We start from the raw sequence: 56,700 nt of genomic DNA on the forward strand, positions 1-56,700 counted from the left end.
TCGCGCCCGACAGCGGCAGTCGCAGCGGGATCCGCGCCGCCTTCGCGAAGAACCAGCCGGCCGGTACGAGCAGCTGATGGATCAGGCGCGTGCGGCGCACGAGGTCGAGCAGCCACGATTGCGGCGCATCGCCCGACGCGGTGTTCTCCATCCGGAACTTGTCGGCCCACGCGATGAGCGGGCGGAACAGGAACTGGTCATAGGCGAGGATCACGACCGTCATCGTGAGGATCACCCAGCCGATCGCGCCGAAGTTCTTGTCCGAGATCGCCTGCGCGAGATACGCGCCGATGCCCGGCAGCGTGATGGTCTGGTTGCCGACGGTGATCGCCTCCGACGCGACGACGAAGAACCAGCCGCCCGACATCGACATCATCATGTTCCAGATCAGGCCCGGCATCGAGAACGGCACCTCGAGCTTCCAGAAGCGCTGCCACGACGTCAGGTGGAAGCTGCGCGCCACTTCGTCCAGGTCGCGCGGCACCGTGCGCAGCGACTGGTAGAAGCTGAACGTCATGTTCCACGCCTGGCTCGTGAAGATCGCGAAGATCGCCGCCAGCTCGGCGCCGAGCACGCGGCTCGGGAACAGCGCGAGGAAGAACGTGACGGTGAACGAGATGAAGCCGAGCACCGGCACCGACTGCAGGATGTCGAGGATCGGGATCAGCACCATGCCCGCGCGGCGGCTCTTGGCCGCGAGCGTGCCGTAGACGAGCGTGAACGCGAGCGACGCGACCATCGCGGCGAGCATCCGCAGCGTGGTGCGCAACGCGTATTCGGGCAGGTTCGACGGATCGAGCGAGATCTTCTGCGTCTGCAGGGTGCCGATCGGCGCCATCGTCTCGTGAAAGCCGACGACCGCCATCGCGATCAGGCAGATGATCAGCGGAAATGCGATGAAGTCCCACCGGTTCGGCAGCACACGCCACGCGGATGCGTTGGCGGTCCGGTTCGGATTGAAGAATCCGACGTCCATCAGGCGCTCTCCCCGGTAAGGCCGAACGAAGCCGGCAGTCGATGTTGATTCATGGCAAAGCGCACGGGCGCGGTAATTCGATTGACTGGCGATCTCGCGCAGGCGCGAGGCGCCGTGCGTGCATGCGCCGTCGCGGCCCGGTCGAGCCGGCCCGCGACGGCACGACACTACACCAACCTGTATTTCAGGTACAACCGTCCGGGAACGGCGCAGGCAGCGCACGGATCGTGCCCGGCGCGCGGTGGATGGCGGGGAACGGCCCGGCCGCAGTCCTACGGCCGGCATGCAGGCCCGAATTATGCCGTGATCCGGCCCGGCCGGGAACCCGCCAGCCGCACGCGGGCGCAAACCGTGTCGGGCATCAGCAGCCGGATCCGGCGAAGCAGGTATGATCGGGGCTAGCCCCCAGGGTCTGTTTCGGCCGTCTCGTGGCAACGCACGCGCGTTCCCCATGTAAACCGGCCCCGGGGATCGACCGACGAGCGGGAGGAAGGGAATGGCAGGAAACTTGGTGATCGTCTGCCGCGATCAGGATGCCGACGCGTTCTATGAACTCATGCAGGAGTACGGGTCGTTCCAGACGCGGCTGTCGTCGACGGCATGGTACCTGAACATGAACGTCGTGCCGGAATCGCTGCAGGAGGAAATCCTGGAGCGCCTCGGCCGGTATACGACCGTCTACATCTTCGAGGCCACCACGGTGACCTACAACACGATCGACAGCAACGCGGCCGAGACGCTCGGCACGCTGTTCGGCGAATGATGCCGGGCGGCGCCTGCCCGGCCGGGCAGGCGCCGCAACCGCTTACGCGGCCTGTGCGTGGGGTTCGTCCTTCGGCACGACCTCGAACGGGAACGTCATCGAGACACGCAGCCCGCCTTCGGGGCGGTTGCCGATGTCGCACGCGCCGCCCAGCCTGAGCACCAGCCGCTCGACGATCGCGAGCCCGAGCCCGCTGTGGCCGTTCCCGCCGCGCGCGGGGTCGAGCCGCACGAACGGCCGCGTGGCGGCCGCGAGGTCACGCGGCGCGATCCCGCCGCCGCTGTCGCTGACCGACAGCACGTAGCCGGCCGGCGTGCGCGCCGTCTCGACGAGCACGGGCGGTGCGCCGTACGCATGCGCGTTGTCCAGCAGGTTCGACAGGATCCGGTCGAGTGTCGCCGTCGGCAGCCGGAAGCCCGGATCGGCCTCCAGCCGCGTCTGGACCGTCGGCGCGTTCGGCGCGACGGCGCGATAGCTGCGTGCGATCCGCTCGCAGGCCTGATCGACCGGCACCGGTTCGCTGCGATCGGCCCCGCCGTGCGCAAACACCAGAAACTGATCGACGATGTGCGACATCGAGTCGACATCGCGCACGACCCCGTCGCGCAACCGTGCGTCGTCCATCATTTCCGCCCGCAGGCGCATCCGCGCGAGCGGCGTGCGCAGGTCGTGCGCGACGCCCGCCAGCATCACCGCGCGATCGCTCTCGGCCTGCGACACCTGCTCCACCATCTGGTTGAAGCCGTGCGTGAGCTGGCGCAGCTCGCGCGGGCCGCGCTCGCGCAGCGGCGGCACCGGCTGCCCGCGGCCGAAACGCGCGACCGCGCGCGCGAGCGAGCGCAGCGGCTGCTGCAACTGCCAGGCCGCGAACAGCGCGGCGATCACGCCGGCCGAGAAGATCGTGCCGAGCCACAGCAGCATCCGGTCGAGCGAGCGCGGCGGCCGCAGCGGCTGGACGGGCACGACGATCCAGTTGCGGTCGGCCGGCTCCTTCACCCACAGCACCGGCGGATGGCCGGGCACGCCGATCTGGACCTGCGTGCCGGGCGGCATGCGGTCGCTCACGTCGTCGCGGAACCGCTTGAGCGGCGGCGGCAATCCCGAATCGCCGCCCTTCGGCACGTCGGCACTGTCCGGCGACACGAGCCGCACGCGCGACGGCAGCGGCTGGTCCGGCGTGCGCGCGACGTGCTGGCGCACCGCGTCGACGAGGAAGGTGGCCTCTTCGACGGCATACCGTGTCTGCATCTGGTTGCGCTCGAGCCGCATCGCGAAAAACCACGCGAAGTGCGACAGGAGCAGGACACCGACGACGAGCAGCGCCAGCCGCCCGAACAGTGAATCAATGGGTTTGCGCATGAGCCTCGCCGTCGGGCACGAACACGTAGCCGCGCCCGCGCACCGTCTGGATGAAGCGCGGCGTCGACGGATCCGTTTCGAGGATGCGGCGCAGGCGCCACACCTGGACGTCGATGCCGCGGTCGGTACCGTCGTACTCGGGCCCGTGCAGCAGCTCGAGCAGCCGCTCGCGCGTGAGCGTGCGCAGCGCATGGTTCACGAAGATCTTCAGCAGCGCGAATTCGCTGCTCGACAGCGTGGCCGGCTTGCCGTCGACCGACAGCGTGCGCGCCTGGAAGTCCAGCAGGAAGCGGCCGAACGCGAACGGCTCGCGCTGTTCGGGCGCCGCCGCCGACGGCGTCGCGCGGCGGCGGCGCAGCACGGCCTGCACGCGCGCGAGCAGCTCGCGCGGATTGAACGGCTTGCCGAGGTAGTCGTCCGCGCCGAGCTCGAGCCCGACGATGCGGTCGACGTCGTCCGCGCGGGCGGTCAGCATGATCACGGGGATGTCGTCGCCGGCCGCGCGCAGCTGGCGCAGCGCGGTCAGGCCGTCCACGCCCGGCATCATCAGGTCCAGCACGATCAGGTCGGGCCGCTCGCGCTCGAGGCGCTTCTCGAGCGTCGCCGCGTCGTGCAGCACGGACACTTCCATCCCCTGGCGCACGAGATAGTCGCGCAGCAGGTCTCGGAGTTCTTGGTCGTCGTCGACGATGAGGATCTGGGTAGTCATGGCTCGAAGTTTACCGCGCGAGGGCGGAGTCGAAGAACGAAACAAAGGGACGAAAGGGTTACTGCGGGTTACCGCGCAAGGGAACTGTAATGCACGGTAACCGGGCCGCCGCCCCACGTAACACCCGCCGCGACCTGCATCGCTAACCTGCGTCTTACCGGATGCGGTACTCGGCTTTCCCGGCACCGCATCGCCGGACCCTTTGGATACAAGGAGTTTCTGAAATGTATAAGAAGACTTCCCGCGTGGCCATCGCGGCCGCCACCGTGCTCGCTCTCGCATTCGGCACCGCGCAGGCCGCGCAGCCCAACGACATGCCGCCGCCGGGCGGCCCCGGCATGCACCAGATGCACGGCGGGCACGAAGGCGGCCCGTTCGGCGCGATCATGAAACTGCACGACCAGCTGAAGCTCAACGCGTCGCAGGAACAGCAATGGCAGGCGGCCGTGAACACGATGAAGCAGAACCGCGACACGATGCGCAAGAGCCACGAGCAGATGCGCGAACAGTTCAAGGCGCAGCAGAACCAGCCGATCCTCGACCTGAGCGCGATGCACTCGGCACGCCAGCAGGCCGAGCAGCAGAACGCGCAACTGCGCGAGCAGACGTCCGCCGCGTGGCTCACGTTCTACAACGGGCTGAACGACCAGCAGAAGACGATGGTCAGCACGGCGCTCAAGCAGCAGTTCGCGAAGATGGAGCAGCGCCACGAGAAGATGAAGGAGCGCTGGGAGCAGCACCGCGCGGCCGCCAAGGGCGCGTCGGCGCCGGCGCAGTAAGCCGGCGGGTCGCTTCCCGGAGCGGCACCGGAGGGGACGCGGGCATCGGCCCGCGTCCCCTTTTTCGTTTCAGGCGACGTCGAACAGCAGCACTTCGGCCGTCCGGCCGCGCGCGAACGCCACCGCCTGCACGCCGCCGATCCGCGCGCCGTCGCCGGCGGCCAGTGCGCGACCGTTGACCTCGACGTCGCCGCGCACCACGTGCACGTAGGTGCTGCGCCCGGCGCGCACGTCGAACGTCGCCACCTCGTCGCCGTCGATCAGCCCCGCGAAGATGCGGGCGTCCGCGCGCATCGTCAGCGCGCCGTCGCCGCCGTCCGGCGCCGCGACGAGCCGCAGCCGGCCGCGTTTCTCGTCGTCGGCGAAATGCCGTTCCTCGTAACCGGGGCGCCCGCCCCGCTCGGCCGGCTGCAGCCAGATCTGCAGCAGATGCAGCGGCCGGTCGCACGACGCGTTGGTTTCGCTGTGCACGAGCCCCGTGCCGGCGCTCATCCGCTGAACGCCGCCTGACCGGACGATCGCGCCGCAGCCGAGGCTGTCGCGGTGGGCGAGCGTGCCGTCCAGCACGTAGGTCACGATCTCCACGTCGCGGCGCGGCTGCATCCCGAAACCGCGCGTCGGCGCGATCAGGTCCTCGCTCAGCACCTGTAGCGCGCCGACCGGCGGATGCGCATGCGCGGCACGGCCGGCGGAAGAAAAGCTGTGACTCGATTCGAGCCAGCCTTGGCGCGTGTGGCAGCGTTCTTCGGCGCGGCGGATCTGGAACATGGCGCGGACACTCCGGGGGCAGATTCTTTGTTCGGGTTTACCTCCACTGTAGGGGGACACCGAACGCGGCACAATCCGCCGCCGGCGCACCGCATCGTTGCACCTGCGTCGCCAATTGCCGGAATACCCGTTGCGAATACCACGATTGCCGCAACAGCCGAATCGAAGAATCGATCGATCGCGCCGGATTGCGGTTTTCCGGGTATCGCGTTCGGGTAAAATACCGCCCTTTTGGCGCTCGCCTTGCCGGCGGCCGCCATCGCCAGAGCGCCGTTCCGCGATTTTTGGCCGTCTAGAATACGCCGCGGCGCCCGGTCCGACCGGCCGCGAGCGCCCCCGAAAAGCAACAGAAGGATGGAAATGAAGAAGGCCGCCCTGTGCGCCGCCCTCGCCCTCGTGGCGGGCAGCGCCTTCGCGAAGGAGTGGAAGACCGTTCGGATCGGCGTCGATGCCAGCTACCCGCCGTTCGAGTCGACCGCGCCGAGCGGTGAGATCGTCGGTTTCGACGTCGATCTCACCAAGGAAATCTGCAAGCGGATCAACGTGAAATGCGTGTGGGTGGCGCAGGATCTCGACGGGATCATCCCGGCGCTGAAGGCGAAGAAGTACGACGTCATCGTGTCGTCGCTGACCGTCACGGACAAGCGCCGCGAACAGATCGACTTCTCCGACAAGGTGTACGACGCGCCGGCGCGGATGATCGCGAAGACCGGCTCGCCGCTGCTGCCGACGGTCGCGTCGCTGAAGGGCAAGCGCGTCGGCGTCGAGCAGGGCTCGACGCAGGAGACCTACGCGAAGGCGTACTGGGAACCGCAGGGCGTGACGATCATTCCTTACCAGAACCAGGATCAGGTCTATGCCGACCTCGGCTCGGGCCGCCTCGACGCGACGCTGCAGGACGAGCTGCAGGCCGACTACGGCTTCCTGCGCACGCCGCGCGGCAAGGGCTTCGCGTTCGCCGGGCCGGAAGTGAAGGATCCGAAGACGATCGGCGACGGCACCGCGATCGGCCTGCGCAAGGACGATACGGACCTGAAGCTCAAGATCAACAAGGCACTGGCCGACATGCACAAGGACGGCACGTACGACCGGCTGTCGCACAAGTACTTCTCGTTCAGCGTCTATTCGGCTCCGGCCCGCTGAGCGCCGACAAGAAGAAGCAACGGATGCGGGGGCGGCCCCGTGTCCGCGCAGTACAGGCAGTCAACCACGCGCCGCCCGCCCCCTTGCCCACCGCTCGCGCGACGGGCTCGCCCGGCACCGTTGCCGGGGCGGACGGTCATGATACGCACGGGGCGTTCCGCGCAGCTTGGCGGGCGCGTCTTTCGCGGCGCACTGCGTGCGCCGTCAAGGACCACATATGTTTCTACAAGGTTACGGCCCGCTGATCCTCGCTGGCACCTGGCAAACCGTCAAACTGGCGGTGCTTTCGCTTGCGCTGTCGTTCCTGCTGGGGCTGCTCGGCGCCGGCGCGAAGCTGTCGCGCAACCGCTTCACGAACGGCGTCGGCACCGTCTACACGACGCTGATCCGCGGCGTACCCGACCTCGTGCTGATGCTGCTGCTGTTCTACAGCCTGCAGATCTGGCTGAACATGGCGACCGACGCGCTCGGCTGGGACCAGATCGACATCGACCCGTTCCTCGCCGGCGTGCTCGTGCTCGGCTTCATCTACGGCGCGTACTTCACCGAGACGTTCCGCGGCGCGTTCCTGTCGGTCCCGCGCGGCCAGCTCGAGGCCGGCAGCGCCTACGGGATGACGAACTGGCAGGTGTTCACGCGGATCATGTTCCCGCAGATGATGCGCTTCGCGCTGCCGGGCATCGGCAACAACTGGCAGGTGCTCGTGAAGTCGACCGCGCTGGTGTCGATCATCGGCCTGGCCGACGTCGTGAAGGCCTCGCAGGACGCCGGCAAGGGCACGCTGCGGTTCTTCTTCTTCACGCTGATCGCCGGTGCGGTCTACCTCGCCATCACGACGATCTCGAACTTCGTGCTGATGTGGCTCGAAAAGCGCTACTCGACCGGTGTCCGCAAGGCTGACCTATGATCGAACTCATCCAAGAATACTGGCGCAACTATCTCTACACCGACGGCTATCGCATCACCGGTGTCGCGATCACGCTGTGGCTGCTCGTCGTGTCGATCGGCCTCGGCTTCTGCCTGTCGATACCGCTCGCCGTGGCGCGCGTGTCGAAGAAGAAGTGGCTGTCGAGCGCCGTGTGGCTGTACACGTACGTGTTCCGCGGCACGCCGCTCTACGTGCAGCTGCTGCTCTGCTACACGGGCCTCTACAGCCTGCAGGCCGTGCGCGGCACGCCGATGCTCGACGCGTTCTTCCGCGACGGGATGCACTGCACGCTGCTCGCGTTCACGCTGAACACCTGCGCGTACACCACCGAGATTTTCGCCGGCGCCATCAAGGCGACGTCGTACGGCGAGATCGAAGCGGCGCGCGCGTACGGGATGTCCACGTTCACGATGTATCGCCGCGTGATCCTGCCGTCGGCGCTGCGCCGCGCGCTGCCGCTGTACAGCAACGAAGTGATCCTGATGCTGCATGCGACCACCGTCGCGTTCACGGCGACCGTGCCGGACATCCTGAAGATCGCGCGCGACGTCAACTCGGCGACCTACATGTCGTTCCATGCGTTCGGCATCGCCGCCCTGCTCTACCTCGTGATCTCGTTCACGCTCGTGTGGCTGTTCCGCCAGGCCGAGCGTCGCTGGCTCGCGTATCTGCGCCCGCAAGGCAAGTAAGTTTTCGCAGGACTATTGATGAATTCCCAGACTCAGAAGCTTTTCGTCGACGATCTGCACAAGCGGTACGGCGACAACGAGGTACTCAAGGGCGTGTCGCTGAAGGCGAACTCGGGCGACGTGATCAGCGTGATCGGCTCGTCCGGTTCCGGCAAGAGCACGATGCTGCGCTGTATCAACTTCCTCGAGCAGCCGAATGCAGGCCGCATCGTCGTCGACGGCGAGGAAGTACGCACGACGCCCGACAAGACGGGCGCCCTGCGCGCCGCCGATTCGAAGCAGCTGCAGCGCGTGCGCACCAAGCTGTCGATGGTGTTCCAGCACTTCAACCTCTGGTCGCACATGAACGTGCTCGAGAACGTGATGGAAGCGCCCGTAAACGTGCTCGGCATCCCGAAGAAGGAAGCCGAGGCGCGCGCGCGCGAATATCTCGAGAAGGTCGGGCTCGCGCCGCGCGTCGAGAAGCAGTATCCGTCGCATCTGTCCGGCGGTCAGCAGCAGCGCGTCGCGATCGCGCGCGCGCTCGCGATGCATCCGGACGTGATGCTGTTCGACGAGCCGACGTCGGCGCTCGACCCCGAACTGGTGGGCGAAGTGCTGAAGGTGATGCAGAAGCTGGCCGAGGAAGGCCGCACGATGATCGTCGTCACGCACGAGATGGGCTTTGCGCGCAACGTGTCGAACCACGTGATGTTCCTGCATCAGGGCCGCGTCGAGGAAGAAGGCGTGCCGTCCGAGGTGTTTGCGAATCCGAAGAGCGAACGCCTGCGCGGGTTCCTGTCGAGCAGCCTCAAGTAACACGCACGAAACACACGAACGCACGACGTTCGAACGGGCGCCCCGCGGCGCCCGTTTTGCGTTTACGCGGCGCTCACCGGCGCGCTGTCGGCGAACGCGCGCAGTTCGTCGCCCGCCAGCCGGTAACGCACCCATTCGCTCTGCGGCGCCGCGCCGACGCTCTCGTAGAAGCGGATCGCCGGCTCGTTCCAGTCGAGCACGCTCCATTCGAAACGCCCGCAGCCGGATTCGACCGCGATCCGCGCAAGCGCCTTCAGCAGCCGCAGCCCGGCACCCGCGCCGCGAAAGCGCGGCGACACGTACAGATCCTCGAGATACAGCCCCTGCCGCGCAAGCCACGTCGAATACGAGAAGAAATACACGGCGAAGCCGGCCGGCTCGCCATCGACCTCGCACATCAGCGCGCGCGCCGGCGAGCCTTCGCCGAACAGGCTGCGCTCGAGCGACGCAGGCGTGGCGATCACTTCGTGCTCCGCCTTCTCGTAGACGGCCAGCTCGGTAATGAAACGCAGGATCAGCGGTACGTCGGCGACGGTCGCGGAACGGATATCGATTTGCACGGGTTGAGCCCTCCTCCGGCCCGGATGTGAAACGGAAGGCGGCAACGCGCAACCGCGCTGGCGCCGATCAAACCATCATGCTACGTTCATGCCACAACTGCAGGAAGTGCAGTTTCTTCATCCAGACATGAACATGATGCATCCCGATCTGCGCCGCCTCGACCTGAACCTGCTGCTCGTGTTCGACGCGCTGTACCGCCACCGCTCGGTCGCGGCGGCCGCGCACGAGCTCGCATTGAGCCCGTCCGCGTTGAGCCATGCGCTCGCGCGGCTGCGCGACGCGATCGGCGATGCGCTGTTCGTGCGCCTCGGCAACGAGATGCAGCCGACCGTACGCGCCGACGACATCGCCACATGGGCCGGCGATGCGCTCGACGCAATGTCGAAGGGGCTCGCCCGCGCGGGCCGCTTCGATCCCGCACAAAGCGACCGCACGTTCGTGTTCGCCGCGACCGACTACACGGCGTTCGCGGTGCTGCCGGCGTTCCTCGCGCGGATCCAGCATGTCGCACCGCACTTGCGGATCCGCGTCGTGCATTCCGACCGGAAGATATCCGTCGACGCGCTCGCGGCCGGCCGCATCGACTTCGCGCTCGGCTATCACGAGGAATCGGCGGCCGATGCGTCGGGCATCGAGGATTTCGACTGGTTCTCCGACGACTACGTCGTGATCGCGAGCGCCTCGCACCCGTCGATCCGCCGGCGGCTGACGCTCGATCAGTACCTGGCCGCCCGTCACGTGGTCGTCACGCCGTGGAACGAATCGCGCGGCGTCGTCGACTACGTGCTCGACCGGCTCGGCCTCGCGCGGCACGTGGCCGTGCAGTTGCCGACCGTGCTGGCCGCGCCGTTCGTGATCGCGGAATCCGAACTGCTGATGACCGTGCCGAACCGCGCGGCGCAGGCGCTGCAGCACGCGGCGCCGATCCGCATCTTCGCTGCGCCATTCGAAATCCCGCGCTACACGGTGAAGGTCTACTCGCACGCGAAGCATGCGCGCACCGATGCGCATCGCTGGATTCGCGCGCAGCTGCACGACGCACGGCCGGGCCCCGGCTGAACGCAGCGCATCGGGGCCGCGCGCCTTGTGCAACGGGCGTTTCAGGCACTGCCGGCGGTGGCCGAAACCGCCCGATTCATTACGAAATACTTACCCATTTCGCGACTTTCGCGCCTACGCCCGCACTTCCGCAACGTCAATAGTGGCAATCCTTGACCCATGTTCGCGGAATTCGTGTCTCCCTTGCCAGACAAGGGTTTTCCGTTAATTGCTAACCCTCGGTGCACCTGTTGCGCACCGTGTTGCATGGCAATTTGGCGACAGCGGTTAGTCAAACAACGATTTCCATCGCCACAAAATTGTATTTTTGCTAAATTAGTAACCAAAGTAGCAAAACGAAGTTCGTGAAATGTAGTTTAGCTTCACGACACTACAAGGAGACCCCGCAGGCCGACCCGGCTGCGCGGGACTGCTCAACGGTTTTTCCGTCCGCTTGCCCGCGTGCTGCGCTTACCGGCCCTGCGCGAGGTCTCCCTGGTTATCCCGCTTTTGCCCGGCGCTTGTCGCTCCGGGCATCTCGTGCAGTTCTGGGTTGACTTTTTGACAGGGTATGGAGGAGACGATGAAGAAAGCTTTGGTCGCGGCCGCGCTGATGGCTGCTGGGGTGGTGACGGCGCACGCGCAGAGCAGCGTCACGCTGTATGGCCGCCTGGATGCAGGCATCGAGTACATGAACGGCCTGCAAAACGGCCACCAAGTGCGCGCGGAAAGCGGCGACTGGGGCACGAGCCTGTGGGGCTTGAAGGGTAGCGAAGACATCGGTGGCGGCAACAAGGTCCTGTTCCACCTCGAAGGCGCGTTCAACACGATGACCGGCGGCTTCAGCGGCTCGATCTGGGATCGTTATGCGACGGTCGGTATCTCGAACGACCGCTACGGTACGCTGCTGTTGGGTCGCGAGCTCGCGATCGCCAACGGCGTGTGGGACTTCGATCCGTTCGGCCAGTCGGCCTGGTCGACCGCATCGCTCGTGCGCGGCCGCAACTGGAACAAGACCAGCAACAACGTGTCGTACCAGTCGCCGCAGTTCTACGGCCTCGACTTCTACGGCCAGTTCTCGTTCTCGAACTCGACCAGCTTCAACGGCAACACGACGGCCGGCCAACCGGGCCGTGCAGCCGGCGCACAGGTCACCTACACGAACTCGCTGTTCCAGTTGCGCGGCATCTACGACGAAACGCGCGACAGCAACGGCCGCTTCTCGGACGTGTTCAACTACTCGCGTGAATACTTCGCGGGCGTGAACGTGTTCCTCGGCCAGTTCAAGGTTCAGGCGGCTTACCAGGCATCGCGCGCGGACGGCAGCGGCGGCCCGGCAGTGAACGCAGGCGTGACGGGCACCCAGCAGGTCTGGGGCGGCGTGACGTGGCAGGCCACGCCGGCAGCGGCGCTGATCGCAGCCGTGTATCACGTGAACGCGAACCACGGCGGCGGCAACGCGAACATCTACACGGTCGGCGGCTCGTACAACATCTCGAAGCGCACGCTGTTCGACCTGCAGGTCGCGACGGTGCGCAACAGCAAGAACGCCAACTTCGGCCTGAACGCGAACGGCGCCGGTACGGCCGTGTCGACGGGCAACCCGAATCCGGGCGGCAGCCAGACCGGCGTCTACGCCGGCATCCAGCACCTGTTCTGATCAGGCGCCGTCAAAGAACGATTCGACAACACTTTCCACGCTGCTGCGAGAGGCGCGTATCGGTGCGGTACCCAACCGGGTATCGCACCGTTTTTTATTGGCGGGCCGACTTTGCGCGGCCCATCGACGAAGTCGGCGCTCAGACGGCCGCTTCGTTCTCTTCGCCGGTGCGGATGCGGATCACGCGCTCGACGTCCGACACGAAGATCTTGCCGTCGCCGATCTTGCCGGTGCGTGCCGCGCCGATCACCGCGTCGATCACCTGGTCGACCTGCGCTTCCGCGACGACCACCTCGATCTTCATCTTCGGCAGAAAGTCGACGACGTATTCGGCACCGCGATACAACTCGGTATGGCCCTTCTGGCGGCCGAAGCCCTTCACTTCCGTCACGGTCAGGCCCGTGAGACCCACTTCGGCGAGCGCTTCGCGGACTTCGTCCAGCTTGAACGGCTTGATGATGGCGGTGATGCGTTTCATGGTGGTTGTCCCCCAATGCTCGTTTGGATGAAAAATCGCGATCCCGATTGTAAGCCTGCGAGCCGCATCCGGCCCAGCACGGCTCAATCGAGACGTTCGGTAAACCGCGACGTGACCGGGTAGCGCCAGTCGCGCCCGAATGCGCGATGCGTGACGCGGATCCCGATCGGCGCCTGGCGGCGCTTGTATTCGTTGATCTTGATGAGCCGCGTCACGCGTTCGACGTCGGCCTGCGCATAGCCGGCCGCGACGATCTCGGCGAGCGGCCGGTCTTCTTCCATGTACATCCGCATGATCGCGTCGAGCACGTCGTACGGCGGCAGGCTGTCCTGGTCGGTCTGGTTCTCGCGCAGCTCGGCCGACGGCGCGCGCGTCAGGATCCGCTCGGGGATCACGTCGCGCAGCGGGTAGTCGGCGGTTTCGTTGCGATAGCGGCAGAGCCGGTACACGAGCGTCTTCGCGATGTCCTTGATCACCGCGAAACCGCCGGCCATGTCGCCGTACAACGTGCAGTAGCCGACCGCCATCTCGCTCTTGTTGCCGGTCGTCAGCACGATCGAGCCGAACTTGTTCGACAGCGCCATCAGCAGCGTGCCGCGGATGCGCGCCTGGATGTTCTCCTCCGTCGCGTCTTCCGCGCGGCCCGCGAACTCGCCGGCAAGCGCCGCACGAAATGCGTCGAACATCGGCGCGATCGCGATCTCGTCGTAGCGCACGCCGACGCGCCGCGCCATCTCCGCCGCGTCGGTGGTCGAAATGTCGGCCGTGAAGCGCGACGGCATCATCACCGCGCGCACGCGCTCGGGCCCGAGCGCGTCGCACGCGACCGCCAGCACCAGCGCCGAATCGACGCCGCCCGACAACCCGATCAGCGCGCCGGGGAAACCGTTCTTGCCGATGTAGTCGCGCACGCCGGTCACGAGCGCACGGTACACCTGCGCATCCGTCGACAGCTCGGGGGCGATCGCGCCGGGCAGCGGCCGCGCGCCGTCGAATTCGACGATCGCATGGCCTTCGTCGAACTGCGGCATCTTCGCGACGAGCGCGCCCTGCGCGTCGAGCACGAACGAGCCGCCGTCGAACACGAGCTCGTCCTGGCCGCCGACGAGGTTCACGTACACCATCGGCAGCCCGGTCTCGCGAATCCGCGCGCGCAGGATGTCGACGCGCACCGCCCCCTTGTTCATGTGGTACGGCGAGCCGTTCGGGATCAGCAGCACCTGCGCGCCGGCCGCCTTCGCGATCTGCGCGGCCGACGCATGCCACGCGTCCTCGCAGATGATCACGCCGTATTTCACGCCGTTCAGCTCGAACACCAGCGGCTCGGCGTCCGTCGCGAAGTAGCGCTTCTCGTCGAACACCTCGGCGTTCGGCAGATCCTGCTTGCGGTAGGTGCCGACGATCTCGCCGCCGACGATCAGCGACACGGCATTGAAGGTATCGGCAGGCGGCACGCCGCGCTCGATCGGGCGGTTTGCATTACCATCGACGGCTGGCGCGCGCGCATCGTCGCCCGCACCGCGCAACGGATGGCCGACCAGCACCGCGAGCCCGTCGAATGCCTTCAGCGCATCGGCCAAGGCGTCGAGCGCGGCGGCCGCCGCCGCGTAGAACGCGGGCCGCAGCAGCAGGTCTTCCGGCGGATAGCCGGACAGCGCGAGTTCGGGCGCGACCATCAGCTGCGCACCATCGTTGTGCGCGGCGCGCGCGGCCGCGACGATCCGCGCGACGTTGCCGGCGAAATCGCCGACGGTGACGTTGATCTGGGCGAGAGCGAGTCGGGTCTTCATGGCGGGATCGGCGCAACCCGGCGGCGCGCCCTGAACGGCTGACGAAATCGACCCGGGCGCGGCCGCAGCGGCACGCATCCGGCAACATCCAACGGTACGGATTCACGCTTGAAACACGAACGCATCGATTATCGCACGGGCATCCTGTCGTCCCCCGCCGAGGTGCCGGCCGACGAATGGAACGCGCTGCTCGCGCGCGACGCGCAGCCGACGCCGTTCCTGCGCCACGAATTCCTCGACGCGCTGCACGTCGCGCGCTGCGCGGTCGACGACACCGGCTGGTCGCCGCATTTCGTCACGCTGACCGACGAGCGCACCGGCCGCCTCGCGGCTGCCGCACCCGTCTACGCGAAACAGCATTCGTACGGCGAATACGTGTTCGACTGGGCGTGGGCCGACGCCTACCAGCGCAACAACCTGCCCTACTACCCGAAGCTGCTGTGCGCGGTGCCGTTCACGCCCGTACAGGGCACGCGCCTGCTCGCGGCCGACGACGACGCGCGCCGCCGGCTCGCGGCCACGCTGCTCGCATTCGCCGAGCAGAGCGACGTGTCGTCGCTGCACGTGCTGTTCCCGACCGGCGACGAAGCACGGTTGCTCGAATCGATGGGAATGATGCTGCGCGAAGGCGTGCAGTTCCACTGGCTCAACGACGGCTACCGCCACTTCGACGATTTCCTCGGCACGCTCGAGCAGAAGAAGCGCAAGAACATTCGCGCGGAGCGGCGCAAGGTGCAGGACGCAGGTGTGACATTCCGGCGGCTGACCGGCGATCAGATCACCGACACCGACTGGCGCTTCTTCTCGCGCTGCTACCGGCAGACCTACCGCGAGCACTTCTCGAGCCCGTACCTGAACCTCGATTTCTTCCGCACGATCGGCGCGACGATGCCGGAGAACCTGCTGCTCGTGATCGCGGAAGCCGACGGCCAGCCGATCGCGAGCGCGCTCGCCGTGTACCGTCGCGGCGAGCACGGCGGCGGCACGCTGTACGGCCGCTACTGGGGGGCGATCGAGCACGTGCCCTGCCTGCATTTCGAAACGGCCTACTACCAGTTGCTCGAGTTCTGCATCGAGGCCGGGCTCGATACGTTCGAAGGCGGCGCGCAGGGCGAACACAAGCTCGCACGCGGCTTCCTGCCGACCGTCACGCACTCCGCGCACTGGCTCGCCCACCCGGCGTTTTCCGATGCGGTCGCGCGCTTTCTCGAACGCGAGACCGAGCATATCCACGCGTACGTCGACGAACTGCGCGAACACGATCCGTTCCGGCGCGGCGCCGAGTAGCGTCAGCCAGCACACCGGCATGCGGCAAGGCCACGACGGGCCTCGCCACATGCCGCACGGCTGCGTCCGGTTCAGTGCGCGGCGAGCGTCACCGTATGCGACAGCGCCTGCGGATCGCGCGACGACGCGGCCGCCGACAGCACGGCGCTGCCCGCGCCGATCCGCCATGCGTGCGCATTCGCATCCAGACCGCGAAGTGCTGCGCCGGCACCGCGACGCTGACCGTGCGGGCCTCGCCCGGCTGCAGCGCGACCCTGGCCCAGCCGACGAGCCGCTTCGGCGACGGGCACGGCGACCGGTGGCGTTGACGCGCGCTTTTTCTGAGACACTGGCGGCTTCGCATCCCGCCGCCCTGCCATGTCCTGGTTTCTGTATCTGATCGAATGCGCCGACGACAGCGTCTACACGGGCATCACGACCGACGTTGCCGCACGCTTCGACGAACACGCGTCCGGCAAGGGCGCGCGCTACACGCGCTCGCGCAAGCCGCGCGCGGTGCTCGCGTCGTTTCCGCTGCCCGACCGGTCGAGCGCGTCGCGTGCGGAATACTGGGTGAAGCGGCTCACGCCCGTGCAAAAGCGGGAACTGGCGGCCGGTTTGCGGACGCTCGAATCGGTGTTGCCCGTCGTGGTGCCGCTCGATGAAAGCGAAGACCCGGCCGGGTTGAAGGCCGGTACGCGCAGGCGCAAGAAGGTGCAGACGGAAACCGCCGACGACACGCCGCAGGCGGTTGCAACGGCTCCGGTTGCCGGGAAAAACGTGAAGACCGGGAAAGTAGCCAAGTCCGCGAAGCCGGCGAAAGGCAAGCAAGCCTCGAAGACTACGAAGGCCGTGCCGGACACGAAGCGTGAGAAAACCGGCGGCGATGCAGTCGTAAAAAAAACTGCGTCGCGTAGATCGCCAGTAAAGAAGACCAGGACGTCCGAATCCGCGTCATCGAAAATGCAGGCGCCGGCCGCCGCCGGCAAACCCGTCGCGAACGCACGGGAAGATGCCGCTCCGGCACCGGCTCGTCGTCGTGCGTCGGCCACGAAAGCCGTGAAAGAGAACGCACCCTCCGTTGCCCCGCGCCGCGCAAAACGCACGAAGGGTGCACTGGCCGCCCCGTCCCCGCCGCCTTCCACACCCGCACGCAAGAAACCCGCGCGCACAAAACAAAACCGCGCGGCCTCCTGAGGAGACACGCGCGGTTTGCGCTCCGTACGAACCGGCCGTCGGCCGGTACGCCGCTTACTTCTTGTAGTTCGCGGCGCCGTCGGTGATTTCCTTGTGCGCGGCTTCGATGCCGGCCCAGCCTTCGACCTTCACCCACTTGCCCTTCTCGAGCGCCTTGTATTGCTCGAAGAAGTGCTTGATCTGGTCCTTCAGGTACTCGGGCACGTCGTCGATCGACTTCAGGTTCGCCGTCATCGGGCAGACCTTGTCGTGCGGCACGGCAACCAGCTTCGCGTCGACGCCCGACTCGTCGGTCATCTGCAGCATGCCGAGCACGCGCGAGCGCACGATCGAGCCGGCCAGCAGCGGGAACGGCGTGATCACCAGCACGTCGACCGGATCGCCGTCGCCCGACAGCGTCTGCGGGATGTAGCCGTAGTTCACCGGATAGCGCATGCCCGTGCCGATGAAGCGGTCGACGACGAGAAGGCCCAGTTCCTTGTCCGCCTCGTACTTCACCGGATCGCTTTGCGCGGGAATCTCGATGATCACGTTGAAATCTTGCGGCAGGTCCTTGCCGGCCGGAACATGATTGAAGCTCATGAGCACTCTCTGTAGGTCGATGGGAATTCGGGACAGGGCGCCGCGGCCGATGCACCGCCGCGGGCGTCCCCCAAGGGAATGCGCCATTATAGCCAATCGACCGGTGGCGTCCGGATGACGATCGGCGCGATAATCGTTCCGGATGGTCGGTCGTCGAACCACCGGCCGCGTTGCATCGAATCGGCGTCGGCGCTGAAGCGCCCACCCTGGTACACGGGAGCAGGCATGGAAGAGGCGAAGCACTTCATCGCGGGCGAATGGACGTTGCCCGCGCAACTGGAAACCATCGCAGTCGTCGATCCTTCCGACGGCCAGCCGTTCGCGACGATCGCGCGCGGCACCGCGCCCGACATCGAGCGCGCGGTCGCCGCGGCCCGCGACGCCTTCGCGGGCCCATGGGGCGCCGCGAGTGCCGCCGAACGCGGCCGTGTGCTGATGCGGCTGTCGGCGCGCGTGGCCGATTCGATCGAGGAACTCGCCGCGATCGAGGCGCGCGACACCGGCAAGCCGCTGAAGCAGGCGCGCGCCGACGCGGCCGCGCTCGCGCGCTACTTCGAGTTCTACGCGGGCGCCGCCGACAAGCTGCACGGCGAAACCCTCCCCTACCAGGCCGGCTACACGGTGCTGACGGTGCGCGAGCCGCACGGCGTCACGGGCCACATCGTGCCGTGGAACTATCCGATGCAGATCTTCGGGCGCAGCGTCGGCGCGGCGCTCGCGGCCGGCAACGCCTGCGTCGTCAAGCCGGCCGAGGATGCATGCCTGTCCGTGCTGCGCGTCGCCGAGCTCGCCGCCGAGGTCGGGTTGCCGGCCGGCGCGCTCAACATCGTCACCGGCTACGGCCATGAAGCCGGCGCCGCGCTCGCGCGCCATCCGGGCATCGACCACATCTCGTTTACGGGCTCGCCGGCCACCGGCAAGCTGGTCACGCAGATGGCGGCGGAAAACCACGTGCCCGTCACGCTCGAACTCGGCGGCAAGTCGCCGCAGATCGTGTTCGCCGATGCCGATCTCGACGCGGCGCTGCCCGTGCTCGTATCGGCGATCGTGCAGAACGGCGGGCAGACCTGCTCGGCCGGCAGCCGCGTGCTGATCGAGCGCGCGGTGTACGAGCCGCTCGTCGAGCGCCTCGCCACCGCGTTCAACGGGCTGCGTGTCGGCCCGAGCCGCGCCGATCTCGACTGCGGCCCGCTGATCAACGCGAAGCAGCAGCAGCGCGTATGGGATTTCCTGTCCGACGCGCAGCACGACGGCATTCCGATGGCCGCGCACGGGCAGGTCGTCGCCGACGCGCCCGAAAGCGGCTTCTACCAGGCGCCCGCGCTGTTGCGCGACGTACCGCCGTCGCACCGCCTCGCGCAGGAAGAAGTGTTCGGCCCCGTGCTCGCCGCGATGCGTTTCGTCGACGAAGACGAAGCCGTCGCGCTCGCGAACGGCACGCCGTACGGCCTCGTCGCGGGCATCTGGACGCGTGACGGTGCGCGCCAGATGCGGCTCGCACGGCGCCTGCGTGCGGGCCAGGTGTTCATCAACAACTACGGCGCGGGCGGCGGCGTCGAGCTGCCGTTCGGCGGCGTCGGCCACTCGGGCCACGGCCGCGAGAAAGGCTTCGAGGCGCTGTACGGCTTCACCACGCTGAAGACGATCGCGATCCGGCACGGCTGAACCCGCGGCGCGCGACATGCGGCCGGCAGCGCCCGGCCGCCGATCGCTACACGGCGACTCTCATCACCAGCACAGGAGACACACCATGCGGTTGAGCGGCAAGACGGCCATCGTCACGGGCGGCGGCTCGGGTTTCGGCGAAGGCATCGCGAAGACGTATGCGCGCGAAGGCGCGAACGTCGTCGTCAACGACCTGAACGGCGCGGCGGCCGAGCGTGTCGCGAGCGAGATCGCGCTCGCGGGCGGCAAGGCGATCGCCGTGGCCGGCGACGTGTCGAAGCAGGAAGACTGGCAAGCGCTGCTGCAGGCCGCGCTCGACGATTTCCACTCGGTGCAGATCGTCGTGAACAACGCGGGCACCACGCACCGCAACAAGCCCGTGCTCGACGTCACGGAAGCCGAGTTCGACCGCGTGTACGCGGTCAACATGAAAAGCCTGTTCTGGTGCGTGCAGACCTTCGTGCCGTACTTCCGCGAGCAGGGCGGCGGCGTGTTCGTGAACGTCGCGTCGACGGCCGGCGTGCGGCCGCGCCCGGGCCTCGTCTGGTACAACAGCACGAAGGGCGCGATGATCACCGCGAGCAAGTCGCTCGCGGCCGAGCTCGGCGCCGATCGCATCCGCGTGAACTGCATCAACCCCGTGCTCGGCGAGACGGCGCTGATGACCGAGTTCATGGGCTGCGAGGACACGCCCGAGAATCGCCGCCGCTTCCTCGCGACGATCCCGCTCGGCCGCTTCTCGACGCCGCAGGACATCGCGAACGCGGCGCTTTACCTCGCCTCCGACGAAGCCGAATTCATCACCGGCGTCTGCCTCGAAGTCGACGGCGGGCGCTGCATCTAGCCGCACCGGGCAGCACGATCGCCACGCATTGCATCGCACGAATCCGGAATCGGCGCCGCGGCGCCTGTTCCGGCCAACTATAAGGACAGCGGTGCATGGGATCCAGGTAACCGCTGAAGCGCTCACTCAGATCGACAGGAGACAACATGGCAACATCGACGCAGTCGCTGCCGGGCTCGTCCGGCGCATTCGAGGAAGCAACCTATCGCAAGGTGTCGTGGCGGCTCGTGCCGCTCCTGCTGCTGTGCTACGTGGTCGCGTATCTCGACCGCGTGAACGTCGGGTTCGCGAAGCTGCAGATGGCGAGCGACCTGAACCTGAGCGATACCGTGTACGGGCTTGGCGCCGGGATCTTCTTCTTCGGCTATTTCCTGTTCGAAGTGCCGAGCAACATCATCCTGCACAAGGTCGGCGCGCGCGTGTGGATCGCACGCATCATGGCGACCTGGGGCGTGATCTCGATCCTGACGATGTTCGTCACGACGCCCGCGATGTTCTACGTGATGCGCTTCCTGCTCGGCGTCGCCGAAGCGGGCTTCTTCCCCGGCGTGATCCTCTACCTCACCTACTGGTATCCCGCGCACCGGCGCGGCCGGATGACGACGTTCTTCATGACGGCAGTCGCGCTGTCCGGCGTGATCGGCGGCCCGATCTCGGGCTTCATCCTGAAGGCGTTCGACGGCGTGAGCGGCTGGCACGGCTGGCAATGGCTGTTCCTGCTCGAAGGCATCCCGTCGGTGCTGGTCGGCGTCGTCGTGTTCCTCAAGCTCGACGACCGGATCGCGAAGGCGAACTGGCTGACCGACGAGGAAAAGGCGCTGCTCGCGCGCAACGTCGACGCGGAAGAAGCGACGAAGCAAGACCTGCCGCTCGGCGCCGTGCTGGCCAGCCCGCGCGTGTTGCTCATGGCGCTCATCTACTTCTCGTTCGTGATGGGGCTCTACGGCGTCGGCTTCTGGCTGCCGACCATCATCAAGGCGACGGGCGTCACCGACACGGTCGCGATCGGCCTGCTGTCGGCGATTCCGTATGCCGCCGCGGTGGTCGCGATGATCCTGATCGCGCGCAGCGCGGACAAGCGCCGCGAACGCCGCTGGCACGTCGCGATTCCGGCCGCGATCGGTGCAATCGGACTCGTGCTGTCGGTGATCTGGGCGCACCAGACCTCGCTCGCGATGCTCGGCCTCACGCTCGCGACGATCGGCATCCTGACGACACTGCCGCTGTTCTGGAGCCTGCCGACCGCGTTCCTCGGCGGCACGGCGGCCGCGGCCGGCATCGCGATGATCAACTCGATCGGCAACCTGGCCGGCTTCCTGAGCCCGTACCTGATGGGCTGGCTCAAGCAGGCGACGGGCGCCAACGATGCGGGCATGTACATGCTTGCCGCGTTCCTCGTGCTCGGCGGGCTGCTCGCGCTGTCCGTGCCGAAGCAGCTGGTCGACAAGTGATGCGCGGCGCGTAACTGCACGCAGGGCACGCGAAGCACGCCGGCCGATCGATTGCCGGCCCCCGACAACGCCCCGGCAGCCGGAATCCCCCGGTTGCCGGGGCGTCTTCGATTCCGGGCAGGCGCTATCCGGATCAGCCGAGCCAAGTCAGCCGGATGATGGCGCCCTATTCACCAACTTATTCCCTTATGCCCCCTTTTATATGGAACAATAAAGAGTATTAAGGAAATCATTTGCCGACCATGTTCCACACCGTCGAAGACACTGCCGCCCGCCTTCGCGTCCATCCGAAGACCATCCTGCGGTTCATTCGCGACGGCAAGCTGCGCGCGACGCGGGTCGGCCGCGCGTACCGCATCCTCGCTGCCGACCTTGCCGCGTTCGCGCCAACGGAGCCGGCCGCGCCCATGCCGCGCGCGGTGCGCGTCACCAGCATCGTCGACATTCCGGACGCGTCCCAGTCGCTGCACCAGTACCTGTCGCGCTCGCTGCATGCGATGGCGTCGGGCCGCACGTCGTACGTCGATCCCGTGCGGATCGACGTGACGTTCGATCCCGCCGCGAGCGTGGTCAAGATCATCGTCGCCGCGACACCGGCCGACACGGCTGCGCTGATGTCGTCGCTCGAGAGGTTGCTGCAGCAAAGCGGGACATGAGCGCGATCTTCCGGTCGCCCCGCCACGCGCGCGCGATTCGTGCCGCTTACGCGGCCGCACTGTCGCACTGGCCGGCCGGGCATCGGCGCGTCACGGTGCAAACACGGCTCGGCGCGACGCACGTGATCGACTGCGGCCCCGAACACGCGCCGCCGCTCGTGCTGATCCACGGCGCGCAGACGACGGCGGCAAGCTGGCAGCATTACGCGGCCGTCTGGTCGACGCACTTCCGGCTCTACGCGATCGACGTGATCGGCGAAGCGGGACCGAGCGCGCCGTCGCGCCCTCCACTCGCGAGCGACGCGTACGCGCAGTGGCTCGACGACGTGCTCGACGGCCTGCAGGTATCGCGCGCCGCGTTCGCCGGCATCTCGCTCGGCGCGCGAACGGCACTCGACTTCGCGTTGCGCCGGCCGGCGCGCGTCACGCGGCTCGCGCTGCTCTGCCCGTCCGGCATCGGCCGGCAGAAGCCGTTTCTGTGGTGGGCGCTGCCGTTGTTGCTGCTCGGCGATGTCGGGCGCGCGTGCGTGCGGCGGCGCGTGCTCGGTCGTCTGCCGCCCGCATCGACGCCGGCCGAACGCGACACGCTCGCATTGATGCACGCCGTCGACCGCGGGTTTCGCCCGCGCATCGAACCGATCCCGGTATTCGACGACGATACGCTCCGCACATTGTCGATGCCCGTGCTGGCGGTCGTCGGCGGACGCGACGTGATGCTCGATTCACGCGACACCCGTGATCGTCTGACGCGTCTCGTGCCGCACGCGCAAGTCCGGTTTCTTCCCGGGCAGCCGCACTTCATCCGCGGGCAGCGCGACACCGTGCTCGCATTTCTGACATCGACGGAACCCGACACCATGTCCCACCGAATCGTTCAGGCAGCCGGCAGCCGTGTGCTGGTCCGCGCCCCTTCCTCCGCCCTCGTGCAGCGGGAAAGCGATGCGCTCGATCTCGTCGCGCTCGCGCACGAGCACGAAGCCGACTGGATCGCGATCCCCGCCGACGCGCTGCACGACGACTTCTACCGGCTCGACAGCGGGCTGGCCGGCGCCGTGCTGCAGAAGCTCGTCAATTACGGCGTCCGGCTCGGCGTGGTCGGCGACATCGACCGCTGGCTCGCGCGCAGCGAAGCGCTGCGCGCGCTCGTTCGCGAATCCAACCGCGGCCAATCGGTGTGGTTCGTCGCGAGCGAGGACGACCTGCTGCGCAGGCTCGGCGCGTAACGCATTCGGGCTGGCCGGCGACGGACGAAAAAAAGCCCCGAAGGCCGCTTGGCGTTCGGGGCTTTTTACGCCGTGCAGTGCAGCGCCGCGTCAGACCACGGTGATCGCGAGCGCGCTTTCGCGATAGTGCTTTGCCGCCTTGTCGGTTTCGCCGAGATGCTCGAACAGGCGGGCGAGCGCGCGATGCGCCCGCACCTTCAGCGCCTCGTTGTCGGCCAGCTTCAGCGCCGATTCGAGGAACGACTGCGCCTTGCCCCACAGCTGCTGCTGCTGGCAGAGGCGGCCGAGCGCGAACAAGAGGTCGGCGTCTTCCGGATGATCCTTCTTCCACCCTTCCGCCTTCTGGATCAGCGGCAGCGCATCGGCGCCGGCCGTATCCGGGTAACGGCGCAGCAGGCGGGCATCCCAGTTGTGCGCGAGCGCGTCCTCGACGATGCGGCGCGCTTCGTTGCGGCGCTCGAGCGGTACGAGCAGGTCGGCCGCGAGATCGGCCAGACGCGGCGACTGGCGCTCGACCGGCGACAGCGACTGCCACACTTCGAGCAGCGCGTCCGGGTCGTGCCGGCGTTCGCGCAGCAGGTTTTCCGCCGCCTGCTGGCGCAGCCGCACGGCCGCGGCCGGATGCAGCGCCTCGCGCTTCTCGAGCGCCTTCGCGAGCTTCAACACCTCGGCCCAGTTCTTCAGTTGCTGCTGCGCGCGCAGCGCAACCTGCTGCGCGTGAATGCGCTTGCCGCCGGCCTGCATGTCGGCCAGCGCGGCGAGCGCGCCGTCGGCATCGCGCGCATCCGCGCGCATGTCGGCAGCCGCGAGCAGCCGGGCGTCCTGCCATTCGGGCGCGTCCACCTTCGACAGCCAGTCGTCGCGGCGCGTGTACTCGTGCATCCGGTGCGCGGCCGTGGCCGCGACGAGACTCGCGGCGCCCAGGTTCGCATCGACCGTCAGCGCTTCACGCGCGGCCTTCTCCGCGCGCGAGAAGCGGCCCGCGTACAGGTTCGAAATTGCGTCGCGCAGCGACGCCTGTGCCTTCTCGTTGCGCGAGCGTGCCCGATATGCGGCGACCCGCTGCGGCATGCGCCAGATGTTGCGCACGATGCGCAGCAGCGCGTACACGACGATGAACAGCACGACGATGGCGATCACGAACAGGTTCAGCGACACGTCGATCCGGTACGGCGGATAGACGAGCAGCACCTGCCCCGCGTCGAAACGGCCGACGGTGGCGAGCGCCGCGGCGATCGCGAACAGGACCGCGAGCCAGACGATTCCTCGAAGCGTCATCGTTACCCCCGGCTCTTGAACTGCTGAACGGCGTTCAGGCTCGTATTCAGGTTCGGCACCGCGACCGTCAGCGATGCGCCGTCGACCTGCTTGAGCAGATCCTCGACGGTCTGCGTGTCCTTCGATGCCTGATCGAAATACTTCCCGAGCGACGCCTGCGCGGCGTGCAGGTCGGCCTTCATCGCGCTGTCGTTGCGCGCGAGCAGCGACAGCCGCGCGGTGAGCAGGCGCAGCTTCACGTTCTCGCGCACGAAATAGCCCTGATCGGGCGACGCGAGCATCGCGTCCGCGTTGTCGATCCGGCGCACCTGCACGAGGCTCTTCAGCTGCTGGCCGAGGCCGGCCGAGAAGTCGTGCCACCACACCTTCCAGCGCGGCTCGCCGGCCACGGCCGACGATGCGGCTTCGGCCGGCACAGCCTTCGGCTCCGCGTGCGGCACGATCGCCTCGCCGGACAGCGGCAGCGCGTCGATCTTCGCGATTGCGTCGTCGAGCTTGATCGCGAGGCCCGTGAGATCGGCCGCCGGTGCGGCCTTCAGCTTCTCGATGTCCTGCGCGAGCGCCTTTCGCACCGTGACGGCCTGCGCGCTCTGCGACGTCGCGAGACGCGCGTCGGCATTCTGCAGCGCGATCAGCGCGAGCTGCGTGTTGCCGGTCAGCTGGAGCTGCTGGCTCGCGCTCGACAGCATCTGGTCGACTTCCTCGAGCATCCACGCGTCGCGGTTGCGCGACAGGTCCTGGTATTGCTGCTGCAGCGCCTGCTGCGCACTCTGCGCGTCGGCGAGCTTGCCGTCGAGCTGCGCGAGCTGCGTGTCGACCTGGTGCGTACTGGCGAGCGCCTGCTCGGTCTTCATGCGCGTTTCGGCCGTCTGCGCGTCGAGCGCCTTCTGGCGCGTGACGAACGTGCCGTCGAGCCGGTCGATCTTGCGGTTCAGCGCGTAGCCGCCGACACCCGCCGCGCAGCCGAGCACGACGACGACGAACCACAGCACCGCGCTGCCGCCGCGACGCGCGGGCGGCTCGGGCGCGAGATAAGGGGGACTGGGCGGCGGTGCGGATGCAGCGGCCGGCTGGGAAGCGACGCTTTTGGAATCGTTGGTATCTGTCATGCGTTTAGTCACCGGTGCGGCTGTCGCCGGTTGGACGGCCTCGTCGGCCATCGTTCGAAACGCGCGGACGATGCGCTCATCGCCCGCGCCGGTCAGCGTAATCCTATCAAAACCCAATGCGCGCGCGGTCTGCTCGATCCGCGGGTGCGGCGTGACGAGCGGCGCATGCTTCAGCGCCTCGATCTCGGCATCGTTCAAGTGCGCCCGCGCAAGCTCGTGCAGGTTGCGCACACCTTCCGAGCTGGTGACCAGCCACGCATGCGGCTGGCCGTCGAGCAGCGCGTGCACGCGCTCCCACGCGCCGACGCGCGGCTCCGGCACGACTCGCCGGTAGGCCGCGACGAGCGTGACGTCCGCGCCGGCCTCGCGCAGGCGGTCGGCAAGCCATTCGCGCCCGCCGTCGCCGCGCACGATCAGCACGCGCTTGCCCGCCAGCGCCTGCGCGCCGCCGAACGCGGCCTCGATGCATGCGAACAGGCTTTCGGAATCGTAATGAGGCATGCCGCCGTCGGCCGGCGCCTGCGGCGCGATCACGCGATGCGCGGGCGCCGCGATGCCGTGACGCTCGAGCGCCGCGACGCTGCCGGGCCCGACCACGCCGACCGGCAACGCGTTCGGCCAGATCGCACCGTACTGCGCGAGTGCGCGGTCGATCGCGTTCGGCGACACGAAAATCACCAGCGCGTAGTCGGCAAGCGCCGCGAACGCGGCGTCCAGCGGTGCCGGATCGTCAACCGGCGCAATATCGATCAGCGGGAATTCGAGCACGTCGCAACCGGCATCGGCCAGTTGCGATGCCAGCGCGTCGGACTGGCCGTCCGGACGCGTCAGGACAGCGGTGAACGCGCGCGCGCCGCCCGCCATCAGGCGTCGCCCTTGCCGGCCTGCGAGGCCGCGAGCAGCGCCTGGACGATATCGAGCGCGCCTTGCGCCTCGAGCTGGTCGGACACCGCACGGCCCAGCGCGAGCGCATCGGCGACGGTCATCACGGCGCCGCACTCCTCGGCGGTCAGCACGCGTTTGCCGTCAGTCGTCGACACGCGGCCCGTCAGGTACAGCTCGCCCGCGCGCCACACCGCGTGCGCGGCGAGCGGCACCTCGCAGCTGCCGCCGAGCGCGCGCGACACCATCCGCTCGGCCTCGACCGCGAGTGCGGTCTGCGGGTCGTGCAGCGGCGCGAGCCACGCAGCGACGTCGTCGCGGTGCGCGGCGATCTCGATGCCGAGCGCGCCCTGACCGGCCGCGGGCGGGCTCGCTTCGACGTCGATCAGCGCGCGAATCCGCGCTTCGAGGCCGAGGCGTTTCAGGCCGGCGGCCGCGAGGATGATCGCCGCGTAGTCGCCGCGGTCGAGCTTCGCGAGACGCGTGTCGAGGTTGCCGCGCAGCGGCAGGACGTCGAGATGCGGATAACGCGAACGCAGCATCGCTTCGCGGCGCAGGCTCGACGTGCCGACGACCGCGCCGGCCGGCAGCGCGTCGAGCGACGCGTAGTCGTTCGACACGAACGCGTCGCGCGGGTCTTCGCGCTCCATGATCGCGGCGAGCGTGAAGCCGTCGGGCAGTGCCATCGGCACGTCCTTCAGCGAATGCACGGCGAGATCGGCACGGCCGTCGGCCAGCGCGGTCTCCAGTTCCTTCACGAACAGGCCCTTGCCGCCGACCTTCGACAGCGTGCGATCGAGAATCTGATCGCCGCGTGTCGTCATCCCGAGGATTTTCACGTCACAAGCTGGATATAATTTGCGCAGCGCATCACGCACATGTTCGGCTTGCCACATCGCCAGGCGGCTCTCGCGCGAAGCAATCGTCAACGTCGCGGGCGGCTGTGCCTGTTGCGGCCCGGCCGCAGGGGTCTCGGAATTCATTGCTGGAACATCGAAGGACGGGATTGAAGATCGAACAATGGTAGCACGCACGCCCCGGCCCGCCCGGGCCCGGAGCCTGCGCCCGGCCTGCCCCTGTGCGGGTCGCGGCGCCGATGTGCGGATGTGCCGCACGTAGCTGGTTGCTTGACCGCAGTTCCCGCAGTTTCCGCAGTTCCTTTTGACTCGAGCTTTCCCAAGGAAACCCATCGTGAAGTCTTCCGGATCGGCGCGCACGGCGCGCCGCAATGCTGCCCTGTCCTCCTCCGACGCCTCGACGGACACCGTCGCCACCGCCGCGAACGGCCGTGCGAAAACGGCAACGAAACCGAAAGACCCGATACGTCAGACAAAACGCGCGCCCCGAGCCGCCGGCCCCGCTGCCCGCAAGGCCGCCGCGCCGAAGGCCGGCACGCGCACGCGCGACGACAAGGACGGCCCGCTGTTCGAGGACATCCGCTTCCTCGGCCGCCTGCTCGGCGACGTCGTGCGCGAACAGGAAGGCGATACGGTATTTGACGTCGTCGAGACGATCCGCCAGACCGCGGTCAAGTTCCGCCGCGAGGACGACAGCGAAGCCGCGCAGACGCTCGAGAAGAAACTGCGCAAGCTGACGCCGGAACAGACGGTGAGCGTCGTGCGCGCGTTCAGCTATTTCTCGCATCTCGCGAACATCGCGGAAGACCGCCATCACAACCGCCGCCGCCGCATCCACGCGCTGGCCGGCTCCGCGCCGCAGCCCGGCACCGTCGCGTACGCGCTCGAACAGCTGAAGACGACCGGCAACGCGTCGAAACGCCTGCTGCAGCGCTTCTTCGACGATGCGCTGATCGTGCCGGTGCTGACCGCGCACCCGACCGAAGTGCAGCGCAAGAGCATCCTCGACGCACAGCACGACATCGCGCGCCTGCTCGCCGAACGCGACCAGGAACTGACCGCACGCGAGCACCAGTACAACGAAGCGATGCTGCGCGCGCGCGTGACCGCGCTGTGGCAGACGCGCATGCTGCGCGACTCGCGCCTGACGGTCGGCGACGAGATCGAGAACGCGCTGTCGTACTACCGCGCGACGTTCCTCGACGAACTGCCCGCGCTCTACGGCGACATCGAGGCCGCGCTCGCCGAGCACGGCCTGTCCGCCCGCGTGCCCGCGTTCTTCCAGATGGGCAGCTGGATCGGCGGCGACCGCGACGGCAACCCGAACGTGACCGCGCCGACGCTCGACGAAGCGATCAACCGCCAGGCCGCGGTGATCCTCGAGCACTACCTGGAACAGGTGCACAAGCTCGGCGCCGAGCTGTCGGTGTCGAACCTGCTCGTCGGCGCGAACGACGCGGTGAAGGCGCTGGCGGCCGCATCGCCCGACCAGTCGGCGCACCGCGTCGACGAACCGTATCGCCGCGCGCTGATCGGCATCTACACGCGGCTCGCCGCGAGCGCGCGCGTGCGCGTCGGCGAAGGCACGGTGCCCGTGCGCAGCGCGGGTCGCGGCGCGCCGCCCGTGCGCGCGATCCCGTATGCGGATTCCGAGGCGTTCGTCGCCGACCTGAAGGTGCTGACCGCGTCGCTCGACGAGCACCACGGCACGTCGCTCGCCGCGCCGCGCCTCGCGCCGCTCGTGCGCGCGGCCGAAGTGTTCGGCTTCCATCTCGCGAGCATCGACCTGCGCCAGAGCTCCGACATCCACGAAGCGGTGGTCGCCGAGCTGTTCGCGCGCGCGGGCGTCGAGGCCGACTACGCGGCGCTCGCCGAGGAAGACAAGCTGCGCGTGCTGCTCGCCGCGCTCGCCGATCCGCGCCCGCTGCGCTCGCCGTACTTCGAATACTCGGCACTCGCGCAAAGCGAGCTCGGCGTGTTCGAGAAGGCGCGCGAAGTCCGCGCGCAATTCGGCGCGCGCGCGGTGCGCAACTACATCATCTCGCATACGGAAACCGTCAGCGACCTCGTCGAGGTGCTGCTGCTGCAGAAGGAGACGGGCCTGCTCGAAGGCACGCTCGGCGTGCCGGGCAGCGACGCGAGGAACAGCCTGATGGTGATCCCGCTGTTCGAGACGATCCCCGACCTGCGCGACGCGTCGCGCATCATGCGCGACTACTTCGCACTGCCGGGCATCGACACGCTGATCGCGCACCAGGGCGCCGAACAGGAAGTGATGCTCGGCTACTCGGACAGCAACAAGGACGGCGGCTTCCTCACGTCGAACTGGGAGCTGTATCGCGCGGAACTCGCGCTCGTCGACCTGTTCCGCGAGCGCAAGATCACGCTGCGGCTGTTCCACGGCCGGGGCGGCACGGTCGGCCGCGGGGGCGGCCCGACCTACCAGGCAATCCTGTCGCAGCCGCCGGGCACCGTGAACGGCCAGATCCGCCTGACCGAACAGGGCGAGGTGATCGCGAGCAAGTTCTCGAACCCGTCGATCGGCCGCCGGAACCTCGAGACGGTCGTCGCCGCAACGCTCGAAGCGTCGCTGCTGCCGCAGTCGAACGCGCCGGCGCAGTTGCCCGCGTTCGAAGCCGCGATGCAGACGCTGTCCGACTCGGCGATGGCCGCCTACCGCGCGCTCGTCTATGAAACCCCGGGCTTCACCGACTACTTCTTCTCGTCGACGCCGATCACCGAGATCGCCGAGCTGAACATCGGCAGCCGCCCGGCATCGCGCAAGCTGCAGGATCCGAAGCAGCGCAAGATCGAGGATCTTCGCGCGATTCCGTGGGGCTTCTCGTGGGGCCAGTGCCGGCTGCTGCTGACCGGCTGGTACGGCTTCGGCAGCGCGGTGAGCGCGTATCTCGACAGCGCGCAGGACGACACCGAGCGCACGAAGCGCGTCGCGCTGCTGAAGAAGATGAACAAGACCTGGCCGTTCTTCTCGAACCTGCTGTCGAACATGGACATGGTGCTCGCGAAGACCGATCTCGCGGTCGCGTCGCGCTACGCGCAGCTCGTGTCCGATCGCAAGCTGCGCAAGCACGTGTTCGAGCGGATCGTCGCGGAATGGGAGCGCACGTCGCACGCGCTCGCGGAAATCACCGGGCACGAAGGCCGCCTCGCGACCAACCCGCTGCTCGCGCGCTCGATCAAGAACCGCTTCCCGTATCTCGACCCGCTGAACCACCTGCAGGTCGAGCTGATCAAGCGTCACCGTGCGGGCGACACGAACGCGCGGCTGCGCCGCGGGATTCACCTGACGATCAACGGGATCGCGGCCGGCCTGCGCAACACCGGCTGATCCGCAGGCGGCGCGGGCTCGCTCCGCGCCGGCCCGCATCGTGAAAGCCGCGATACGCGAGTAGGCGTATCGCGGCTTTTTTCATGCTGCCGCGTAACGGCGCAGAACGCGCCACCCGCTCAATGCGCGTCGATCAGCAGCGCGTCGTGCTCGAACGAACCGTCGGGCTGCACCGCGTAATAGCCGCGCACCTCGTCCGGCGCATGCGCCCACAATGCGCGAATGCCGGTCACGCTGTCGGCCGGCGTGCGGATGCGCGCAACCCACGTCTCGAAATCGATCGGCAGCCGCCAGCGGCTGTGCACCTGCGCGTCGAAGCCGACCTCGCGGAACATCGCGAGCCATTCGTCGGCGCGGTAGTCGCGCACGTGCGACGCGTCGCGCAGCACTTCCGCGGCCTGCAGGTACGTGTCGAGGAGCGGATGGTCATTGCCGGCAATGTCGATCATCAGCACGCGGCCGCCCGGCTTCAGCACGCGGCGCACCTCGGCGAGCGCCGCGCGCATGTCGTGCCAGTGGTGCGCGCTCATCCGGCTCACGACCCAGTCGAACGTCGCCGTGTCGAACGGCAGCCGCTCGGCCGGGCCCTGCTGCGTGCGGATGTTCGCGAGCCCGCGCTCGCGCGCGGCGGCGTCGACGGTCGCGAGCATCGGCGCGGCCAGATCGTAGGCGACCACGTCGCGCACGTGCGGCGCGACCGCGAAGCTCGCATGGCCGGCGCCGCAGCCGAGATCGAGCACCGCGGCATCGGGTGTCGCGCTCACCGCGTCGGCGAGCGTCTGCAGGTCGGCGCCCGTCGCATGAACCGTGCTCGTCAGATAGGCGGCGGCCGTCGTGCCGAATGCGTCGGCGACCTGGTCGTGGTGTTTCATCGTTCGCTCCTTTCCTTGATGCAGTCGCCCGGTGTTGGCGCTTCAGCGCGCGTTCCGGCCCCGTGCAACGCGTTTTGTGGGACGCCCGCTGCCCTGCCAGCGCGCGAGACGCTACAATAGGCCCACGCCTGTACCAGTACAAGTTAAGCAGTTATTCTGGTATTCGATCCACCTGTCTGAACGTTGCCGCGTCCTCGTATCCATTTCGCCGTTCCCGCATGAACCAGCCGCCCTCCGCCCCCGTCCCGCCGCTCGACGCCACGCCCGCCCGCGCGCTCGGCGAATTCATCCGCGCTCACCGCGAGCGGCTGTCGCCGCAGGCCGTCGGCCTGCCGCCCGGCCCGCGCCGCCGCACGCCGGGGCTGCGGCGCGAGGAAGTCGCGCAACTGTGCGGCGTCAGCCCGACCTGGTACACGTGGATCGAACAGGGCCGCCCGGTGTCCGCGTCGGCCGACGCGCTCGCGCGGATCGCCGTCGCGCTGCAGCTGTCGAAGGCCGAACGCGCGTACCTGTTCGAGCTGGCCGCGCAGCGCGACCCGGCCGAGCCCGACGTCGCGGGCGGCGACCTGCCGCCGACGCTCGCCGCGACCGTCGCGGCGATCGCGACGCCCGCCTACGTGCTCGACCGCCAATGGAACGCGCTCGCGTGGAATGCGCCGGCCGCCGCGCTCTTTTCCGGCTGGCTCGACGGCGAGCACGATCGCAACCTGCTGCGCTTCACGTTCATGTCGCCGGCCGCGCGCACGCTGATCGTCGACTGGGAAACCCGCGCCCGGCGTCTCGCGGCCGAATTCCGCGCCGATTCGATCCGCCACCTGGCCGACGCGCCGACGCGCGCGCTGATCGACGCGCTGACCGCCGGCAGCGACGCATTCGCGCAGTACTGGGCGTCGCAGGACGTGTTCGAACGCGAAGGCGGGCTGCGCGAATTCGACCATCCGGCCGACGGCCGCCTCGTGTACCAGCAGATCACGCTAAAGCCCGCGCACCGCGAGGACCTGAAGCTCGTCGTGCTGGTGCGCGACTGAGCGGGCCGGCCCGCGCGGGCCACGGCCGGCAGGCCCGCGAATGCTAGAATTGCGGGATTCCCTCGGCGGCGCACGCTGCCCAACTCCCCTTCGAAGAATCGCCATGACGTCCCAACTGCACAAAAAGGGCGAGGCCTGGTCGGCCCGCTTCTCGGAACCGATGTCGGAACTGGTCAAGCGCTACACGTCGTCGGTGTTTTTCGACAAGCGCCTCGCGCTCGTCGACATCGCCGGCTCGCTCGCGCACGCGAACATGCTCGCCGCGCAGAAGATCATCAGCGCCGACGACCTGGCCGCGATCGAACGCGGGATGGCGCAGATCAAGGGCGAGATCGAGCGCGGCGAATTCGAATGGCAGCTCGACCTGGAAGACGTCCACCTGAACATCGAGGCGCGCCTGACCGCGCTGATCGGCGACGCGGGCAAGCGCCTGCACACGGGCCGCTCGCGCAACGACCAGGTCGCGACCGACATCCGCCTGTGGCTGCGCGGCGAGATCGACCGCATCGGCGGCCTGCTGAACGACCTGCGCGGCGCGCTGGTCGACCTCGCGGAACAGAACGCCGACACGATCATGCCGGGCTTCACGCACCTGCAGGTCGCGCAACCCGTCACGTTCGGCCACCACCTGCTCGCGTACGTCGAGATGTTCACGCGCGACGCGGAACGCATGCGCGACTGCCGCACGCGCGTGAACCGCCTGCCGCTCGGCGCGGCCGCGCTCGCGGGCACGAGCTACCCGATCGACCGTCATGCCGTGGCGAAGACGCTCGGCTTCGACGGCATCTGCGCGAACTCGCTCGACGCGGTGTCCGATCGCGACTTCGCGATCGAATTCACGGCGGCCTCGGCGCTCGTGATGACGCACGTGTCGCGCTTCTCCGAAGAACTCGTGCTGTGGATGAGCCCGCGCGTCGGCTTCATCGACATCGCCGACCGCTTCTGCACCGGCAGCTCGATCATGCCGCAGAAGAAGAACCCGGACGTGCCCGAGCTCGCGCGCGGCAAGACCGGCCGCGTGAACGGCCACCTGATGGCGCTGCTGACGCTGATGAAGGGCCAGCCGCTCGCGTACAACAAGGACAACCAGGAAGACAAGGAACCGCTGTTCGACACGGTCGACACCGTCGCCGACACGCTGCGGATCTTCGCCGAGATGGTTGCCGGCATCACCGTGAAGCCGGACGCGATGCGTGCGGCCGCGCTGCAGGGCTTCTCGACCGCGACCGACCTCGCCGACTACCTCGTGAAGCGCGGCCTGCCGTTCCGCGATGCGCACGAAGCCGTCGCGCATGCCGTGAAGATCTGCGACGACCGCGGCATCGATCTCGCCGACCTGACGCTCGACGAGATGAAGCAGGATCTGCCGAACGTCGCGCACCTGATCGGCGACGACGTGTTCGGCTACCTGACGCTCGAGGGGTCGGTCGCGAGCCGCAACCACCCGGGCGGCACCGCACCCGACCAGGTGCGCGCGGCCGTCAAGGCAGCCCGCGCCGCACTCGGCCGGTAACCGCCTGCTGTTCCGGACGGACGCCTTCGGCGTCCGTTTTTCATTCGGGCGGCCGTCACGCCGCCCGTCGCCTGCCCCGCTTCACGGATGCCGCCGATGACCTTTTCCGCCGCGCTCTTCGACATGGACGGCCTGCTCGTCGATTCCGAGCGGACCATCATGAACACGTGGATCGACGTGTCGAATGCACACGGTGTCGCGCTGACCGTCGCCGACTACCTGCAGATCGTCGGCCGTTCGTTCGCCGAAGGCCAGGTCATCCTGGCGCGGCTGATCGGCAACCCCGATACGTTCGACGCCGTGCGCACCCGCGTGCGCGAACAGCTCGCGGCGCCCGAGCCGCATCCGAAGTTTCCGCTGAAACCGGGCGCGTTCGCGCTGCTCGATGCACTCGCGCAGGCCGGCATTCCGTGCGCGGTCGCGTCGTCGTCCGCGGGCGACGTGATCCGTGCGCGGCTCGACGCGGTCGGCGTGCTGCCGTTCTTCCGTGCGATCGCGGGCGGCGACGAAGTCGCGCGCGGCAAGCCCGATCCGGCCGTCTACCGGCTCGCGGCCGAACGCCTCGGCGTGCCGGCCCACGCGTGCGTCGCGTTCGAGGACAGCGACTTCGGCGCGCAGTCGGCCGCCGGCGCCGGCGCATCGGTCGTCACCGTGCCCGATCTGAAGGCGCCGACGCCCGAAATCATCGCGCTGAGCCTGCACGTGCTCGCGTCGCTCGACGATGCGGTCGCGCTCGTGCCGTCGTGGTTCGGCCTGCAGGGTACGTCGCAGCCCGCGTAATCGGCCGCCGCGCCATGCAAAACGGGCACCCTCGGGTGCCCGTTTTGTCGTGTCGCCAACCTGCCGGCGTCGCACCGGCCTTACTGGTTGCCGGCCGTCTCCGACAGACGCTTCATCGTCGCGATGCGCGCGCCGATCAGGTCGACGCGCCCGTCCTCGCCGACGAGTGGCGCCGTCGCGTCGCGGAACGCCACCCACGCACGCTGTGCGCGGACGAGCGTCGCGGCCGAATGCGCAGGCATCTTGCGGCGCAGTTTCTGGTAATAGCGGTTCAGGTCGAATATCGCGTGCTCGCATGCGGCATCCTGCGCACAGGGCCGCACACGGCGCACGGCCGGATCGCGCGGTGCGTTCGCCGGCTTGCCGCCGGCCGGCGCGGCCGCCGCGCCTGCACCACCCTGCGCGCCGCTCGTTGCCGCGACCGGTACCGCGGCGGGCGGCTGCGGCGCATAGCGATCGGCTGCGCCGCGCAGCGCCAGCGCGCGATCGCGCACCGGCTGCAGCTGCAGATCGGCGCTCGACATCGCATACGCGGTGCCGCGCGTCGTGTCGTACACGGCCTTCAGCAGATGCACTTCGTCCTTGCGCCACGTGAGCCAATGGCGCTGGCTGTCCTGCCAGCCGCGCTTCGCATCGGCCGGCGCATCCTTCAACAGGCGCTGGTACGCGCCGTCCATCACGGCCTGCCACTGCTGCTGCGTTTCGCCCATGCACTGGATCTGGCCGGCCGGCGACGACCGGTCGCGCCGCGCGAGGCATTGCCGCATCGCGACGTCGATCGGATCGGCCGCCGCGACTTCCGCGTGCGCGGCGCCCGGCCCTGCCAGCCCCGCCGCGCCTGCCGCCCAGACGACGAGCGCGGCCAGCGCCGCGCGCATCGCCCGGAATCGTCCGTACGTCGCCATCAGTCGCGCACGCAGTCGACGAAGTACTCGACGCGGCCGTTCACCTCTTCCGCGACGAGGCCGTGGATGTCGGTGTGGAAGCCCGGGAAACGCTCGTTGAAGTCGCGCGCGAACCGCAGGTAGTTCATGATCGTCTTGTTGAAGCGCTCGCCCGGAATCAGCAGCGGAATGCCCGGCGGGTACGGCGTGAGCAGGATGCTCGTCACGCGGCCTTCGAGCTCGTCGAGCGGCACGCGGTCGATCTTGCGGTGCGCGAGCTTCGCGAACGCGTCGGACGGCTTCATCGCCGGCTCCATGTCCGACAGGTACATCTCCGTCGTCAGGCGGGCGATGTCGTTCGCGCGGTACACGTCGTGGATCTGCGTGCACAGGTCGCGCAGGCCGACGCGCTCGTAGCGCGGATGCTGTGCGACGAATTCCGGCAGCACGCGCCACAGCGGCTGGTTGTTGTCGTAGTCGTCCTTGAACTGCTGCAGCTCGGTCACCATCGAGTTCCAGCGGCCCTTCGTGATGCCGATCGTGAACATGATGAAGAACGAGTACAGGCCGGTCTTCTCGACGATGATCCCGTGCTCGGCCAGGTACTTCGTGACGATCGCGGCCGGAATGCCCGTCTCGCCGAACTCGCCGTCGACGTCGAGCCCCGGCGTGATGATCGTCGCCTTGATCGGGTCGAGCATGTTGAAGCCTTCCGCCAGCGAGCCGAAGCCGTGCCAGTGGTCGTTCGGCTTCAGCATCCAGTCTTCGCGCGAACCGATGCCTTCCTCGGACAGGTTGTCCGGGCCCCACACGCTGAAGAACCAGTCGTCGCCGTATTCGGCGTCGACCTTGCGCATCGCGCGGCGGAAGTCGATCGCCTCGGCGATCGATTCCTCCACGAGCGCGGTGCCGCCCGGCGGCTCCATCATCGCGGCCGCGACGTCGCACGACGCGATGATCGCGTACTGCGGGCTCGTCGACGTGTGCATCAGGTACGCCTCGTTGAAGCGGTGCTTGTCGAACGTGCGGTTCTCCGAATCCTGCACGACGATCTGCGATGCCTGCGAAATGCCCGCGAGCAGCTTGTGCGTCGAGTGCGTCGCGAACACGAGCGCGCCCGTGCGCGGACGGCCGTCGCCGATCGCGTGCATGTCGCGGTAGAAATCGTGGAACGTCGCGTGCGGCAGCCACGCTTCGTCGAAGTGCAGCGTGTCGAGCAGGTCGCCGAGCAGGTCCTTGATCATCTCGACGTTGTAGACGACGCCGTCGTACGTGCTCTGCGTGATCGTCAGGATCCGCGGCTTCATGTCCGGGTTCTCGCGCATCGCTTCGCGCGCGAACGGGTTCGCCTCGATCTTCTTGCGGATGTTCTCCGGCTTGAATTCGTCGCGCGGAATCGGCCCGATGATGCCGAAGTGGTTGCGCGTCGGCGTCAGGAACACGGGGATCGCGCCCGTCATCGTGATCGCGTGCAGGATCGACTTGTGACAGTTGCGGTCGACCAGCACGATGTCGCCCGGCGCGACCGTCGCGTGCCAGACGATCTTGTTCGACGTCGACGTGCCGTTGGTCACGAAGAACAGGTGGTCGGCGCTGAAGATGCGCGCCGCATTGCGCTCGGACGCCGCGACCGGGCCCGTGTGGTCGAGCAGCTGGCCGAGTTCGTCCACGGCGTTGCAGACGTCCGCGCGCAGCATGTTCTCGCCGAAGAACTGGTGGAACATCTGGCCGAGCGGGTTCTTCAGGAACGCGACGCCGCCCGAGTGGCCCGGGCAGTGCCACGAGTACGAGCCTTCGTCCGCGTACTTGACGAGTTCCTTGAAGAACGGCGGCGCGAGCGAGTCGAGATAGACCTTCGCTTCACGGATGATGTGGCGCGCGACGAACTCCGGCGTGTCCTCGAACATGTGGATGAAGCCGTGCAGTTCGCGCAGGATGTCGTTCGGCAGATGGCGCGACGTGCGCGTCTCGCCGTACAGGAAGATCGGGATGTCCGCGTTGCGGCGGCGCACTTCGGTGACGAACGCGCGCAGCTCGATGATCGCGGTCGCGAGCTCGGGCAGCTCGCCGTCCTGGCCGGTCTCGCCGAGCATGAGTTCGTCGTCGTCGATCGACAGGATGAAGCACGACGCGCGGCTCGACTGCTGCGCGAACGACGTCAGATCGCCGTAGCTCGTGAGGCCGAGGACTTCGACGCCCTCCTTCTCGATCGCTTCGGCCAACGCCCGGATGCCGGAGCCCGAGATGTTCTCGGAGCGGAAATCTTCGTCGATGATGACGACGGGGAAACGAAACTTCATGGGCGATTCTCCAAAAAGAACGACCGCGGCGCGTCACGCGCAGCGGTCACCCGGAAACTGGTGAGACGTTATGCAACCAGATCAGGTTTTCGGCAGCGTGACACCGCGCTGCCCCTGATACTTGCCGCCGCGATCGGCATACGAAACATCGCACACTTCGTCGCTCTCGAAGAAGAGCACCTGTGCGACGCCTTCGTTCGCGTAGATCTTCGCGGGCAGCGGCGTGGTATTCGAGAATTCCAGCGTGACGTAGCCTTCCCACTCGGGTTCGAACGGCGTCACGTTGACGATGATCCCGCAGCGCGCATAGGTCGACTTGCCGAGGCAGACGGTCAGCACGGTGCGCGGGATCCGGAAATATTCGACGGTGCGGGCCAGCGCGAACGAGTTCGGCGGGATGATGCACACGTCGCCCTTGAAATCGACAAACGAACCCTCGTCGAAGTTCTTCGGATCGACGATCGTCGAGTTGATGTTCGTGAAGATCTTGAATTCGTCTGCGCAGCGAATGTCGTAGCCGTAGCTCGACGTGCCGTAGCTGACGATCCGGCGGCCGTCCTCGGACGCGCGGACCTGATCGGGCACGAACGGCTCGATCATTTTGTGCTCTTCGGCCATGCGCCGAATCCATTTGTCGGACTTGATACTCATATCGGGGCGCCAGGAAACGCTGCGTGACAGTCAGGGAGGGCCGCTCGCGCAAGGCAGCGGCCGGGAAAGGCGGACATTTTACGCGATCATCGGCCGGCGCACGCGGCGGCCGTCAACGGATCACGCCGCAGGCCAGCGCAGGCCCCGCGCCATGGTGCGGAAACGCCGGGTCGCTCGGGTCGCGGTGCACCAGCGCCGCACGGCTCATCGCCGAGCGCACGCCATCGAGGGCCAGATCGGGCGCGACGATGAAGCCGGCCGCGACGCCGTTCGCATCCGCATGGATGTTGCCGAGATCGCCGGCGACGCGCGCGCCGGCGCGCAGCCGGTCGGCGGCCGGCGCGAACACCTGGCCGGCGCTCGAGCCGTCGCCCGCGTTGCAGTCGCCGCGCTCGTGCACTTGCAGCGCGTGGTCGCTGTTCGGCGGCAGGCCGACCAGGTTGTAGGTCACCTGCACGCCGTCCGGGCGCTCGACGAACGTCACCGCGCCGCGCGCCTGCGCGCCGACCGTCGGCTGCAGTTGTGCATCGGCCCGTTTTTCGTGCGACGAGGAAAAGGAGGTACAGCCGGCCAGCAGGCCCAGCGCGGCGGCGGCCAGCAGCGCGCGCTGCGCGCGGCCGGCGCGCACGCCGTGATGTCGTTGTTTCATTCGATCCTCATGCCGGCTGACGGCCGTTTGACACGGCGGCCGCGCCGGGCGGGTAAAGGGACCCGGGAAAAGTCGCCATGATACCGCGCCTCGCGGCGCCGTAAACAGCGTAAGGCCCCGCCCCGCAAGGGTTTTACGTATTTTGAACAACGATCGACGGGAACTTCGACGTCATGTCGCGCGATCGCTCGGCAATTGCCAGCGCGACGCCGCGCGCGATCTCGCGGTAGCGGCGCGCCAGCGCGCCGTCCGGATCGGCCGCCACCGTCGGCGTGCCGCTGTCGGCGCGCTCGCGGATCGCGATGTCGAGCGGCAGGCTGCCGAGCACGTTCACGTCGTAGTCCTTCGCCATCCGCTCGGCCCCGCCGGCGCCGAAGATGCGCTCTTCGTGGCCGCAGTTCGAGCAGATGTGGATGCTCATGTTCTCGACGATGCCGAGGATCGGGATCCCGACCTTCTCGAACATCTTCAGGCCCTTCTTCGCGTCGAGCAGCGCGATGTCCTGCGGCGTCGTGACGATCACCGCGCCGGTGACGGGCACGCGCTGCGCGAGCGTGAGCTGGATGTCGCCGGTGCCGGGCGGCATGTCGACGATCAGGTAGTCGAGCTCGCGCCAGTTGGTCTGGCGCAGCAGCTGCTCGAGCGCGGAGGTCGCCATCGGGCCGCGCCACACCATCGGGTTGTCTTCCTCGATCAGGAAGCCGATCGAGTTCGCCTGCAGCCCGTGGCCGACGAGCGGGTTCATCGACTGGTTGTCCGGCGACTCGGGGCGCTGGCCGTGGATGCCGAGCATCGTCGGCAGCGACGGGCCGTAGATGTCCGCGTCGAGGATGCCGACCGACGCGCCTTCCGCGGCCAGCGCGAGCGCGAGGTTCACGGCCGTCGTGCTCTTGCCGACGCCGCCCTTGCCCGACGCGACCGCGACGATGTTCTTCACGTTCGGCAACAGCTTCACGCCACGCTGCACCGTGTGCGCAACGATGTCCTGCGACACCGCGACGCGTGCGTCGCGCACGCCCGGCACGGCCTGGAGCGCGGCGGCGACGCGCGCGCGCACGTCGTCGTGCTGGCTGCGCGCGGGGTAACCGAGCACCACGTCGAGCGTCACGACATCGCCGTCGATCGCGACGTTGCGCACGCCCTTGTTCGCCGCATACGGGCGGCCGGTATTGGGGTCGACGACTGCCGCCAGCGCGGCGTCGACTTGTGCCCGGTCAATGCTCATCGAAACTCCATGAAAACGTTTTTCTCGCGCGCAAACGTCAAAAAATATCAAATTACGCTGCGAAAATCGGGAAAAGTGAAAGAATCTGTTGCATGCCATTGCGCGAACGCGCGGCCCGGCGCACTCTTCGCGTGCGGCACGCTATAGGGCCAAATCGGCCACTAACCGCCTATATTGTAGAGGCTGACGCGTCGCGCTGTCTGAACAGCCACGCTGGCGGACAGGGCATGCGGCCGCCTCGGCGGCTGCCGCAAGCGCCGGGCGACCCTGCTTTTTCGGGTGGTCCGCGCAGGGAGCCGTAACTGTTGTCGTCGTTGTCGACTCGTTCAACCAAGAGAGGAATCCAAGATGAACATGAAAATCGCGACCCGCTTGTCCGTCTTCGCATTGGCCGGCGCACTGCTGGCAGGCTGCGCCACGCAGCAAGGCAACAACACGGCCGTCGGTACCGGCACGGGTGCGGCGCTGGGCGCAGGCATCGGCGCGCTGGCGGGTGGCGGCAAGGGCGCGGCGATCGGCGCAGGCGTCGGCGCACTGGTCGGTGGCGTGACGGGCTACAACTGGCAGGCGATCAAGAACAAGCTCGCGCCGTCGGCAGCGAAGACGGGCACGCAGGTCACCGAGCAGCCGGACGGCTCGCTGAAGCTGAACGTGCCGAGCTCGGTCACGTTCGCGACGAACCAGTACGCGATCACGCCGGCCTTCACGCCGCTGCTGAACGACCTGGCCACGACGCTGAACCAGAACCCGCAAGTCACGGCTTCGATCGTCGGCTACACCGACAGCACGGGCTCGGCGCAGCTGAACCAGACGCTGTCGCAGAACCGCGCGCAAAGCGTCGTGAACGCACTCGCCCAGCGCGGCGTGAACGGCGGCCGCCTGTCGGCCCAGGGCATGGGCCCGTCGAACCCGATCGCGGACAACGCGACCGAAGCCGGCCGCGCACAGAACCGCCGCGTCGAGATCTACCTGCGCGCCGCCCAGGCGCAGTAAGCGCACGACGAGGGGAATACGTGGGCGCGCTGCCCGCGGGGCCCCGCCGGACAAGGCTTCCGGCGGGCCCGGTAACGAATCGAAAAAATTTTCGAACTTCTGTCGCAGGCCGTGGTCAGTATTTACGGTACGTGGCTGGTGTTGCCGGCGCGTCACCATTCTCCTCTTGTCGTTGTTGCTCCGGGGCCGTATCCGCCCCGGTTTTTTTTGCCTGCAAAATGCGTGCTGCAACGCAGCACAACCTCGCCAGGCACGCCGCTTGCGCGGCCCCGCCCCTTCCGGCGCCCGGTCCGCGGCGCCGGCTCGCATCGCCGGCCCGCGCCCCTGCTAGAATCGCACTTTCCCGTTGTTTTTCCGCTGTTCCTCTACAGACCCTATGTCCGCATCCGACCTCACTTCCGTGCAGGCTGCGGCGCCGCAAGGCGGCCGCCAGATCCTCGTAACGTCCGCACTGCCCTATGCCAACGGGCAGATCCACATCGGCCACCTGGTCGAGTACATCCAGACCGACATCTGGGTGCGGACGCTGCGAATGCATGGCCATGAGGTCTACTACATCGGCGCCGACGACACGCACGGCACGCCGATCATGCTGCGCGCGGAGAAGGAAGGCCTGACCCCGAAGCAGCTGATCGATCGCGTGTGGACCGAACACAAGCGCGACTTCGACAGCTTCGGCGTGTCGTTCGACAATTTCTACTCGACCGACTCGGACGAGAACCGCGTGCTGAGCGAGAAGATCTACGTCGCGCTGCAGGACGCCGGCCTGATCGCCGAGCGCGAGATCGAGCAGGCATACGATCCCGTCAAGGAAATGTTCCTGCCGGACCGCTTCATCAAGGGCGAGTGCCCGAAGTGCCACGCGAAGGATCAATACGGCGACAACTGCGAAGTGTGCGGCTCGACCTACCTGCCGACCGAACTGCTGAACCCGTACTCGGTCGTGTCAGGCGCGACGCCGGTGCGCAAGACCTCGAAGCACTACTTCTTCCGCCTGTCCGACCCGCGCTGCGAGTCGTTCCTGCGCGAATGGGTGAGCGGCCTCGCACAGCCCGAAGCAACCAACAAGATGCGCGAGTGGCTCGGCGACGCCGGCGAAGCCAAGCTCGCCGACTGGGACATCTCGCGCGACGCGCCGTACTTCGGCTTCGAGATCCCGGGCGCGCCCGGCAAGTACTTCTACGTGTGGCTCGACGCGCCGGTCGGCTACTACGCGAGCTTCAAGAACCTGTGCGACCGCAACGGCGTCGACTTCGACGCGTGGATCCGGCCGGGCTCGAAGGCCGAGCAGTACCACTTCATCGGCAAGGACATCCTGTACTTCCACACGCTATTCTGGCCCGCGATGCTCGAGTTCTCGGGCCACCGCACGCCGACCAACGTGTTCGCGCACGGCTTCCTGACGGTCGACGGCGCGAAGATGTCGAAGTCGCGCGGCACGTTCATCACCGCGCAGAGCTATATCGACACGGGCCTGAACCCCGAGTGGCTGCGCTACTACTTCGCCGCGAAGCTGAACGCGACGATGGAAGACATCGACCTGAACCTCGACGATTTCCAGGCGCGCGTGAACAGCGATCTCGTCGGCAAGTACGTGAACATCGCGAGCCGCGCGGCGGGCTTCCTGATCAAGCGTTTCGACGGCCGCGTGCAGGACAGCGCGATGAATCACCCGCTCGTCGCGAAGCTGCGCGATGCGATTCCGCAGATCGCCGCGAACTACGAAGCACGCGAATACGGCCGCGCGCTGCGCCACACGATGGAACTCGCGGATGAAGTGAACGCGTACGTCGATGGCGCAAAGCCGTGGGATCTCGCGAAGGATCCGGCCAACGCGGTCGCGCTGCACGAGACCTGCAGCGTGAGCCTCGAGTCGTTCCGTCTGCTGTCGCTCGCACTGAAGCCGGTGATGCCGCGTGTCGCCGAAGCGGTCGAGGCGTTCTTCGGGATCGCGCCGCTCGCATGGGCCGACGCCGCGAAGCCGCTGTCGTCGGAGCAGCCGATCAAGGCTTACCAGCACCTGATGACGCGCGTCGATCCGAAGCAGATCGAAGCGCTGCTCGCCGCGAACCGCGATTCGCTGCAGGCCGAGGCAACCGGCGCGGCCGCCGCGGGCGCCAATGCCGCGAAGGACGCGAAGAACAACGCCAAGGCGAACGCGAAGCAGGCGGTCGTGAACGGCGCCGACGACGCGCCGATCTCGATCGACGATTTCGCGAAGATCGACCTGCGCATCGCGAAAATCGTCGCGTGCCAGGCCGTCGAGGGCTCGGACAAGCTGCTGCAGCTCACGCTCGACGTCGGCGAGGAAAAGACCCGCAACGTGTTCTCGGGCATCAAGTCCGCTTACCAGCCCGAGCAACTCGTCGGCAAGCTGACGGTGATGGTTGCGAACCTCGCGCCGCGCAAGATGAAGTTCGGCCTGTCCGAAGGGATGGTGCTCGCAGCATCGGCCACCGACGAGAAGGCGGAACCGGGCCTCTACATCCTCGAGCCGCACAGCGGCGCGAAGCCCGGCATGCGCGTGAAGTAAGCCGCACGCGCTGCTGGCGAAGAAAAAGCCCCGCACGATTCGTGCGGGGCTTTTTCATGTCTGCGTGTCGCCAGGTTCGTGCACCGCCTCTCCGCGACAAGCGCCCTTACCGGCATCGTCACGGCTTACGGCCCGTCACGAGGCTATGATCGCCGAAACTCGGCACGGTTTCGATCGACACGAATCCGGCGTCCGCGAGCAGCGCTTCGAGCTCGCGCGCCGAGTACTGCTCGCCCTGTGTCCACCCGAGCATCATCAGGCTGTATGCGGGCGCCGCGAGCGGGCCACGCTTGTCGTCGCGGTAAAGCACTTCGTGCAGCACGATGCGGCCACGAGGCGGCAACGCGTCGAAGCTCTTGCGGGCGAGGAACGCGTTGCGCCCGGCTGGCCAGTCGTGAAAGATATTCGAATAGAAATGCAGGTCGGCGTCCGGAAACGGATCGCACCACATGTCGCCGGGATGCAGGGTCACCCGCGCCTGCCACGGCGGCGCGGCAACGAAGTGCGCGGCCAGTTCGCACCCGGCCGGCAGATCGAAAAGCGTCGCGCGCAGCGCCGGCCATGCCGCCAGCGCCCCCTTGATGTGCGCGCCGGAACCCCCGCCGATGTCGAGCATGTGCCGATGCGCGCCGAGATCGATGCGCGTCGGCCACACGGGCGCATGCGACGCGCTCAGGCTCTCCATCGCACGCATGAAGCGCAACCCGAGTTCGACCTGCTGCTCATGCGTGCGGAAGATGTCCGCATCGCCGTACGCGCATGGCGCGTCGCGTCGCAACGCGGCCTCGAGCCCGGCCACCGAGAACGTCTCGGCGTTGTCGTACATCAGGTCCCAGAACGCGCCGAAGTACGTCGGACTCCGTTCAAGCAGCAGGTCCTCGCCGAGCGACGTCAGCGCATAGCGATTGGCGTCGCACCGCACGAAACCCAGCGCAACCGCGAGATTCGCCAGCGCCTCGGTCGGCCGGCGCGCGAGCCCGAGCGCATCGCCGAGTGCGGCGACGGTCGCAGGCCCCTCGTCGAGGTGGCGAAACAGGCCGAGCCGGTGCGCGATCAGCATCGCGGGTCCGACGAACAGGCCGCGGGCGATATCGTATGCGGCGCGGTCGTCGTGACGCGGCAGCGCGGCACTCATGGCAGGCTCCGCGCAACCGGCACGATATCGGCCCCAGCCGCGGCCATATCGATCTGCGTCGCCGCTTCGTGCGTCCACGCGGCAAACGCACGGAACACACGATCGACAAGCGCGATGCAGCGCGCGCGGCTGTCGCCGCCCAGCGCGATCGACGCCAGTTCCGCGTGTTCGCCGTTCTGCAGGTGGCCCGACTCGAGTGCGAAATGAAACGCCCCGAGGTAACGCAGCTCGCGCCCCGTCTGCGCACGCACCTGCGCGGCCACATGCGTCGTCAGCGAAAACAGCACGTTGCCGGTTTCCTCGATCGCTTCGATGACGGCAAGGCGCTCGACGCCGTCCGCGTCGCCGACGATCGCGCACAGCTCGTACATCAGCAGACGGCTACGATGGGTGTGCTCGCTCCACAGCATGCGCAGCGTATCGATCAGCGTCGTCGCATCGTTCCAGCCCAGCGTCTCGACATCCTCGAGAAACCACGGCCAGTGATGATCGTCCTCGCGCGTATGCGCGTTCACGCGCGCCTGGTACGCGTCGGCCGGCGGCTCCGCACGCAGCACGTAGCGATTCAGGTCGCCGAACGCCATCACGAAGAACATGAAGCCGCGCACGAACTCGAGCCGCACGAGCGGCGGCAGGCGATCGTCGCGCAGCCGGTCGAACAGCGGAAGATTTTCGTAGTCCTCTCTGTTCCGCCTCACATGAGCCAGTACCGCTTTCATCGGCGTGCTCCTGCGTGACGCCATCGACGCAGACGTGACGCGTCCGGCCGGCCGGACGCGCGCCCGCCGATCATGCCGCTTCCGTGCCCATTGCGTATCGTTGACGAAATCGAAACGCCCGCGCGTATTGCGTCGAACGCCCGCTCGGCGCCGGTCACGCGAACGTGATCAATCTAGAATGATTTGAACGATTGTCAAGGATAGGTGCACAAACCGCACGCAGCGGAATCAATCGGCGCGGCGCGCCACACTGTCGCGCGCCGCGGCCGCCGTCACCGTTGACTGAACCACCGGTCGAAGCGCCGCGTGTAGTTCAGGTCGACGCCCTGGAACGTGCCGCCGTACGCGGACACCGACCAGAAGCGCGTCAGGTTGATCGTCGCCTTGAACGCGTTGGCCGCCGATTGCAGCCCCTGCTCGAAGCCGAGCACGAACCGCTCGTTGATCGCCTTCGACACCAGCACGACCTGCGGATCGGTCAGGCCGACTTCGCTGCGGCCGACCGACACCTCGTCGAGACCGAAGGTCTGCGCGACGCGCTTGCCGGTCACGCTGCCGAGCAGCCCGAGCGCCGCGGTCATCGCACCCTGCTGGCCGACGTTGTTGCCCTGGTCGGTGCCGTGCCCGAACAGCAGCCACGACAGCTTTTCGTTGTCCGTGACGTTCGGCTCCGACACGAGCTTGACCGTCAGCGACTGGATCGTGCCCGTCACCTGCACGCCGGCCTCGACCTCCTGGTTGCGCCGCATCGCGAGGATGTTGACGCCCGGGTTCGACACGGGGCCGTTGAACGTGAAGAAGCCGTTCTCGATCGCGAGCTTGCGGCCGAACGACGTGTACGTCGACCCTTCGGTCACGCGCACGTTGCCGACCGCGCGCAGCGGCACGCCCGGCGCGCTCATCACGGTGATCGTGCCGCGCAGCCCGAGATCCGCGCCGTGGCCCTTGAAGCGGAAGTTGTTGCCGAGGCCGATGTCGATGTTCGCGCGCGGCGCGAGCGACGGCGCCGGCTTGTCCTCGACCGGCTTCGGCTTCGCGACCGCGGTGCCCGTCGGCGTCTCGCCGCGCACCGTGCCGTCCGGCTGCACAATCACGACGTCGTCGGACAGGTGCGGCGCCGATTGCTCGGGCAGGTCGAACAGCGCGCGATCGACGACGAACTTGCCGTCGATCGACAACGCACCGCGCGGCCCGTCGTTCGCGACAGTCGCCTTGCCCGACAGCGACAGCTTGCGGTCCGGCGCCGCGAACAGCTCGAGCTTGTCCGCGACGATGCTCGCGGTCAGGTCGGGCGCCTCGCCGTCGAGGCGCACGCGGCCGAGCGCGCGCAGCGTGCCGTCGCCGCCGTGGAACTCGACTTGCTGGAATTCGACGAGGTTGTCCGACAGCTTCACGCGCACGATGCCGTCCTTCAACTGCACGCCCTGGTCGATGAGCGTCGCGGACAGATCGTCGCCCGTCAGCATCCCCGACAGGTTCGGCTTCACCGGCGTGCCGGCGACCGTCAGCTTCAGCGCCGCGCGTCCGCCGAGCAGGTAGCTCGGCCCGAACAGGTTGCCGGTCGTCTTCAGCGCGGGGATATCGGCGTCGATGCGGCCCGACAGCGGGCCGTCGTTGACGACGCCGAACACGCCGTCGCGCAGCGCGAACGGCACCGTGACGTTGGCGTCGAGCGTGCCGATCCGGCTCGCCTTCGCGAGCGCCGTCACGTTGAGCCGGTTGCCGGGCGTGAAGTTCGCGCGCGCCGACAGGTCGGTCAGCCCGAGCGACGCGATGCCGCGCCCGCTTTCGATCGTGACGTCGCCGCCGCGGCGCTTCACCTGCACGTAACCCGTCGCGTTCGCGCCGAGCGAGAAATCCCAGTCGGCATCGAGCACGACGTCGGTCCGCACCGGCGGCCGCTGGCCGGTCAGCTCCTGACGAACCTCGAGGAAACGTGCGACCGACGCGCCGCTCACCGAACCGGCCGAGCGCATCTGGCCGTGATCGAACACGAACGACTTCAGGTCGATCGCCGCGCCTTCGAGCGTGAGCCGCGTCGCGCCGAGCGTGACGCGACCGGCGCCGGCCGATACCGTCAGCGGCGCCTGCAGTGCAAGCGCCGGTGTGCCGCGGTTCGCGAGGCGCGTGACGGTACCGTCCCAGCGCATCCCGTCGCGATTCTCGACCACGCCGCCGTTCGCCGCGAGCGTCAGGTCGATCACGCGGCCGCCGGCCATCCCGAGCGCCGATGCATCCAGCGTGTGCTTCGCGCGCGTGCCGTCGAGGTTCGCGCGCAGCGATTTCAGCTTCAGCGAACCGAGTGCGATATCGGACGCGTCGGCCGTGAACACGAGCGCGCCGTGCGCGCCGTCGCGGATGTCCGCGCGGCCCTGTGCCGTACCGATCCGGTTCGAGCCGACGACGACGTGCTCGGCCTTGTAGGTAGCCGTCACGTTCGGATGCGCGAAGCTGCCGGTCAGGTCGCCCTGCGCCTGCACGAGCCCTTCGACGCCGAAACCGAGCCGGTCGAGCTGCGGCGCGTCGACGACGAAGCGCAATCGGTCGCCGGGCGCGCCGAAGCTGCCGCGCAGGTCGACGTGGTTGCCGGCGATCGACAGGGTCGCATTGCTCGGCAGGATCCGCGAGCCGGCGAGTTGCACGACGCCGGCACCGGTCAGCGGCACGCCGTCGTACAGGCTGTCGCCGAGCTTGAACGTCGCCTTGGTCGACACCTGCGGCGCGAACGCGCCCGATGCCGTCAACGTGCCCGACACGCGCGTCTCGCCGCGCGTGGCCGATGCCTTGGCCGCCTTGGCGGGTGCCTTGCCGCCGCCGGCCTTCGGCGCACTCAGCGCGGCGAGCAGCAGCGGATCGAACGTCGTCAGCGTGGCCTTCGCGTCGTAGCTCGAATGCGCGTCGTGACGGAACACGCCCGTCAGGTCGATGCGGCCCTTGCCTGCCGTCACGCGCGCGTCGGTCAGCACGGTCTGTTGCGGCGTCAGCGCGACTTTCGCGCGCGCGCCCAGCGCAAGCTTCGGGTCGTTCAGGTTGAAGTCGACGGTCGTCACGTCGCCCGCGAGCGTCACACCGAGCGGGCCGCCGAGGCGCATCGGCCGGAGTTCGGCAACGAACGCGTTCAGGTCGAGGTTCGCGACCTTCAGGTCGAAGCGGCCCTTGCCGCCCTTCAACGTGCCGTTGCCCGTCACGCTGCCGTCGCGGATCAGTTTCAACGCGAGATCGTCGATCCGCTGCGCGTGCGCGTCGAGAAGCACGCTCGCATGCGCGTCGATCACCGGCAGCAGATGGTCGCCGAGCGTGCCGGGCTTGGCGTTGACGATCGACACCGGGCCCGTCACCGCGAAACCCTTCGCCGGCGCGGAGCCGGCCGGCGCGGTCACCGGCGCGAGTTCCGCCCGCACCGCGAGATCGGCCATCGGTGCGCCGGGTGAAAGCGCCTGCGGGTTCACGTGGTCGAACGCGAGCGACGCGCGCGTGAGCGGCACCGCGCCGAACGGCGCGGCCTCGACGTGTGCGCGCCCGTTCAGCTTCATCCCGCTCGCATTGACGTCGGCGACGAGCGCCTCGAGCGAGCCCGACACGCGCGCCCGCGCGTCGACCGGCTCGTCGGACAGCTTGCCCGCGTAGGTGGCTTCGCCCGTCAGCGCGAACGGCTTTACCCCTTCGAGCTTCGCGCGCGCGGTCAGCGCGCCGTACGGCGTATCGACGCCGTCGAGCACGAGTTCATGGTGACGGCCGTCACTGCGGCCGTTCAGCGCGATATGGTCGAGCTGCGTCGTCGACCCGCCGTCGTGGATTGCCAGGTGATCGACGCGCAGGTCGTCGATGCGCAACTGCAGCGGCAGGCTCAGGTCCTGCGGCGTCGTACTCGGCGTCGACGGCCCCGGCGGGATGCGCACGTCGATCGTGCCGGCGCGAAGATAGGCAATGGACAACCGCCACGGCGCGCGGGTCAGCGCCCAGCGGCCGTCGAGCCGGTCGATGCGGATTTCGGTCCCGGTGCCGTCGGGGCTCGTCCACGCGAACCCGCGCAACCGCACGCCGGTCGCGAGCGAGCCGCCTTCGAGCGTACCCGCGAGCCGCGCGCCGAGCACGTGCCCGGCCACTTGCCACGCGAGCCGCGTGCCGCGCTCGGTCATCACCGCGCCCGCCACGAGCCCCGCTGCCAGCACGACGAGCAGCACGACCGTCGCGAGCGTCCACGCGACGACGCGCACCGCGCGGCCGCGGCGCGGCGCGCGCGGCGGCGTATCGGGCGCGCCGTCGGGCGAGTCCGGATCGTGAGGCGGCGGCGTGTCGTTCGGGTCCTTCGTCATGCGGTTCGTCGTCGAGGAAGCGGTACGGTCAGAATGCGATGCCGAGCGTCAGGTACGGGCGCACGCTATGGTTGCGCAACCCGTATGCGACGTCGACGTTGATCGGGCCGACGGGGCTGCGCCAGCGCGCGCCGACGCCGACGCCCGGGTAAAACACGCGCTCGCCCCACGCATCGGTCGCGGTGCCGATATCGAAGAACGTCGCGGCGCCCCAGTCACGGTTGAACCAGTGCTGGTACTCGGCCGTGCCCGTCATCAGGTACTTGGTCGGCAGCACCGAGCCGTCGACGCTGTTGCCGATGCTCTGGTAGCCGTAGCCGCGCACCGAATTCGAGCCGCCCGCGCGGAACAGCAGCGACGCGGGCACGCCGGTCGAGCTGCCGCCCGTGAACACGCCGCCGAGCTCCGCGCGGAACACGAACAGGTCGCGCTTGCCGACCGGCAGGTACTGCTGGCCGCGCGCGTAGCCGCGAACGAAGGTCTGGTCGGTCAGCACGCCCTTGACCGCGAAGCCGGCCTCCGCGTGAATCAGGTTGCCCGAGCGCGGAAACAGCGGATCGTCGACGTTGCGGCGCGTCCATGCCCATTGCGGCACGAGTGCGCGGCTCGTGGTCGGCCCGGCGCCGTTCTGGTCGAGCCGGTCCTGGTAGTACATCAGCGAATACGAATAGTCGATGAACTGGCCGGTGCGCGTGCGCTGCGCGCCGATCCGCGCGCTGTAGATGCGCGTATCCGACACGTTGGTGTTCGTGTACGACGCGAGCACGCTGTTGGTCCAGCCCTTCTCGCCCGGCGGCATCGACAGTTGGACCTGCCCGTACTGCTGGATCTGGTCGAGCCGGCCCGACACGGTCAGCGGCCACGCGGCGCCGAACGTGTCGAGATACGTATAGGAGCCCTGCACGTGCGGCCCGGTGTCGGTGGCAAAGCCCACGCCGCCACGGATGTTGTTGTACGGGAACTCGCTGACCTTCACGTGCACGGGCGTGCGCTCGGGCTTCGCCGGATCGTCGCCGACGTCGATCGCGACGCTCGCGTAGTACGGCGTGTTCTGCAACTGCCGCTGCAATTCGGCGATCCGCTGCACGTCGTAGATCTCGCCTTCCGATAGCGGATTGACGTTCGTGACGATCTTCTCCGGATAGCGACGCACGCCATCGACATCGACCTTGCCGATCGTAAACGTCGGGCCGCTGTCGAACGTCACCGCGAGCGTGGCGCGCTGCGTGCGCGGATCGATGCGCGCCTCGGACGACACGATCTTCGCGCCGATGTAGCGGCGCGCCTGCAGTTGCCTGAGCGCCGCGCCCTTCGCGCCGTCCCAGTCGGCCTGCGTGAACGGGTCGCCCGGCTTCAGCGAGAACGCGAAACGGGTCGCGGCCTCCTGCTTCGGATCCTCGGTGTCGACGGGCCCCTTGAACGTCAGGTCGACCGTCGACACGACGGTCTGCTTGCCGGGATCGACCGCGATGCGCACGTCGCGCTTGCCGTCGCGCGTACGCACGTCGGTGCGCACGACCGGCGAGAAGTAGCCGGCCGTCGCGGTCAGGTCGCGCACCTGCTGCGGCGTGGCGGTCACGAGGAAGTCGAACTGGTCGTCGCTGATGTCGTCGCGCTTCGCGAAGCGCGCGATATCGAGATGCGTCTTGAGGAGCTTGCGGATCGAGCGCGGCGCGTCGATGTCGACGTCGTACTTCGCATGGGCCGGCAGCGCGAAGAACGCGACGAGGCAACCCGCCAGGGTCGTCCGCGCGACACGGGCCGCGGCGCCGGCGCGATCGCGTACTGCGCGCGGGCCCGCGTCGTGCGCCGTGTGTGCTTGCTGGTTCGACTGCCCCGCCAAATATGACCTCGCCGTCCTGGATTGTTACGGTTTCGTGGAAAACCCTGTATTTGACCACAGGGCGCGGACGCCAAAGCCAAACGAATGTGAAAGAGTGCTAGGTCCGGCACGACCGCCGCACGATGCCTGTCGGCACCGGCCCGCGGATTCGACGCGCGATTGGCGCCGGCTGTTCCCCGCGATGCGGTAAAATCCCGCCATCGCGAATCCGGCGCATCGTGCGCCGCCCGAAACGGAAGATCCAGCCATGCCGTACCAGTCCGACGTCACGCAGTTCCTGAACCAGCTCAAGCAGCAGAAGCCGACGCTCGAAGATGAGCAGCGCAAGGGCCGTTCCCTGCTGTGGGACAAGCAGCCGATCGACCTCGAAGAGCGCGCCGAGCAGCAGGAATCGCGCGTGAAGCAAACGTCGTACGTCTACTACCAGAACTTCTGACGACGTGAGCGCCGCCGACGAGGCCAGCGCCGCCCGGCAGGACGACGCGATCGCCGCGCCCGCGGGCGCCGATTCGACGCCCGACACGGTCGACGGTGTCGCGGCGTTCGCTCGCCTGTACGGCGAGCCGCTCTTCAAGCTGCCGCAGGATCTGTACATTCCGCCCGACGCGCTCGAGATCTTCCTCGAGACGTTCGAAGGCCCGCTCGACCTGCTGCTGTACCTGATCCGCAAGCAGAACTTCAACGTGCTCGACATCCCGATGGCGCAGGTCACCGCGCAATATCTGGGCTACGTCGATCAGATCCGCACGTCGAACCTCGAGCTGGCGGCCGAGTACCTGCTGATGGCCGCGATGCTGATCGAGATCAAGTCGCGCATGCTGCTGCCGGTCAAGAAGGCCGACACCGGCGAGGAAGCGGAAGATCCGCGTGCCGAACTCGTGCGCCGGCTGCTCGAATACGAGCAGATGAAGCTTGCCGCGCAGCGGCTCGACCAGTTGCCGCAGCTCGGCCGCGATTTCCTGCGCGCCGAGGTGTACATCGAGCAAAGCGTCACGCCGCGCTTTCCCGACGTGAATTCGGACGACCTGCGCGGCGCGTGGGCCGACGTGCTCAAGCGCGCGAAGCTCGTCCAGCACCACAAGATCTCCCGCGAGGAGCTGTCGGTGCGCGAACACATGAGCCTGATCCTGCGCCGGCTGCAGAACGCACGCTTCATGGAGTTCGCCGACCTGTTCGACACGTCGCGCGGCGTGCCGGTCGTCGTCGTGAACTTCATCGCGATGCTCGAGCTCGCGCGCGAATCGCTCCTCGAGATCACGCAGGCCGAGCCGTTCGCGCCGATCTACGTGCGCCTCGCGTACCTGCCCGCGTAACGCCCGCCCCGCCGCTTCCCGTTCCCCGCTTCATCCCGGCGCTCGCCGCTTCGCCGTCTCGCCGCGGCGGCTGGCCGTCCCGCGGGTTTCCGGCACGCCCGGCTAAAAAGTGAACGATCGTTCTTTTATCGATGCGTCCGGCGGCCAAATCCTCTACAATCCGCCGACGCCCGATGCGCCGCCCGCGCGCCGGCGTTCTCCGCTTCGACCCCGACGCCGCTGCTGCGGCGCCAACGCGCGCCTGCGCGAGGAACCCGCTACCCGATCATGAAAGTCATCAGCTCGATCCATGAACTGCGCGACCAGCTGCGCGGACAGAACCGCACGGCGTTCGTGCCGACGATGGGCAACCTGCACGAAGGGCACCTGTCGCTGATGCGTCTCGCGCGCCAGCACGGCGACCCGGTCGTGGCGAGCATCTTCGTCAACCGGCTGCAGTTCGGCCCGAACGAGGATTTCGACAAGTATCCGCGCACGCTGCAGGACGATATCGAGAAGCTGCAGAAGGAAAACGTGTACGTGCTGTTCGCGCCGACCGAGCGCGACATGTACCCGGAACCGCAGGAATACCGCGTGCTGCCGCCGGACGATCTCGGCGGCATCCTCGAAGGCGAATTCCGGCCGGGCTTCTTCACCGGCGTGTGCACGGTCGTGTCGAAGCTGATGGCCTGCGTGCAGCCGCGCGTCGCCGTGTTCGGCAAGAAGGATTACCAGCAGCTGATGATCGTGCGCCGCATGTGCCAGCAGCTCGCGCTGCCGGTCGACATCATCGCCGCCGAAACCGTGCGCGACGAGGACGGCCTCGCGCTGTCGTCGCGCAACCGCTACCTGTCCACCGACGAGCGCAAGGAAGCGCCCGAACTCGCGAAGACGCTGCAGCGCATGCGCGAAAGCGTGCTCGGCGGCGAGCGCGACCTCGGCAAGCTCGAGCAACAGGCCCGCACGCACCTGGCCGAGCGCGGCTGGGCGCCCGACTACCTGTCGATCCGCCGCCGCGCGAACCTGATCGCGCCGAGCGCCGCCGAACTCGAAGCCGGCGAGCCGCTCGTCGTGCTCGCGGCCGCGAAGCTCGGCGCGACGCGCCTCATCGACAACCTGGAAATCTGACGGGCGGCCCGCCCGCGCCTCTCACGACGCATCACGGAGACACCATGCAGCGCCACATGCTCAAATCGAAGATCCACCGCGCGGCGGTCACGCACTGCGAACTGCACTACGAAGGTTCGTGCGCGATCGACGAAGACCTGCTCGAAGCCTCGAACATCGTCGAAAACGAACGGATCGACATCTGGAACATCAACAACGGCGAGCGTTTCTCGACGTACGCGATCAAGGGCGAGCGCGGCAGCGGGATGATCTCGCTGAACGGTTCGGCCGCGCGCCGTGCGCAGCTCGGCGACCTCGTGATCATCGCGGCGTTCGCGATGGTCGACGAAGCCGAACTGCAGGCCGGCTGGAAGCCGAAGCTCGTGTTCATCGACGACGGCAACAAGATCAAGGGCCACCGCGATCACGTGCCGACGCAGAACTGGACGTAATCCGGCCGCCGTTCATGCGCAAAGGGCCGGATCCCGTAATGCACGGGATCCGGCCCTTCTCATTTCGCCCCGCGCACGCGCGGCGGCTGCACGCTCAGGACGCCTTGGCGACCTTCTCGGCCTTGTCCGCCTTCGGCGCACGGCGTTCGGCCCATTCGACGATCGGCCGCCACTGTTCGAGATCCTTCTCGACGCGGCTCTTCGCGACGTCCCACAGCGTCAGGCCATGCGCGGCGATCTGCACGTAGTTCTGCGTGTCGCGCACGTAGCCGAGCACCGGCAGGCCGAGCCCTTCGACGAAGCGGTGCAGCTGGTCGGACGAACGCGTGCGCGCATCGACCCGCATCCCGACGATCCCGACCTCGACGCTGCCCTTGCGCACGGCCTTCTCGCCGGCCAGGCGCTCCAGAAACTGCTGGGTCGCGAGAATATCGAACATCGACGGCTGCAGCGGCACGATCACCTTGTCGGCCAGTTGCAGCGCGAGGTTGAGGCGGGTGCCATGCAGGCCGGCCGGCGTATCGATCACCGCGTATTCGAGGCCGCGCGGCGGCTTCGACGGCGCGTCCGGGTCGAGATCCCATGCCTCGATCGGCGGCAAGCCAGCCGGCCGCAGGTCGAGCCACGCATGCGCGGATTGCTGCCGGTCCAGGTCGGCCAGCGCGACCCAGGCGCCCTGCGCCGCGAAATAGCCGGCAAGATTGGTGGACAGCGTGCTCTTCCCCACGCCGCCCTTCGGATTCGCCACCACGATCACCGTCATGAATTCCCCCGAAAAAGCCGCGCGGCGCCGGCCGCATGGCTGGCGCCGCTCGATTGCGGATACAGGGAGCGATGATATCGGCAAACGGGGTGTCACCGGAACGGGTTGCGCCGATCCGGACGCCGCTTTCGCCCGCCTTACACGCGCTGGACCGAGGCCTCCCGCGCACCGATCGCGAATGCGCCGCCACCCAGCAGGGCCTGCACGGCCAGCGTGACGGCCCAGAACGCCGGATATTCCCAGCCGCCGTTCGGCGACGAGAAGCTCCAGCCGTTCGGCAGATGTGCGGCGGTCGCGCCGAGCATGAACGGCAGCAGCACGAGCGCGGCGACGCGCACGCGGAAGCCCGAGAGCAGCGCGAGGCCGCCCGCCAGCTCGACGAGCGTCGTCAGGTACGCGAGCCAGCCCGGCAGGCCGATCGACGCGAAGAACTGCGCGGTGCCGGGCAGCGTGAAGACGAACACCTTCTGTGCGACGTGAGCGAGATACAACACGCCGAGCGCGACACGCAACAGCGTCGCGGCGAAATCGTTCAGGCGATTGGCGTTCATGGCGGATTCCTTCGTGAGTGGATGACAATGGATCGCACTCTATTCGAATCATTTCAGCCGATAAACACACCAATACGCTTTAACTGATTCCCACCAAGAACGAATAACGCCAAAAAAGGGCATGACCGATCATGCCCGTTGCGATGCTTCAGTAACCGCTCTTGCCTTGTGTGGCGTCGCCGGAGCCGGACTGGCCGCCCGGCGCGTACGAATCGCACGCGTGCGCAACCGCCGACGCGCCCAGCAGCGCCGCGAGCAGCACGCTCCACCACCATCGAGCCTTCATCGTCGCACTC

The 56,700-nt window shown here is 67.9% G+C and carries 49 protein-coding genes and 1 pseudogene (1 of these 50 only partly in view); 25 read left to right on the forward strand and 25 right to left on the reverse strand.

Annotation, left to right across the window (positions count from 1 at the left end; genetic code table 11):
- Positions 1-976, reverse strand: the 5' portion of a protein-coding gene (locus ACWMMN_RS12750; protein WP_059233491.1) for an ABC transporter permease. 782 nt of this gene lie to the left of the window's left edge; the window shows 976 of its 1,758 coding nt (coding positions 1-976); its start codon is at positions 974-976; its stop codon lies beyond the left edge, outside the window.
- Between the two features lie 496 nt (positions 977-1,472).
- Here ACWMMN_RS12750 and ACWMMN_RS12755 point away from each other — a divergent pair, with 496 nt between their 5' ends.
- Positions 1,473-1,739: a double-stranded DNA-specific endonuclease gene (locus tag ACWMMN_RS12755; RefSeq protein ID WP_011545926.1), complete on the forward strand. Its 267-nt coding sequence runs from the start codon at positions 1,473-1,475 to the stop codon at positions 1,737-1,739.
- A gap of 42 nt (positions 1,740-1,781) precedes the next feature.
- On the opposite strand, the gene ACWMMN_RS12760 is transcribed toward ACWMMN_RS12755, so the two are convergent.
- Positions 1,782-3,098: an ATP-binding protein gene (locus tag ACWMMN_RS12760; RefSeq protein WP_059233490.1), complete on the reverse strand. Its 1,317-nt coding sequence runs from the start codon at positions 3,096-3,098 to the stop codon at positions 1,782-1,784.
- The gene (locus ACWMMN_RS12765; protein WP_006493394.1) at positions 3,082-3,807 is read right to left on the reverse strand and encodes a response regulator; all 726 of its coding nucleotides are present in this window, start codon (positions 3,805-3,807) and stop codon (positions 3,082-3,084) included. The genes ACWMMN_RS12760 and ACWMMN_RS12765 overlap by 17 nt, the downstream gene beginning before the upstream one ends.
- 224 nt (positions 3,808-4,031) lie before the next feature.
- Here ACWMMN_RS12765 and ACWMMN_RS12770 point away from each other — a divergent pair, with 224 nt between their 5' ends.
- The gene (locus ACWMMN_RS12770) at positions 4,032-4,586 is read left to right on the forward strand and encodes a Spy/CpxP family protein refolding chaperone (RefSeq protein WP_059233489.1); all 555 of its coding nucleotides are present in this window, start codon (positions 4,032-4,034) and stop codon (positions 4,584-4,586) included.
- Positions 4,587-4,655: 69 nt separating this feature from the next.
- On the opposite strand, the gene ACWMMN_RS12775 is transcribed toward ACWMMN_RS12770, so the two are convergent.
- Positions 4,656-5,354, reverse strand: a complete 699-nt coding sequence (locus tag ACWMMN_RS12775; protein WP_059233488.1) for a pirin family protein — start codon at positions 5,352-5,354, stop codon at positions 4,656-4,658.
- Between the two features lie 360 nt (positions 5,355-5,714).
- On the opposite strand from ACWMMN_RS12775, the gene ACWMMN_RS12780 reads away from it, so the two are divergent.
- The 4 genes from ACWMMN_RS12780 to ACWMMN_RS12795 all read left to right on the forward strand — a co-directional run bounded on the left by ACWMMN_RS12780 (position 5,715) and on the right by ACWMMN_RS12795 (position 8,912).
- Positions 5,715-6,497, forward strand: coding sequence for an ABC transporter substrate-binding protein (locus ACWMMN_RS12780; protein ID WP_059236656.1), 783 nt, complete (start codon positions 5,715-5,717; stop codon positions 6,495-6,497).
- Positions 6,498-6,714: 217 nt separating this feature from the next.
- On the forward strand, positions 6,715-7,404 hold the full coding sequence (locus ACWMMN_RS12785) for an ABC transporter permease (RefSeq protein WP_021158491.1): 690 nt from the start codon (positions 6,715-6,717) through the stop codon (positions 7,402-7,404).
- A complete protein-coding gene (locus tag ACWMMN_RS12790; protein WP_059233487.1) occupies positions 7,401-8,114 on the forward strand; it encodes an ABC transporter permease in 714 nt (237 codons plus the stop codon). The genes ACWMMN_RS12785 and ACWMMN_RS12790 overlap by 4 nt, the downstream gene beginning before the upstream one ends.
- Before the next feature lie 18 nt (positions 8,115-8,132).
- Entirely contained in the window at positions 8,133-8,912 is a 780-nt protein-coding gene (locus tag ACWMMN_RS12795; RefSeq protein WP_486422721.1) for an ABC transporter ATP-binding protein, read from the forward strand.
- A gap of 62 nt (positions 8,913-8,974) precedes the next feature.
- Here the strand turns inward: ACWMMN_RS12795 and ACWMMN_RS12800 are convergent, their stop codons facing one another.
- Positions 8,975-9,472, reverse strand: coding sequence for a GNAT family N-acetyltransferase (locus ACWMMN_RS12800; RefSeq protein WP_174992936.1), 498 nt, complete (start codon positions 9,470-9,472; stop codon positions 8,975-8,977).
- Positions 9,473-9,560: 88 nt separating this feature from the next.
- Here ACWMMN_RS12800 and ACWMMN_RS12805 point away from each other — a divergent pair, with 88 nt between their 5' ends.
- Positions 9,561-10,532, forward strand: a complete 972-nt coding sequence (locus ACWMMN_RS12805; RefSeq protein WP_226196673.1) for a LysR family transcriptional regulator — start codon at positions 9,561-9,563, stop codon at positions 10,530-10,532.
- Between the two features lie 562 nt (positions 10,533-11,094).
- Complete coding sequence (locus ACWMMN_RS12810; RefSeq protein WP_059236652.1) at positions 11,095-12,171, forward strand: porin; 1,077 nt, start codon at positions 11,095-11,097, stop codon at positions 12,169-12,171.
- Between the two features lie 139 nt (positions 12,172-12,310).
- Here ACWMMN_RS12810 and ACWMMN_RS12815 read toward each other — a convergent pair whose 3' ends face one another.
- On the reverse strand, positions 12,311-12,649 hold the full coding sequence (locus ACWMMN_RS12815) for a P-II family nitrogen regulator (RefSeq protein ID WP_006398637.1): 339 nt from the start codon (positions 12,647-12,649) through the stop codon (positions 12,311-12,313).
- A gap of 83 nt (positions 12,650-12,732) precedes the next feature.
- Entirely contained in the window at positions 12,733-14,439 is a 1,707-nt protein-coding gene (locus ACWMMN_RS12820) for an NAD+ synthase (RefSeq protein WP_340624364.1), read from the reverse strand.
- Between the two features lie 108 nt (positions 14,440-14,547).
- Between ACWMMN_RS12820 and ACWMMN_RS12825 the strand changes: the two genes are divergently transcribed.
- Positions 14,548-15,726 carry a GNAT family N-acetyltransferase gene (locus ACWMMN_RS12825; protein ID WP_486422722.1) on the forward strand — a complete coding sequence of 393 codons (1,179 nt, stop codon included), beginning with the start codon at positions 14,548-14,550 and terminating at the stop codon, positions 15,724-15,726.
- A gap of 71 nt (positions 15,727-15,797) precedes the next feature.
- Here the strand turns inward: ACWMMN_RS12825 and ACWMMN_RS12830 are convergent.
- Positions 15,798-16,006 (reverse strand): annotated as a pseudogene (locus tag ACWMMN_RS12830) (fibronectin type III-like domain-contianing protein); the annotation flags it as partial.
- Positions 16,007-16,083: 77 nt separating this feature from the next.
- Here ACWMMN_RS12830 and ACWMMN_RS12835 point away from each other — a divergent pair.
- On the forward strand, positions 16,084-16,902 hold the full coding sequence (locus tag ACWMMN_RS12835) for a GIY-YIG nuclease family protein (protein ID WP_486422723.1): 819 nt from the start codon (positions 16,084-16,086) through the stop codon (positions 16,900-16,902).
- A 54-nt stretch (positions 16,903-16,956) separates the two neighbouring features.
- Here ACWMMN_RS12835 and ppa read toward each other — a convergent pair whose 3' ends face one another.
- Positions 16,957-17,484, reverse strand: coding sequence for an inorganic diphosphatase (gene ppa, locus ACWMMN_RS12840; RefSeq protein WP_011352863.1), 528 nt, complete (start codon positions 17,482-17,484; stop codon positions 16,957-16,959).
- Between the two features lie 225 nt (positions 17,485-17,709).
- On the opposite strand from ppa, the gene ACWMMN_RS12845 reads away from it, so the two are divergent.
- From ACWMMN_RS12845 to ACWMMN_RS12865, 5 genes are all read left to right on the forward strand, one after another.
- Positions 17,710-19,149, forward strand: a complete 1,440-nt coding sequence (locus ACWMMN_RS12845; RefSeq protein ID WP_059236649.1) for an aldehyde dehydrogenase family protein — start codon at positions 17,710-17,712, stop codon at positions 19,147-19,149.
- 85 nt (positions 19,150-19,234) lie between these two features.
- Complete coding sequence (locus ACWMMN_RS12850; protein WP_174992941.1) at positions 19,235-19,993, forward strand: SDR family oxidoreductase; 759 nt, start codon at positions 19,235-19,237, stop codon at positions 19,991-19,993.
- 146 nt (positions 19,994-20,139) lie between these two features.
- Positions 20,140-21,444, forward strand: a complete 1,305-nt coding sequence (locus ACWMMN_RS12855) for an MFS transporter (RefSeq protein ID WP_059233480.1) — start codon at positions 20,140-20,142, stop codon at positions 21,442-21,444.
- A 242-nt stretch (positions 21,445-21,686) separates the two neighbouring features.
- Complete coding sequence (locus ACWMMN_RS12860; RefSeq protein ID WP_486422724.1) at positions 21,687-22,100, forward strand: helix-turn-helix domain-containing protein; 414 nt, start codon at positions 21,687-21,689, stop codon at positions 22,098-22,100.
- The gene (locus tag ACWMMN_RS12865; RefSeq protein WP_486422725.1) at positions 22,097-23,323 is read left to right on the forward strand and encodes an alpha/beta fold hydrolase; all 1,227 of its coding nucleotides are present in this window, start codon (positions 22,097-22,099) and stop codon (positions 23,321-23,323) included. The genes ACWMMN_RS12860 and ACWMMN_RS12865 overlap by 4 nt, the downstream gene beginning before the upstream one ends.
- 90 nt (positions 23,324-23,413) lie before the next feature.
- Here ACWMMN_RS12865 and ACWMMN_RS12870 read toward each other — a convergent pair whose 3' ends face one another.
- Genes ACWMMN_RS12870 through hemC form a run of 3 tightly spaced genes read right to left on the reverse strand, consistent with a single transcriptional unit; the run spans position 23,414 to position 27,575 of the window.
- Complete coding sequence (locus ACWMMN_RS12870) at positions 23,414-24,601, reverse strand: heme biosynthesis protein HemY (protein ID WP_059233477.1); 1,188 nt, start codon at positions 24,599-24,601, stop codon at positions 23,414-23,416.
- A gap of 2 nt (positions 24,602-24,603) precedes the next feature.
- Entirely contained in the window at positions 24,604-26,574 is a 1,971-nt protein-coding gene (hemDX, locus tag ACWMMN_RS12875) for a fused uroporphyrinogen-III synthase HemD/membrane protein HemX (protein WP_174992944.1), read from the reverse strand.
- Positions 26,574-27,575: a hydroxymethylbilane synthase gene (gene hemC, locus ACWMMN_RS12880; RefSeq protein WP_486422726.1), complete on the reverse strand. Its 1,002-nt coding sequence runs from the start codon at positions 27,573-27,575 to the stop codon at positions 26,574-26,576. Before hemC ends, hemDX begins: the two co-directional genes overlap by 1 nt.
- A 208-nt stretch (positions 27,576-27,783) precedes the next feature.
- Between hemC and ppc the strand changes: the two genes are divergently transcribed.
- Positions 27,784-30,798 (forward strand): phosphoenolpyruvate carboxylase, encoded by a 3,015-nt coding sequence (gene ppc, locus ACWMMN_RS12885; RefSeq protein WP_486422727.1) that lies wholly within the window; start codon positions 27,784-27,786, stop codon positions 30,796-30,798.
- A gap of 119 nt (positions 30,799-30,917) precedes the next feature.
- Here ppc and ACWMMN_RS12890 read toward each other — a convergent pair whose 3' ends face one another.
- Positions 30,918-31,670, reverse strand: a complete 753-nt coding sequence (locus tag ACWMMN_RS12890) for a class I SAM-dependent methyltransferase (RefSeq protein ID WP_486422728.1) — start codon at positions 31,668-31,670, stop codon at positions 30,918-30,920.
- A gap of 218 nt (positions 31,671-31,888) precedes the next feature.
- Between ACWMMN_RS12890 and ACWMMN_RS12895 the strand changes: the two genes are divergently transcribed.
- From ACWMMN_RS12895 to ACWMMN_RS12905, 3 genes are all read left to right on the forward strand, one after another.
- A complete protein-coding gene (locus ACWMMN_RS12895) occupies positions 31,889-32,698 on the forward strand; it encodes a helix-turn-helix transcriptional regulator (protein ID WP_059233472.1) in 810 nt (269 codons plus the stop codon).
- Positions 32,699-32,801: 103 nt separating this feature from the next.
- Positions 32,802-34,211 carry an argininosuccinate lyase gene (gene argH, locus ACWMMN_RS12900; protein ID WP_059233471.1) on the forward strand — a complete coding sequence of 470 codons (1,410 nt, stop codon included), beginning with the start codon at positions 32,802-32,804 and terminating at the stop codon, positions 34,209-34,211.
- A 96-nt stretch (positions 34,212-34,307) separates the two neighbouring features.
- Positions 34,308-34,991, forward strand: coding sequence for an HAD family hydrolase (locus ACWMMN_RS12905; RefSeq protein ID WP_059236646.1), 684 nt, complete (start codon positions 34,308-34,310; stop codon positions 34,989-34,991).
- Positions 34,992-35,071: 80 nt separating this feature from the next.
- On the opposite strand, the gene ACWMMN_RS12910 is transcribed toward ACWMMN_RS12905, so the two are convergent.
- The 5 genes from ACWMMN_RS12910 to apbC all read right to left on the reverse strand — a co-directional run bounded on the left by ACWMMN_RS12910 (position 35,072) and on the right by apbC (position 40,700).
- Complete coding sequence (locus ACWMMN_RS12910; protein ID WP_256085182.1) at positions 35,072-35,896, reverse strand: lysozyme inhibitor LprI family protein; 825 nt, start codon at positions 35,894-35,896, stop codon at positions 35,072-35,074.
- A complete protein-coding gene (locus ACWMMN_RS12915; RefSeq protein WP_059233469.1) occupies positions 35,896-38,175 on the reverse strand; it encodes an arginine/lysine/ornithine decarboxylase in 2,280 nt (759 codons plus the stop codon). The genes ACWMMN_RS12910 and ACWMMN_RS12915 overlap by 1 nt, the downstream gene beginning before the upstream one ends.
- An 81-nt stretch (positions 38,176-38,256) precedes the next feature.
- On the reverse strand, positions 38,257-38,826 hold the full coding sequence (gene dcd, locus ACWMMN_RS12920; RefSeq protein WP_006398615.1) for a dCTP deaminase: 570 nt from the start codon (positions 38,824-38,826) through the stop codon (positions 38,257-38,259).
- 112 nt (positions 38,827-38,938) lie between these two features.
- Positions 38,939-39,475: a superoxide dismutase [Cu-Zn] gene (gene sodC / locus ACWMMN_RS12925; RefSeq protein WP_059233468.1), complete on the reverse strand. Its 537-nt coding sequence runs from the start codon at positions 39,473-39,475 to the stop codon at positions 38,939-38,941.
- Between the two features lie 133 nt (positions 39,476-39,608).
- On the reverse strand, positions 39,609-40,700 hold the full coding sequence (gene apbC / locus ACWMMN_RS12930; RefSeq protein WP_486422729.1) for an iron-sulfur cluster carrier protein ApbC: 1,092 nt from the start codon (positions 40,698-40,700) through the stop codon (positions 39,609-39,611).
- A gap of 348 nt (positions 40,701-41,048) precedes the next feature.
- On the opposite strand from apbC, the gene ACWMMN_RS12935 reads away from it, so the two are divergent.
- On the forward strand, positions 41,049-41,693 hold the full coding sequence (locus ACWMMN_RS12935) for a YiaD family glycine zipper/OmpA-like lipoprotein (protein ID WP_059233466.1): 645 nt from the start codon (positions 41,049-41,051) through the stop codon (positions 41,691-41,693).
- A gap of 376 nt (positions 41,694-42,069) precedes the next feature.
- Complete coding sequence (gene metG / locus ACWMMN_RS12940; RefSeq protein WP_059233465.1) at positions 42,070-44,226, forward strand: methionine--tRNA ligase; 2,157 nt, start codon at positions 42,070-42,072, stop codon at positions 44,224-44,226.
- Positions 44,227-44,344: 118 nt separating this feature from the next.
- Here metG and ACWMMN_RS12945 read toward each other — a convergent pair whose 3' ends face one another.
- The 4 genes from ACWMMN_RS12945 to ACWMMN_RS12960 all read right to left on the reverse strand — a co-directional run bounded on the left by ACWMMN_RS12945 (position 44,345) and on the right by ACWMMN_RS12960 (position 52,239).
- Entirely contained in the window at positions 44,345-45,361 is a 1,017-nt protein-coding gene (locus ACWMMN_RS12945; protein WP_256085184.1) for a methyltransferase, read from the reverse strand.
- A complete protein-coding gene (locus ACWMMN_RS12950; RefSeq protein WP_174992949.1) occupies positions 45,358-46,080 on the reverse strand; it encodes a hypothetical protein in 723 nt (240 codons plus the stop codon). The genes ACWMMN_RS12945 and ACWMMN_RS12950 overlap by 4 nt, the downstream gene beginning before the upstream one ends.
- 272 nt (positions 46,081-46,352) lie before the next feature.
- Positions 46,353-50,396 carry a translocation/assembly module TamB domain-containing protein gene (locus ACWMMN_RS12955; RefSeq protein ID WP_486422730.1) on the reverse strand — a complete coding sequence of 1,348 codons (4,044 nt, stop codon included), beginning with the start codon at positions 50,394-50,396 and terminating at the stop codon, positions 46,353-46,355.
- A gap of 28 nt (positions 50,397-50,424) precedes the next feature.
- Complete coding sequence (locus ACWMMN_RS12960; protein WP_059233461.1) at positions 50,425-52,239, reverse strand: autotransporter assembly complex protein TamA; 1,815 nt, start codon at positions 52,237-52,239, stop codon at positions 50,425-50,427.
- 247 nt (positions 52,240-52,486) lie between these two features.
- On the opposite strand from ACWMMN_RS12960, the gene ACWMMN_RS12965 reads away from it, so the two are divergent.
- The 4 genes from ACWMMN_RS12965 to panD all read left to right on the forward strand — a co-directional run bounded on the left by ACWMMN_RS12965 (position 52,487) and on the right by panD (position 55,090).
- Positions 52,487-52,675 carry a DUF3460 family protein gene (locus ACWMMN_RS12965; RefSeq protein WP_011352889.1) on the forward strand — a complete coding sequence of 63 codons (189 nt, stop codon included), beginning with the start codon at positions 52,487-52,489 and terminating at the stop codon, positions 52,673-52,675.
- A 4-nt stretch (positions 52,676-52,679) separates the two neighbouring features.
- On the forward strand, positions 52,680-53,552 hold the full coding sequence (locus tag ACWMMN_RS12970; RefSeq protein WP_059233460.1) for a segregation and condensation protein A: 873 nt from the start codon (positions 52,680-52,682) through the stop codon (positions 53,550-53,552).
- 267 nt (positions 53,553-53,819) lie between these two features.
- Complete coding sequence (panC, locus tag ACWMMN_RS12975) at positions 53,820-54,659, forward strand: pantoate--beta-alanine ligase (protein WP_059233459.1); 840 nt, start codon at positions 53,820-53,822, stop codon at positions 54,657-54,659.
- Between the two features lie 44 nt (positions 54,660-54,703).
- Entirely contained in the window at positions 54,704-55,090 is a 387-nt protein-coding gene (panD, locus tag ACWMMN_RS12980) for an aspartate 1-decarboxylase (protein ID WP_031398432.1), read from the forward strand.
- A 94-nt stretch (positions 55,091-55,184) separates the two neighbouring features.
- On the opposite strand, the gene ACWMMN_RS12985 is transcribed toward panD, so the two are convergent.
- The 3 genes from ACWMMN_RS12985 to ACWMMN_RS12995 all read right to left on the reverse strand — a co-directional run bounded on the left by ACWMMN_RS12985 (position 55,185) and on the right by ACWMMN_RS12995 (position 56,690).
- Positions 55,185-55,853 (reverse strand): ParA family protein, encoded by a 669-nt coding sequence (locus ACWMMN_RS12985; protein ID WP_174992951.1) that lies wholly within the window; start codon positions 55,851-55,853, stop codon positions 55,185-55,187.
- A gap of 137 nt (positions 55,854-55,990) precedes the next feature.
- Positions 55,991-56,404, reverse strand: coding sequence for a DoxX family protein (locus ACWMMN_RS12990; protein WP_486422731.1), 414 nt, complete (start codon positions 56,402-56,404; stop codon positions 55,991-55,993).
- 148 nt (positions 56,405-56,552) lie between these two features.
- A complete protein-coding gene (locus ACWMMN_RS12995) occupies positions 56,553-56,690 on the reverse strand; it encodes a hypothetical protein (protein ID WP_174992953.1) in 138 nt (45 codons plus the stop codon).
- Between the last annotated feature and the right edge of the window lie 10 nt (positions 56,691-56,700).

The organism is Burkholderia cepacia complex sp. TUM26381, assembly GCF_057439935.1.

Coding starts and splice junctions, on each gene's coding strand:
- ACWMMN_RS12755 (WP_011545926.1), top strand. CDS start 1,473: ATGGCAGGAAACTTGGTGATCGTCTGCCGCGATCAGGATGCCGACGCG.
- ACWMMN_RS12760 (WP_059233490.1), bottom strand. CDS start 3,098: ATGCGCAAACCCATTGATTCACTGTTCGGGCGGCTGGCGCTGCTCGTC.
- ACWMMN_RS12765 (WP_006493394.1), bottom strand. CDS start 3,807: ATGACTACCCAGATCCTCATCGTCGACGACGACCAAGAACTCCGAGAC.
- ACWMMN_RS12770 (WP_059233489.1), top strand. CDS start 4,032: ATGTATAAGAAGACTTCCCGCGTGGCCATCGCGGCCGCCACCGTGCTC.
- ACWMMN_RS12775 (WP_059233488.1), bottom strand. CDS start 5,354: ATGTTCCAGATCCGCCGCGCCGAAGAACGCTGCCACACGCGCCAAGGC.
- ACWMMN_RS12780 (WP_059236656.1), top strand. CDS start 5,715: ATGAAGAAGGCCGCCCTGTGCGCCGCCCTCGCCCTCGTGGCGGGCAGC.
- ACWMMN_RS12785 (WP_021158491.1), top strand. CDS start 6,715: ATGTTTCTACAAGGTTACGGCCCGCTGATCCTCGCTGGCACCTGGCAA.
- ACWMMN_RS12790 (WP_059233487.1), top strand. CDS start 7,401: ATGATCGAACTCATCCAAGAATACTGGCGCAACTATCTCTACACCGAC.
- ACWMMN_RS12795 (WP_486422721.1), top strand. CDS start 8,133: ATGAATTCCCAGACTCAGAAGCTTTTCGTCGACGATCTGCACAAGCGG.
- ACWMMN_RS12805 (WP_226196673.1), top strand. CDS start 9,561: ATGCCACAACTGCAGGAAGTGCAGTTTCTTCATCCAGACATGAACATG.
- ACWMMN_RS12810 (WP_059236652.1), top strand. CDS start 11,095: ATGAAGAAAGCTTTGGTCGCGGCCGCGCTGATGGCTGCTGGGGTGGTG.
- ACWMMN_RS12815 (WP_006398637.1), bottom strand. CDS start 12,649: ATGAAACGCATCACCGCCATCATCAAGCCGTTCAAGCTGGACGAAGTC.
- ACWMMN_RS12820 (WP_340624364.1), bottom strand. CDS start 14,439: ATGAAGACCCGACTCGCTCTCGCCCAGATCAACGTCACCGTCGGCGAT.
- ACWMMN_RS12835 (WP_486422723.1), top strand. CDS start 16,084: ATGTCCTGGTTTCTGTATCTGATCGAATGCGCCGACGACAGCGTCTAC.
- ppa (WP_011352863.1), bottom strand. CDS start 17,484: ATGAGCTTCAATCATGTTCCGGCCGGCAAGGACCTGCCGCAAGATTTC.
- ACWMMN_RS12845 (WP_059236649.1), top strand. CDS start 17,710: ATGGAAGAGGCGAAGCACTTCATCGCGGGCGAATGGACGTTGCCCGCG.
- ACWMMN_RS12850 (WP_174992941.1), top strand. CDS start 19,235: ATGCGGTTGAGCGGCAAGACGGCCATCGTCACGGGCGGCGGCTCGGGT.
- ACWMMN_RS12855 (WP_059233480.1), top strand. CDS start 20,140: ATGGCAACATCGACGCAGTCGCTGCCGGGCTCGTCCGGCGCATTCGAG.
- ACWMMN_RS12860 (WP_486422724.1), top strand. CDS start 21,687: ATGTTCCACACCGTCGAAGACACTGCCGCCCGCCTTCGCGTCCATCCG.
- ACWMMN_RS12865 (WP_486422725.1), top strand. CDS start 22,097: ATGAGCGCGATCTTCCGGTCGCCCCGCCACGCGCGCGCGATTCGTGCC.
- ACWMMN_RS12870 (WP_059233477.1), bottom strand. CDS start 24,601: ATGACGCTTCGAGGAATCGTCTGGCTCGCGGTCCTGTTCGCGATCGCC.
- hemDX (WP_174992944.1), bottom strand. CDS start 26,574: ATGGCGGGCGGCGCGCGCGCGTTCACCGCTGTCCTGACGCGTCCGGAC.
- hemC (WP_486422726.1), bottom strand. CDS start 27,575: ATGAATTCCGAGACCCCTGCGGCCGGGCCGCAACAGGCACAGCCGCCC.
- ACWMMN_RS12890 (WP_486422728.1), bottom strand. CDS start 31,670: ATGAAACACCACGACCAGGTCGCCGACGCATTCGGCACGACGGCCGCC.
- ACWMMN_RS12895 (WP_059233472.1), top strand. CDS start 31,889: ATGAACCAGCCGCCCTCCGCCCCCGTCCCGCCGCTCGACGCCACGCCC.
- argH (WP_059233471.1), top strand. CDS start 32,802: ATGACGTCCCAACTGCACAAAAAGGGCGAGGCCTGGTCGGCCCGCTTC.
- ACWMMN_RS12905 (WP_059236646.1), top strand. CDS start 34,308: ATGACCTTTTCCGCCGCGCTCTTCGACATGGACGGCCTGCTCGTCGAT.
- ACWMMN_RS12910 (WP_256085182.1), bottom strand. CDS start 35,896: ATGGCGACGTACGGACGATTCCGGGCGATGCGCGCGGCGCTGGCCGCG.
- ACWMMN_RS12915 (WP_059233469.1), bottom strand. CDS start 38,175: ATGAAGTTTCGTTTCCCCGTCGTCATCATCGACGAAGATTTCCGCTCC.
- dcd (WP_006398615.1), bottom strand. CDS start 38,826: ATGAGTATCAAGTCCGACAAATGGATTCGGCGCATGGCCGAAGAGCAC.
- sodC (WP_059233468.1), bottom strand. CDS start 39,475: ATGAAACAACGACATCACGGCGTGCGCGCCGGCCGCGCGCAGCGCGCG.
- apbC (WP_486422729.1), bottom strand. CDS start 40,700: ATGAGCATTGACCGGGCACAAGTCGACGCCGCGCTGGCGGCAGTCGTC.
- ACWMMN_RS12935 (WP_059233466.1), top strand. CDS start 41,049: ATGAACATGAAAATCGCGACCCGCTTGTCCGTCTTCGCATTGGCCGGC.
- metG (WP_059233465.1), top strand. CDS start 42,070: ATGTCCGCATCCGACCTCACTTCCGTGCAGGCTGCGGCGCCGCAAGGC.
- ACWMMN_RS12945 (WP_256085184.1), bottom strand. CDS start 45,361: ATGAGTGCCGCGCTGCCGCGTCACGACGACCGCGCCGCATACGATATC.
- ACWMMN_RS12950 (WP_174992949.1), bottom strand. CDS start 46,080: ATGAAAGCGGTACTGGCTCATGTGAGGCGGAACAGAGAGGACTACGAA.
- ACWMMN_RS12955 (WP_486422730.1), bottom strand. CDS start 50,396: ATGACGAAGGACCCGAACGACACGCCGCCGCCTCACGATCCGGACTCG.
- ACWMMN_RS12965 (WP_011352889.1), top strand. CDS start 52,487: ATGCCGTACCAGTCCGACGTCACGCAGTTCCTGAACCAGCTCAAGCAG.
- panC (WP_059233459.1), top strand. CDS start 53,820: ATGAAAGTCATCAGCTCGATCCATGAACTGCGCGACCAGCTGCGCGGA.
- panD (WP_031398432.1), top strand. CDS start 54,704: ATGCAGCGCCACATGCTCAAATCGAAGATCCACCGCGCGGCGGTCACG.
- ACWMMN_RS12985 (WP_174992951.1), bottom strand. CDS start 55,853: ATGACGGTGATCGTGGTGGCGAATCCGAAGGGCGGCGTGGGGAAGAGC.
- ACWMMN_RS12990 (WP_486422731.1), bottom strand. CDS start 56,404: ATGAACGCCAATCGCCTGAACGATTTCGCCGCGACGCTGTTGCGTGTC.
- ACWMMN_RS12995 (WP_174992953.1), bottom strand. CDS start 56,690: ATGAAGGCTCGATGGTGGTGGAGCGTGCTGCTCGCGGCGCTGCTGGGC.